Below are 56,893 nucleotides of genomic sequence, written 5' to 3'. Positions count from 1 at the left end.
ACAGGGGCTCGGAGAGCACCAGGTCTTCGATGACGACGGGGTCGAGGTCGTCGGCGCCGCCCACCTCCCGCACGGCCCGCACCAGGAGGTCGAAGTAGGCGGCCCCGGGCAGCAGCGCCCGGCCCTGCAGGCGGTGTTCGTCCACGACCCAGTCGCCGGGCGCGACGACGGTCGTCCAGCGCACCCCGCCCGCCTGGGGCTCCGCCCGGTCCGTGGTGTGGTCCGGGGCCGCACCGGCCATCCCGACCTCGTGCCAGGTGGGCCAGTCGACGCTGACGGTGACTGGGGCTCCGGGGGGTGTGCCCACGGCGACCGCGTCCATGAAGGCGTTCGCCGCCGCGTAGTCGGCGCTGCCCAGCAGCCCGTTGAGGGCGGCCCGGCTGGAGAACAGCATGAGGAACCGGATGCCGGGCGTGCGGGCGACGACCTTGTTCAGCACCAGCGTGCCGGTCACCTTCGCGCGCAGGACCGCTTCCATGTCCGGGCGCGACCGGGTGCGCAGCAGCCCGCCGCCGGCGACGCCCGCGGTGTGCAGAACGCCGTGCACGGCGCCGTAGCGGGAGCGCAACTCGTCGAAGAGGCCCAGCGTGGCCTCGGTGTCCGAGACATCGACCGCGTGCAGCGTGACCTCCGCGCCGGCCGCCTCCATCGCGGCGACCATCGGGGCGACCCGCTCGGTCTCCTCGGGCCGGTCCGCCTTGCGTCCCAGCAGGGCGAGGCGCGGGCGCAGCCCCGTGTGGGCCAGCGCCTGGGCCACCGCGAGACCGATGGCCCCGAGCCCCCCGGTGACCACGTAGACGCCGCGTTCCTCCAGCAGCGTGCCGACCGGCCCGGGGGCCTCGTACGCCGTGCGGTCCGGCACCCAGCGCCGACTGCCGCGCAGCGCCAGGACCGGGTCCGTGGAAGAGGGGTCGGCGAGTTCGGCGGCGAGCACCGCGGCGGGCACGTTGCGGATGTCGATCAGCCGCACCTGCCCGGCGCCCGCTTCCAGCGCCGCGGACCTCACCAGGGCGCACGCGGCAGCGCGGGCCGGGCACAGGCGCTCGGCACCGGTGACGTCCACGGCGGATCGGGTGACGACCGCAAGGGGCAGCGGGCGGTTGTCCGCGTCGCGCCGCCCGGCGGCCGACTGAAACAGCTCGACGACGGACCACAGGGCCTCGTCCAGGGCCTCGGGCGCGTCTGCCGCACCGTCGTCCCCTGCCGACTCGGCGAAGGCCCGGCCGTGCACCAGCAGGCGTACGTCGACGGCCTGTTCGGCGAGATGGCCGAGATAGGCGGCGATGTCCTCGGGGTGCCCGCGCCGTACCGTGCCGCGGTAGTCGGCGGCCTCGTACACGGTGCCTTCGGTGACCGGGATGGCCCGGTAGCCGGCCAGTTGGACGGAGGTCAGCAGCTCCCGCGCGACGGCCGGGTCGGCCGGGGTGAGCACCACGGCGTGGCCGTTGCTGCCGGGTGTGCGGCGTGGCGCGGCCGGCACATGCCGGGTCGGGCGCCAGCCGGGCAGCGCGAGCACGGGGCGCTCGGGGGGCGCGGGGTGCGCCGCTTCCTGGTCGTGCCGAGGCGCCTGCCGGGTGTCCCGCTCGCCCTCGGAGGCGGCCGCCGGGCGTCGCTTCCCCGCGGCGAACGGCAGCCAGAACTCCCGGCGCTGGTACGGATAGGACGGCAGCGCCACCCGGTGTGTGTCCTCCGGGCGCGGCAGCGCCTCCCAGTCCACGTCGGCCCCGTCGCACCAGGCGTGGGCCAGCGCCTGAAGCAGCATGGGCCAGTCGGCCTTGCCGCCGGCCGACTCGGTGGCCCTGGGAAGGCTGCCGACGGCCCGGTGACCGGCGTCGCGCATGCCGGGATGGCGCCGGATCAGGCTGGTCAGTGCCTGTCCCGGCCCCACTTCGAGGATGCGGGCCGGATCCTGCCCGGCCAGGGTGTCCAGGGCGTGCCCGAACAGCACGGGCTCGACGAGCTGTTCGGCCCAGAAGCGGGGTGAGGTGGCCTGCGCGGCCTCCAGCGGCCGGCCGCTGGAGGCGGAGATCACCGGGATCCCGGGGCCGCGCAGCGCGCAGCCCGCCAGCAGGTCGGTCAGTTCCGCCACCGCCGGAGCCATCATCGGCGTGTGGAAGGCGTGCGAGGTGGACAGCAGCCTGCCCTGCACGCCGCGCGCGGCCAGGACCTCTCGGAAGGCCTCGATCGCCTCGGCCGGACCGCCGACCACCACCTGCTGCGGGCCGTTGACCGCGGACACCGCGACCTCCGCGGAGAGCAGCTCCCGCACCACGTCCTCCGCTCCGGCCACGGCGAGCATCCGGCCGGGCGGCATGCCCTGCATCAGCTCAGCCCGGCGGGCGACGAACCGTACGGCGTCGGCGAGCGGCATGACCCCGGCCAGCGTCGCCGCGACGACCTCGCCCACGCTGTGACCGACGAGGGCGGCGGGCTCCAGGCCGAAGGCGCCGAGCGTGCGGGCCAGGGCGTACTCGACGGAGAACAGCAGCGGCTGGGCGTGCACGGTCCGGGCGACGACTTCCGGGTCGCTCTCCTCCTGCCACATCTTCAGCAGGTCGATGCCGAGGGCGTCGGAGAACAGCGACAGGCACTCGCGCACCCGGGCGTCGAAGTCCGGCAGGCGGGCGGCCAGGCCCGCGGCGGCCCCCGGGTGCTGTGAGCCCTGCCCCGGCAGGGCGAACACCAGACGCCGACGCGTGCCGTCCGACAGCGCGGTCGGCTGCGTGTCCGGGTCGGCGAGGGTTCGCGCGGCCTCGGCCGGCCGGGTGAAGGTCAGCGCCGCCCGCACGGGCAGGGCCCGGCGCCCCACCTGGGAGGTGAGGGCCACGTCGGCCGCGGTCTCGTCCGGCAGCGCGCCGAGGGCTTTCGCCAGGCGGGCGCGTACCCGGCTCTCGGCTTCCCTGTCGGTCCCGCTCCACACCAGCAGCTCGGTGCGCTCCGGGCGAGCCGGCACCCCTGCGGGGCTCGGGGCCTCCTCCAGGATCACGTGGGCGTTGGTGCCGCCGAAGCCGAACGAGCTGACCCCCGCGCGGCGCGGTGATTCCGCCACGCGCGGCCAGGGAAGCACCGAGTCGGCCACACGGAACGGGGTCTCCTCCAGCCGCAGCTGCGGGTTGGGCGTGCGTACGTTGATGGTCGGCGGGATGCTCTCGTGGTGCAGCGCCAGCACCGTCTTGATCAGGCCGACGATGCCGGAGGCCGGGCCGAGGTGGCCCAGGTTCGACTTCACCGAGCCGATCGCGCAGCTGCCCGGCCGCAGCTCGCCCGAGGCGACCGCGAGCATGGCCTGATGCAGCCCGTGGATCTCGACGGGGTCGCCCATCTGGGTGCCGGTGCCGTGCAGTTCCACGTAGGACACGGTGTCCGGCTCCACCCCGGCGACGGCCAGGGCCTCGGCGATGGCGCGGCTCTGCCCCTCGGAGCTGGGCGCGGTGAACCCGGGGCGTCCGGCGCCGTCGTTGTTGATCGCGGAGCCCCTGATCACGGCGTGGACCGGGTCGCCGTCCGCGAGCGCGTCGGCGAGCCGTTTGAGGACCACCACGCCGCCGCCGCTGCCGAAGACTGTGCCGCTCGCCTCGGAGTCGAGCGGACGGCAGTAGCCGTCGGCGGAGTCGATGCCGCCGGCCACGTGGCGGTAGCCGCGGCCGTACGGGGTCTCGATCTCCACGCCACCCGCCAGGGCGATGTCGCAGTCGCCGAGCCGGAGGGCCTGGCAGGCCAGGTGGGTGGCCACCAGGGAGGTGGAGCAGGCGGTGCGGACGTTCAGGCTGGGGCCGCTCAGACCGAGCCGGTAGGAGGTGTAGGTGGCCAGGTAGTCGATGTTGTTGGACACCAGCGCGACCATCTCGCCCACCTGGGCGAGGAGTTCGGGATCGGCCCTGATGTGGTCGTCCACGTAGTTGTCGCTGGCGCAACCGCCGTAGACGCCGATCTCACCGTCGTAGCGGGACGGCTCGTAGCCGGCGTGCTGCAGGGCGGTCGAGCACAGCTCGAGGAAGAGCCGGTGCTGCGGGTTACGCAGCTCGCTCTCGCGCGGGGAGATGCCGAAGAACGTGTTGTCGAACCCGCCCACGTCGTCCAGGAGCGGTCTGGCGCGTATGTAGTGCGGGTCCTTGAGCAGCTCCGGGTCCTCGCCCGCGGCGAGCAGCTGTTCTTCGCTGAGCCGGTGAATGCTGTTCCGCCCCGCCAGGAGGTTGCGCCAGAACTCATCGGCGTCTGCCGCGTCGGGTACCCGCACGGACAGTCCGATGATCGCGATGGCGTCGCTGGTCACTGCTCCGGTGCCTTTCTTGCTGGGGATGGGTGGTTCCGTGGGGTCAGCCCCGGCCCTGCTGCCGTCGGCGCAGGGCGGTGCGGACCGCGCGGCGGGCGTCGCGCTCGCCGGTCGCCGTGTGCGGCGTTCCTGCGCGGCGCGGTGCCCGGGCGGGCCGGGCGGCGGGGGCGTCCCTGCCGCCGAGGTGGGCGGCGAGGTCGCGGGGCGTGGCGAAGCGGAAGACGTCCGCCAGCGTGAGCCCGAGCCCGTCCACCGTGACCAGCAGGTGGTACAGCTGGAGCAGGCTCATCGACACCATGCCCGCGTCGAAGAAGACGGTGTCGGGGGTCAGGTCCGTGCCCGGCGGGCACAGTTCCCCGGCCCGCTCGGTGATCAGCCGGGCGAGGTCCCCGGCCGCCGGCCGGCCGTCCCCCCGGGCGTCGCGCCCGCCTCGCCGGTCCCGCAGCTGTCCGAGCAGCGCGGGGACATCGGCCTTGCCGTTGCGGTTCATCGGAAGGGCCGGCAGCCGGATCCAGTACGCCGGCTGCTGCCAGCGGGGCACTGTCCGCGCGAGTTCGGCGGCGAGATCGTCGGTGCTGCCGAGGCCGGTCCCGGCGACCCAGGCGATCAGGCCGCCGCCAGGGTGGTCCGGGTCGGTGGCCACGGCACACTGGTCGACGCCCTCCAGCCGGGCGATCGCGCCCTCCACCTCGTCCAGTTCGATCCGGTAGCCGCCGAGGGAGACCTGCCGGTCACGGCGGCCCACCAGGCTCACGGCGCCATGCCGGTCGCGGCGCGCCAGGTCCCCGGTCGGGTAGCGGCGGACGCCGTCGGCGAGGGCTGTGCTCGCCCGCCGGTCCGGTGCGTTCAGGTAGCCGAGGGCCAGTCCCCGGCCGACGACGACGAGTTCGCCTGTCTCGCCGGTCAGCGCGGCACGGCCCGCCGGGTCGACGACCTCCAGGCGGCGGTACGGGGTGCCCCGCCCGATGGGCACGGTGCCGCGCCGCCCGGCCCCCGGGTTCGTCCGGTCCCACGGGTGCAGGCTGCTGGCCTGCGGGGTCTCGGTGGTGCCGTAGAGGTTGAAGAGCGCGGCGCCCGGGGCCAGCGCGGCGGTTTCCTCGGCACGGGCGTCGTGCAGCGGTTCGCCGTGGAAGACCACGGCCCGCACCGAGGGCAGGACCCGTTCGGCCCTGACGGCGGCGAGGATGCCGGCCTGCGTCGGCGTCAGATGGAGCACGGTGGCCCCGGACGACTCCAGCAACTCCAGGTGCGCCTCAGGCCGCTCGGTCTGCCCGGGGCCGGGCAGGTGCACCCGGGCGCCGAGGACCAGCGGCAGCAGCAGACTCCTCAGCACCGGGTCGTGGGCGGGCGGCGTGGTGAGGCAGAAGACGTCGTCGCTGCCCAGGCCGAGCTCCGCCGCGTACCAGGCCAGCGGCTCGGGCAACGCGTCGGCGGGCAGCACCACGAGCGCCGGCCGCCCGGAGGTCCCGGAAGTGACGATGAGGTGACCAGGCGCGTCCGGGGTGAACTCCTCCTGGCGCCCGTCGGGTTCGCACCCGCTCAACGCGGACGGCTCGACGCTCTGGTACGGCACTCCCGGCACCGTCTCCGGCCCGATCCCCAGCGCGAGGCAGGCGTCGGCCGCGGCGAGCACGTGCCGGCGCCACGGGGTGGGGGCCTCGGCATCGACGAGCAGCACCGGCCGTCCGGCGTGCCAGGTGCCGAGGATCGCCGCGGCGAGCCCGGCGGTACGGCGGGCCATGACGGCGACGGGCCGGCCGGGCTCGGTCCGCTCGCGGACCAGGGAGCTGACGCGGCGGACCCAGAGGGCGAGGTCCCCGTACGTGACCGTTCCCGTACCTCCCACCAGGGCGGGCCGCTCCGGCCACCGCTCGGCCTGGTCCAGCACGGCACGGACCAGGTCGGCACAGGTCCGGCCCGCCTCGAGGGACGGCGCGGGCCCGGAGGTGTCCCCGGCCCCCAAGGGCTCCGCGAGCACCGACAGCAGGGCTTCCCGGCACGCCTGGAGGAAGTCGTGGGCCGTGTCGGTGTCCCAGAAGTCCGTGGCGTGGACCAGCCGCAGGCGGTAGCCCCCGTCGGGGCGGCGGGACAGATACAACCCGAGGTCGAACAGGGACCAGCGGGTCGGCGGCTCCACGGGGACGGCGGGGTGGCCGCCGAAGGAGGCGGGCGGATCGGCCTGCGTCAGGTCGTTGAACCATGCCTGGAACAGCGGATTGCGGTCCGGTGACCGCTGCGCGCCGACCTCCGCCACGATCTCGTCGAAGGTGACCCCCATGTGCTCCGCCGCGGTGAGCACCGCCTCGGCCACCGGCCGCAGGACCTCACAGGTCCCGGCGCCCTCGGGGACGTCGACGCGTACGGGGACGGTGCGCATGAAGAAGCCGACGGCCTCGTGCTGTTCCTCCGTCTCGCGCCCCGACATCGGCACGCCCACGAGCACGCTGCGCTGCCCGGTCCAGGCGCTGAGGGCCCGCGCGAGGGCGCTGACGGCGAGGGTGGCGACGGTGACCCGCTGGCCCCGGCAGACCCGGTCCAGGTCCCGGCTCGTGTCCGCGTCGAGGTCGGCCAGCGTCTCCGCCCCGCGGTGGTCCGGCAGCCCGGGGCGCGGGCGGGCGCGGGGCAGGTCCAGCCGCTGCGGCACGCCGTCCAGCCAGGAGCGCCAGAAGGCCAGGTCCTCGGCGTGCCGGGAGGCGGCGCGGTCGTCCTCGGGTGCCGAGGCCAGCGCGTCGCCGAACTGGACGGGGTTCGGCAGCCGCGCGGCGCCCCGGCCGGATCGTGCCGCGTACAGCTCGGCGAGGTCGCGCTGGAGGATGTCCAGGGAGCGCTGGTCGGAGACGAGGTGGTCGACGCACAGCACCACCCGGGACTCCGTGCGCGCGGTGTCGCGCAGCAGGCCCACCGCCAGGCGGGGCAGCAGCTCGGAGGGGAAGGGCACGTCCGCGACCTCGGCGACGAAGTCCCGTACCGCGCCGTCGGTGACCGTGCCGACCGTGCGCTCGGTGAACCGCTCGGGCCAGGGCGGGAGCGCGACGCGCCGGTGCGGCTCCGTGGAAGGCGCCCGCTCCAGCACCGTACGCAGGGACTCATGACGGGCGATCAGGTCGGCGCAGGCCGCGCGCAGGAGGTCGGGGTCCAGCGCGCCCCGCACCTTCAGCACGCCCACCACGTTGTAGGCGGGGGAGTCGGGGAAGACCTGCTGCCACAGCCACAGCCGCCGCTGCTCGGGGGAGGCCGGGCCCGAGCCGTCCGCCCGCCGGGTGACGGGCCGGGCGCGCTCCGGTGCCGTCCCGGGCAGGCGGGCGCGCAGCCCGGCGAGCGAGACGTTGTCCCGGAGGAAGAGGGACAGCGGGAGCCTGACCCCCCACCGGCCGAGGATCCGTCCGGCGAGGCGGGCTGCGGCCAGGCTGTGCCCGCCCACGTCGAGGAAGCCCAGGGTCTCGTCGTCGGGGACGGCGCCGACGGCCTCCTCCCAGCAGTCGAGAAGGTCGTCGGCCGGCCGGTCGGCGGCCCGGCGGGCCGGGGTGAGGGCGGCCAGCCGCTCCTCGGCCAGCGCCCGCAGGGCCTTGTGGTCCTGTTTGCCGCTGCTGGTGAGCGGGATGGTCGCGGCGGCCATGAACAGCGCCGGCACGAATGCCTCGGGCAGCGCGGCCGCCACACGCTCCCGCAGCCCGCGCCACAGGTCCTCGTCCGGCTCGGTCCCCGGCGCCGGGACGACGAAGGCGCACACGGTGAGGGCGCCGTCCGGGCCGGGCGCGGCGACCACCACGCTGTCCCGCACCTCCGCCGTGTCGCGCAGCACGTCCTCGGTCTCCCGCAGCTCCACGCGCTGGCCGCGGATCTTCACCTGGTGGTCTTTTCGTCCCAGGTACTCCAGGGCGTCACCGTGCCGGCGCACCAGGTCGCCCGTCAGGTAGAGCCGGGGCACCGGGCACCACGCGGGCGCCGGAACGAACGCCGCCTCGGTCAGGTCGGGCCGGTTCAGATAGCCGAGGGCCAGGGGGATGCCCCCGATGGCGAGCTGACCGACCCCGCCGTCCGGTACCGGCCGCATGCCCTCGTCGAGGATCACCAGGGTGCAGTTGTCGATGGGGCCGCCGATCAGGACGGTGTCCAGGTCGTCAGTGCGCCGGGGGCACTCCCAGGCCGTGACGTCGATGGCCGCCTCGGTCGGCCCGTACAGGTTGTGCAGGTCCGCGTCGAGGACGGACCGGAACCGCCGTACGAGGCCCGGGGCCAGGGCCTCGCCACTGCACACGACCGCGCGCAGCGAGGCGCACCGGTCGGCGCCGGGCCAGCGCAGGAATTCCTCCAGCATCGACGGCACGAAGTGACAGACCGTCACTCGGTGGCGGGTCACCCAGTCCACGACCTCGCCGGGATCACGGTGCGCGCCCGGCGGCATGAGCACCTCGGTGGCGCCGGAGACGAGCGGGCCGAGCAACTCCCACCCGGAGACGTCGAAGGTGGCGGGCGTCTTCTGCAGGATGCGGTCCGCGGGTCCGAAGCCGTAGGTGTCGCACATCCACAGCAGCCGGTTGCACAGGGCCAGGGAGGGTACGACGACGCCCTTGGGATCACCGGTGGAGCCCGAGGTGAACAGCACGTAGGCCGGGTGGTCGTCGGCGACGCGGGTCAGCGGCGCCCATTCCGGCGGTGCGGTGGCGCCGGAAGCGGGGTGTGCGTCCAGGCGCAGCACCCGGGTGGTGCCGTCCTCCCGGCCGTCCAGGCTCTCCGCGGTCTCGCCGGTGACCAGCGCGAGCGCGGCTCCGGAGCGGCGTAAGATCCCCAGGCGCCGCTCGTGCGGGTCCTCGGGGGCCAGTGGCAGATAGGGCAGGCCGGCCTTCAGCGCGCCGAGCAGGGCGAACACCAGGGCACGCCCGCGCGGCACGCAGACGGCCACCACGTCACCGGGCCGGCCGTCGGCGTCGGCGAGGAGGCGGGCGACCGCGTCGGAGGCGGTCTCCAGTTCGGCGTAGGTGACCGTCCCCGCGTCGTCGACGAGCGCGACGGCGTCCGGCGTGGCGGTGGAGACGGCCCGGACGAGTCCGGGCACGCCGAAGGGTGCCGGGCGGTCCCGGTCCGGTCCTCGCAGGATCGCACCGCTGACGTCGGCCGTCGAGCCGTCCATGCGCATTCCCTTCCGGTGCAGTGAGGCGTGGGAGAGTTGGTGGAGTTCCAGTCGGCTGGGGGCTGGGATTCCGGAGTCAGCTGCCATCCGTGGCGAACTGGCGCGCCCGGCGGTCGTTGCGGCGCAGCAGTACCAGTCCGGCGCCCAGCCAGGCGGCGCCGACCAGGGCCTCCAGGGTGGCCTGTGACGCCCAGGGCCGGCCGTCGGCCAGGGCCCGCAGCGACTGGGCGCCGTGCGTCAGGGGCAGCAGCTGCGACACCCACCGCACGGGCGCGGCCAGCCGATCGGCCGGCGCGATGATGCCGCACAGCACGAGCAGGGCGTACACCGCGAAGTTGGTCAGCACGGCCGAGGCCGGGTGCAGGGCAGCCACCGCCGCGACGGCGAGGCCGAACGCGGTGGCGCTCAGCGCGGTGAGCACGAACAACCCGGAGCCCTGGAGCAGCGCGCCCATCAGCTGCCACTCCCCGAAGTAGGCGCACACGCCCACGACCGCCACCAGCGCCGAGGCCACCGCCTCCACGAGGTAGATCCAGCACCGGGTCAGCTGCACGAGGGGCAACCCGGGCCGGCTCGTGCGCACTCGGTACAGGGTGCCGGCGGTCAGGTCCTCGGTCATGCTGTCGGCCGCCTTGACGACCGTGGCGAGCGACAGCACGTGCACACAGGCCCCGACGATCGCGAACCGCCGTCCTTCCAAGCCGCCCGCGAGGTATCCGAGGTAGGCGAGGAACAGGGGCTGCAGTACGGATCGGGGCACGGTGGAGCCGATGAGGGTTTTCACCCCGTACACGGCGAGGTAGTCGCGGCGGGCAGCCCCGGCGACGACCGTCAGCCCGCGCAGGCGTTCAGGCGAGCGCAAGGGTGCCTCGCTCTCTCGCGCGGTGCAGCACCGTGTGAAACGCCCAGCGGGCCAGCAGCGCGTAGCCGCCCGTGGTGGCGCACAGGCAGACCCACGCCGTGACGCTCTGCGTGCGGCCCTCCGCGGCGGCGGTGAGCAGTTCGGTGGCCCAGCGCAGCGAGATCACGTCGGGTACGTGGCGCAGCCAGCCGGGCAGCAGCTCGATCGGGACGATCATGCCGCCGAGCAGGGACATCGGGTAGACCAGCGCCTCGGCGATCCGCATGGCGGCGGGCGTCAGCAGGAACAGGCAGCTGAGCAGCGCGCCCAGTACCAGGGCCGAGCCGAACGTGGCGAGAGCGGCCAGCGTGAAGGCGCCCACGTGCGCGATGCGCAGCGGCTCGCCGGTGAGCAGGCCGACGCAGCCGATGGTCAGCGTGATCAGCAGGGCGCAGCGCAGGGCTGTGCCGATCGTCTTGCCGAACAGCACCACTCCGAGGCCGGCCCGTCGGGTGAGGATGCCTGGCAAGGTGCCCTGCGCCAGTTCCTCCCGCAGGATCAGGCCGGTCTGCCAGATGGCGCAGCTCCACAGCGCGAGCACGCCGCAGCCGAGCTGGATCTGCCGGGGTGTCAGCAAGGACTGCGGGCCGCGGGCGAGCAGCGTGGCCAGGCACAGTGCCGCCGGCACCACGCAGCCGGGGATCACGGCGCTGAGGATGTGCTGCTGCCTGAGCTGGAAGATCATGGTGTGCCGCAGCACCGACAGGTGGGCACGCGGTCCGCCGCCGGCCCGCGGCGCGGGCCCCTTGTGCGGGCTTCCGAGGGTCGTCATCCGGCCTCCCCGGTGCGCAGGCCCGCGAGGCGGTTGAACACCTGCTCCAGCCCGACGGGCTGGACGCGTACGTCCCTGATGGCGCCCGAGGGCCACCGGCGGGACAGCTCCCGCAGGGACTCGGCGGTCCACTCGGCGACCTCGAACTCGGTGCGCCACAGGGCCTCGTTGGACGCGCGTTCACTGGACAGCACCTGGATGCCGAAGCCGCCGTCCGCGTCCGCCCCGACCGGGCAGGGGCTGTCGGACAGGACCGCGACCGTGGTCGCGCCGCCGCTCTGCTCCAGCAGGTCGGTGAGCGGCAGGTCGTGGCTGACGCGCCCGTCGCGGAGGATCACCACGCGGGAGGCCAGCCGTTCGATGTCCTGCAGGTTGTGACTCGTGAGCAGGACGCCGACGCCCTCGTCGGGCAGCTTGGCCACGACCGAGCGCAGCCGTTCGGTCTCCAAGGGATCCAGGCCCACGGTGGGCTCGTCGAGCATCATCAGCGCCGGGCGGGCCATGAGGCCGACCGCGAGGTGGAGCCGCTGCTTCATGCCCTTGCTGAACGTGCCGACGGAGCGCTCCGCCACGTCGAGCAGCCCCACGGAGGCGAGCGCGTCGCGCGCGGTGGCGGCGAGGGACTTGGTCGGCAGGCCTGACAGGGAGCCGAACAGCATGGCGTTGTCGAGGGCGGACAGCCTCGGGTAGAGCCCGCGGTCGCCGCCGAAGACCACGGACAGGCGGGTGCGGACCGCTCTGGAGTCCGACGCCACGTCGATGCCGTCGACCAGGACCCGGCCTCGGGTCGCGGTCAGCAGGGTGGCGATGATGCGCAGCAGCGTGGTCTTGCCGGCGCCGTTGACGCCCAGCAGTCCGACGATCTCACCGCGGCCGACCGTGAAGGACACCTCCGACAGGGCGGTGACGACCTTCCTCTTGTCGACGTAGTCACGGCCCACGCCGTCCACCACCAGGGCGGGCGGGGTCACCTCGCTCCCTCCCGCGCGCCCGGCACACCGGCATCGGACGGCTCCCAGGCGGCGGTCCAAGGCTGCTGCCACTCCGCGTCAGGCAGGGCCCGTCGGCCGAACCGGCGCAGCCACTCGGAGGTGTCCACCGGGGACGTCTCGGCGCGCGGCGAGGACGCGAGCGGCAGCGCGACCGACCACAGCGGGCTGAGGTGGGCGCCGCGTGCCACCTTCGCCTGGTATGTCTCCATGCCGAGGTGGAGCACTCTCAGCCCCTGCTGGTGCATGTATTCGATGGGCAGGTAATAGCAGAGCGCATAATATTCGAAGGCTTTTTCGGTCTGTGTGTAGTCGAACCCGACCGCTCGCGCGTACAGCACCTCGCCGAATTCGTACATCAGGGAGAAGCCGACCAGTCGGCCGGAGCGGCGCGCGGTAAAGACTCTGGAATATCTGCCGAGCATTTCGACCTGGCCGGCGAGATAATCTCTCATTCCTTCGTCACGCGCCTCATGTCCGTATTTCCGCTGGAGTTGCCCAAGTAGCGGCGCGGCCTCCTCGTAGCAGTCCTCCAGTTTTTCCAGGCCCAGCTCATACCCGGCTGACCGGAACGTGGAGAACTCGTGCCTGACGGCAACTCTCCGCTTACTGCTGAGATTCCGCAGATATCCCTCGAAGGAGGCGCCGTCGGTCACCACCGCGGCCTCGGCGCCGTCCAGGGCGACCGCCGCGCCGCGTTCCCACAGCAGCCGGGCGGTGCGGGTGGTCACGAAGGGGAACAGGCAGCCGCGCTCGCCCCGGGCCTCGGCCCGCTCCAGCGCCGCCGCCAGGAGCCCGTCCACCTCCGCGTCCGTCTCGGCGGGCAGTTCGAACCGGTAGCCGCGCCGGGCGCCCGCCAGCGTCCAACTGCCGCCCATGCCAAGCAGGTCGAGATGGCGTTGGCGCGCGTAGAACGGGTTGTGCTCCACCTCCACGTCATACACCGGGAGGGCGCCGACAAGTCGGTCCCGCCGGCGGGCAAGGAGGTACTCGACACCGGCTCCGGGCTCTCGCTCGACCGAGTCGAGCCACGCGTGCGACGCGTACAGCCCCCCGATCGCGGCGAGGGCGTCCCACTCTGCCGCCGCGACATCCGTCAGGGACGGCACGGCACGCACCTTGACCGTGACCGACAAGGCGCATCCCCCTTCCGCTCGCCATGGTTCATTGCAAGGAACCCGTCGAGGATTCCGCCTCGCCAGAGGGAAACTGAGCGCAGAGAAAAGGAGTACCGCCCCCCGACAGAACGTCATATTAACCGGGTGACAACCACATGCCACAGTGAGCCAGGTCACACGACCCCGACATGCACCAATTGCCCGAAATGCCAACAGCTGGTGCCAGGTAATACACAGGTCCGCGCGAATCGCCACCGAATTTATTGCTTGCCTCGGTCGAACGAGGATGCTTAACTCCCCAAGGAATATCGGCCGGGAAAACTCGTGTTGTCTGGGCGGCCCATAGTCTTAGGGGGAATCATCGACGGCGACCGCACGCCTGCAAGCACCGTCGGGCCGGTGGTCTACGCGGCACTCACCGAGGAACTCCTGCGTCTTTCCCTTCCGCGGATCCGAGAGGCTTTCGGCTCCTCGGCCGAACTCCGCCCCTGGCAGGAGGCGCCGGAGCACGGCGGGATCCTGCTGATGGCCCCGCATGAACTGCCCGCCGCGCAACGCGAGTTGATTCTGCGGTCCGCCGGGTGGTCCTGGGTCCATCTGACCTCGGCCGGCGCCGACTTCATCGACCTCGCCTCCTGGTCGGCCGACACCCTGCTCACCCGCAGCTGGCGCTGCTACGCCGCTCCGCTCACCGAGTACGCCCTGCACGCCGTGCTGACCCACGAGTGGCGGCGCGGGGCACCTTGGCAGGAGCGGGACACCCGCTCGGTACCGGCCCCGGACGCTCCTCCGGTCCCCGCCGGGGCGAGCACCGGAGGCGGGGTCGGGCTGTGGGGCGCGGAGGTCAGCGTCGCCGGGTGGGGGGCCGTGGGACAGCGCCTGGCCGCCGTCTTCGACGCCCTCGGTGCCTCCGTGACCGTGCTGCGGCGGCGGCCGGCCCCCGAGCCGGGCTCCCGTATCGCGCAGACCTCCGACCTCGGCCGGGCCCTGGACGCCGACCACCTGGTGCTGGCACTGCCGCTGACCACCGACACACGTCACCTGTTCGACCGGGCCGCGCTCGGCCGGGCCCGCCCGGGCCTGCACCTGGTCAACATCTCCCGCGCGGCCATCGTCGACCAGGACGCGCTCACCGAACTGTGTGCGGCAGGGCGGCTGTTCGCCACCCTGGACGTCACCGACCCGGAACCGCTGCCGGCCGGGCACCCACTGCGCCGGCTGCCCACCGTCCGGCTCTCGCCGCACGTGGCGTGGCGCAGCCGCGACAGCGACTGCGCCTTCGCCGACGACTTCGCCGCTGTCCGGCACGCGCTGGCCCACCCCGGCACACCTGTCCCCGGCGTCGTACCGCCGACCAGGGACACGCACGCCCGGGCCGCCGTCCTCGGCACCCTCACGGCGGACCGATCATGACAAGCTCCACACCCCCCACCACCCTCCACGGCGCCCACACGACAGGCCGATCATGACGAACTCCCACACCGGCCGCCCGACGGAAGCGGTCCCCCCGCGCCCGCTGGCGGTGATCCTGCACTCCCGACAGCCACTCACCACCGACCCGACGGCCACCTTCGACCCGGCGCACTGGGACACGGTCGTCCTCACCGACGCCGAGGCCGACGCCGTGACGCGCGAGGACGTGCCGGGCCAGGTCCCGGCCGTCCACCACGCGCCGCGCGGCGAGTGGGCCGCGGCGATCCGGTCCCTGGCCGCGGACCGGCCGGTGCAGATCGTCACCAACGACGAGTACAGCCTCATCGCCTGCGCCGAGCTGCGTGCCGAGTTCGGCCTGCCCGCCCGGCACCCGGCCCGGCCCGCGCACTACATCGACAAGGTCCTGATGAAGGAGCGCCTCGCGGCGGCCGGCGTGCGGGTGCCGCGCTTCCTGGCCCTCACCGACGGGGTACCGGACCCGGAGACCGGCACCGCGCTCGTCACCGCGCGCATCGGCCTGCCGGCTGTGGCGAAGCCCCGGCGGGAGGCCAACTCCCGTGGCGTCGGCATCCTCCACACGGAGTCGGAGTTGCGGGCCTGGTTCGCCGGGCACGCAGGCGAACCGGGATGGCAGATCGAGGAGTACCTCGACGGCACCTTCCACCACGTCAACAGTGTGGTCCGCGACGGCGTGCCCACCCCGGTTCAGACCGGCACCTATCTCGGCCCGCTGCTCGACCTGCCCTCCGGCCGCCGGCTCGGCGGCTGGACCGTCCCGCACGACAGCGAACTCGCCCTCCGCGCCCACGAGCTGAACCGCGACGTGGTCGCCGCGCTCGGCGGCGAGGGGGCGTTCGTCGTGCACACGGAGTTCGCCGTCACCCGCGACGACGAGCTCGTCGTCGTGGAGGTCGCCGGACGCGCACCCGGCGCCCTGGTCTCCGAACTGGCCCGGCTGCACGCGGGACTGAACCTGGAGGAGGTCAACCTCGCCCTGCAGGCCGGCCTTCCCGTCCCGGAGCCCCGCCCGACGGGCACGCAGGCCGCCTGGGTGTGGATCCCCGTCATGCCGGGCGAGCGGTACCGGCACACGCCCGAGACCACGAGCGAGCGGCTCGTGCACGTCCGGCAGGCCGCCCGGCAGACCCACACGGGCGCGTCGGGAGCGCTCGGTGTCTCGGTGCTGCTGTGGCACACCGACCCGGACATCCTGGCCGCCGACGTGCGGACCGCGGCCGCCGCCGCGTGGTGCGACGCCTGACCCGCGGCGCCTGGCGACGCCACTTTCCGATCACCAGCCCGGAGCTTGGAGAACGCATGGCCACAAGCACCTTACCGCCGGACGGAACCCGGACCGGCAAGTCGTACCTGGTCGGTCTGGCCGACGGCAGGCGGGTGTACCTCGCGGGCCACCCGGTCGCCGACCTGGCCCACGACCCGATGACGGAGGGCATGGCCGGTTTCCTCGCGGACCTGCTCGACGAGCACCGCCCGGACGGCGGGCTGACCGGGGCGGACGGGCGCCCCCTCGCCTACTCCCTGGCCCGCTCCGCCGAGGAGGTGCGCGAGCGGGGCCGAGCCTTCGCTCGCATCGCCCGGCTGAGCGGCGGACTGATGGGACGCAGCCCCGACTTCGTCGCCACGGTCCTCACGGCCTGGGCCGGCGCTGCGGACCACTTCGGGCCGTACGCGGAGAACGTACGGGCCTACTGGCAGCAGGCACGCGCCTCGAATCTCGTGCTGACGCACGCCATCAGCGACCCTCCCGCCGACCGCCATCTGGGCCCCGGCCCGGGGGGCGAGGTGCAGGCGCTGCGCGCGATACGCACCACCGAGGACGGAGTGGTGGTGCGCGGCGCCAAGATGCTGGCCACTCTCTCCCCCTTCGCGGACGACCTGGTGATCTACCCGTTCCGCCCGCTCGGCGAGTCCGAAGCCGACCAGGCCCTGTGCTTCGCCATCCCCGTCGCCACGCCGGGACTCACCCTGTACTCCCGGCCCTCGTACGCCTCCTCCCCGGCCGGGGACGGGCCGCTCGCGAGCCGCTTCGACGAGCTGGACGCGGTCTGCCACTTCGACGACGTGCTCGTCCCCTGGGACCGCGTCTTCGTCCACGGGGACGTGGCCGCCGCCAACAATCTGCGCCCCGGTACCGGCATGACGTCGTACGCCTGGCACCAGTCCGCGGTCCGCGCCTGGGTGAAGGCGGAAACGGTGTTCGAGCTGGCCGCCCGGTGCGCGAAGGTCAGCGGGCGCGACCGGCAGCCGGTCGTCCGGCAGCAACTGGGCGAGCTGGCAGGCATCGTCGAGACGCTGCGCGGGCTCGTCGTCTCCGCGGAGACCGGCGCCCGGCCCGACGAGTTCGGCCACCACGTCTGCGACTCCGTGCCCCTCGCGGCGTCCGGGATGCTGAACGCCCGGCTCTACCCCCGCGCGGTCGAGCTGCTCCAGGCGATCGCCAGCAGCGGGCTGGTGATGCACCCCGTCACCGCCGACGAGGACCCCGACGCGGCCAGCCACGCCTTCATGCAGACGTACTTCGCCGGATCCGGCGTCGACGGCCTGGCGCACGGCCGTCTGCTGCGAGCCGCCGCCGACCTGACCATGAACCGCTTCGGCACCCGCCAGGTGCTCTACGAACGGCTCTTCCTCGGCCCGCCCGAGGCGTTCCAGGCCAAGTTCTACGACCTGTTCACAGCCGGCCGCCCCGTCGAGAGCCCTGTTCTGGACGGCCTCGACGGATGAGTTCCGGCGCCGGGCACCCGGCGCCGTCCACGCACGCATCGACATCGATTGGATCTGCCATGCCCATTCGCGAGTCCCGCCTCGTACGTGCCCTGGAGCCGTTCCGGGGCTACGTCCTCAGCACCATGATCTTCACGCTGCAGCAGTCCGGCCTCCAGGGCGACTTCGCCGCCGGCACCACCGTCGACGCCCTGGTCGGCGCCAAGGGGCTCGACCGCGCGCGGCTGACCGCCATGGCCGACTACTGGGTCGCCGCCGGTCTGCTCGACCGCTCCGTGGACGGCGTGCTCACCCTCACCGACCTCGCCCGCGCCTACGAGGAGGCGCGCCCCTGGTACGAGATGATGGTCGGCGGCTATGGACAGACTTTCCTGGCGCTCGGCGACCACCTGGCCGAGGGCACCGGTCCGGCCCCGCGGCGAGGCGGCTACGTCGGCAGCGGCAGCTGCGGCATCAGCATGCACGACTCCATCCCGCTGCTGCGCAACCTGCTCGCCGAGGACGGGCGTACCTACCGGCGGCTGGTGGACCTCGGCTGCGGCAGCGGCGTCTACCTGACCGAACTGTGCGCCGACTACCCGGAGATGACGGCCGTCGGCATCGAGCCCGATGCCGACGGCGCCGCCGCCGCGCGGGCCTGGGTGGCCGGCCAGCCCACGGCGGACCGGGTGACGATCGAGCAGGTCGACGCGGTGCAGTGGATCGAGAACACGCAGGACAAGCCCGACCTCGCCGTCCTCGCCTTCGTGATCCACGAAGTGCTGGGGCAGGAGGGCGAGGAGGGCGTCCGCCGTATGCTCACCAAGCTCTTCACCGAGTCGCCCGACCTGACCCTGGCCATCATCGACATCGACCTGAAGTCCTCCGATCGCCAGGCGATGTCCCAGCCGCTGGCGCAGGCGTACTACAACGCCTATCTGCTGATGCACCCCTTCACCAGCCAGCGCCTGGAGACCAGGCAGTGGTGGGAGAAGCTGTTCGCCGAGTGCGGGCTGCGCGTCGACGCCTTCGACACCACCGACCCCGCCATGGACTCCACCGGGTTCTGCGTCGGCTGGCTCCTGCGGAAGGCCTCCGCGTGAGTGAGCACTACCGGCCGCGGGACAGCATGACCAAACCGCGGATCGCGTCCGGCCCGCGCACCTTCATGCGGCTGCCCTGGGTGGACGACCCACTGACCGCCGAGGGCCGGGTCGACGTGGCTGTCGTCGGCGTCCCCACCGACTCGGCGGTCTCCTATCGCTCCGGGGCCCGCTTCGGGCCCGAGGCGATCCGCGCTGCCAGCATCCTGCTGCGCGACCACAACCCGGCGACGGGCGTGGACGTCACCAGGACCCTGTCGATGGTCGACGCGGGCGACGCGCCCGTGGTCCCCGGCTACCACGAGCTGACCCTGGAACGGCTCGAGGCGTTCCTGGCACCGCTGTACGAGCGGGGCATCGTGCCGCTGCTGCTGGGCGGCGACCACAGCCTGGTGATGGCGGAGATGCGGGCCATGGCCCGCACGCTCGGGCCGGTGAGCGTGATCCACTTCGACGCGCACGGGGACGTCCTCGACGACTACTACGGCGTCAAGCACTTCCACGGCACGATGTTCCGCCGCGGTGTGGAGGAGGGCGTGGTCGACCCCCACCACAGCATCCAGGTCGGTATGCGCGGCTCCGTCCACCCCGACGACGTCGACTCGGGCAAGGCGCTCGGCTACGAGGTCATCGGGTGGGACGAGCTGGCCGTGACCTCGCCGCAGGAGTTCGGCCGCAGGGTGCGCGAGCGGGTGGGCGAGCGCCCCGTCATGGTGTCGTTCGACATCGACTTCATCGACCCGGCGTACGCACCGGGCACCGGCACCCCGGAAGTGGGCGGGCCGACCTCGTACCAGACCCTCCAGTACCTCAGGGCGCTGGGGCCGCTGAACTACCGCAGCCTGGACATCGTCGAGGTTGCGCCGCCGTACGACCACGCGGACATCACCAGCCACGCCGCGTCCGTGGTCGCGTTCGAACTGCTGGGACAGGTCGCGCTGCGCTCCAGGCACGCGCGGGCGACCGAGACGGGGGAGGAAACCTGATGACCTTCATATCCGATGTGTCCGGAGAAGCCGCGGTCGGCCATGAGTCCGGCCGGCGGAATCTGACCTCCATGGAGACCGACGCACTCGTCGGCGGGCTGAACGTGTCGGACGGGCATCCCCGGATGCCGCTGACCGAGTCGCAGCGCGCCATCGTGGACAGCCTGCCGGACCTCTTCGACGAGGCTGAGAAGCGAGTCTTCGAGGAGATCGAGGCCGAGGCGCAGCAGGCCTTTCTGCACGGCATCGGCCAGCGGCAGGCGCCCATCGGCACCGGCCGGTTGGTCAGCTGCTACTCGTCGTCCGTGGCGATGGACATCACCGCGCGCGCGCTCGCGCACCGGACGGGCACCGTCGCCCTGGTGCACCCGACCTTCGACAACATCCCGGATCTGCTCAAGGGGCGCGGCCTGACGCTGCTGCCGCTGCCCGAGGCTGAGCTGGACCGCGGGGAGCCCGACCTGCCGGACGAGGTGGGCGCGGTGTTCGTCACCACGCCGAACAATCCGACGGGGTGGGTCCTGGCCGAGGACGGACTGCGCCGGCTCGCCGCGTTCTGCGCCCGCACGAACCGGGTGCTGGCCATGGACACCTGCTTCCGCGCGCAGGACACCCGGGCGCAGTACGACACCTATGCGATCCTGCGGGACTCCGGCGCCGAGTGGGTGGTCATCGAGGACACCGGCAAGCTGTGGCCCACCCTGGAGCTGAAGGCCGGCTTCCTGGCCTGGGGCGAGAACACCGACCTGCCGCTGCTGGAGTACTTCAGCGACGTGCTGCTGTCGGTGTCGCCGCTGGTGCTGCTGATGCTCACCAAGTTCGCCCAGGACGCCGAGCGGGGCGGCTACGCGGACCTGCACGGGCTGATCGCCCGCAACCGGCGTGCGCTGACCGAGGTCCTCGACGGCGGCCCGGTGACACTCACCGACCCGGACGCCCGGATCAGTGTGGCCCGGGTGACGCTTCCCGACGACGGGCCGGACGCCGTCGCGCTCTACGAGGAGCTGGTGCAGCGCGGCACCCACATTCTGCCGTGCGGCCCCTTCCACTGGGACCGGCCGGGTGACGGCGTGCGCCAGGTCCGGCTGGCGCTGGCCCGGTCCGGTGAGGACGTGATCCGGGCCGCCCGCACCCTGGTGGACGCGGTGCGCGCGCACCTGTAGACGGCGGGCGGTCCGGAAGCCCGGCCGCCTGCCGTTCCTCCCGATCGACCCCGTGCACATCCGAGGCGGAAGACGCGATGGACCACACCCCGACCGTTCTGCGGCTGGAAACCGTGACCACTTTGGACAAGGTTGCACCCGAGGACTGGGATGTCCTCGCCGAACCCGAGGGCTTCTACATGTCCCATGGCTGGCTGCGCTCGGTGGAACGCGAGAGCGGTGCCGCGGTGACGTACCTCCTCGCGTACGCCGGCGACCGGCTGGTCGGCGGGCTGCCGCTGTACGAGGTCGAGCGGGAGCACAACAAGTTCTACGCGCTGCGGCCGCGGCTGGAGCAGATGGGCGCCGGCGGAGACTGGGGGGTCGCGGGGTCGCACCGCGGTTACAGCTGCGGGATCCCGCGGGCGGCGGAGTACGAGGACGCCGTCCTCGACCTGCTGCTCGACGCCCGCAGGGAACTCAACCCCCCGTCCCGCACGGGCTCGCTGTTCCTGTTCGCCACCAACCGCACGGCGGCGGCCCTGCACCGGCGCGGGGCCGCCGTCGACTTCGACTGCGGCGACGCCACCCTGCACACCGGGGGGCTGAGCTTCGCGGAGTACTGCGACGGCCTGGTCAGCCGCCGCCGGATCAGCCTCAAGGGCGAGTACGCCCGGTTCCTGGCGGCCGGCTACGAGCTGGGCCGACAGCGGCTGAGCGAGTGCCTGGACGAGGTCGCCCCTTTGCTGGCCAACCTCCAGGCGAAGTACGGCCACGCGACCACCGCCGAGGAGATCCACCGCGCCTTCGCCGACCAAGCCGCCTGTCTCGACGACCGGTCCGTGGTGTTCACCGCCCGCAGCGGCGGCCGGCTGGTCGGCGCCGCCGTGATGTACGAGTGGCGCGGCACGCTCTACGCCCGCGCCGTCGGCTTCGACTACGCCGCGCTGCGGGACGCCTACGAGTACTACGGGCTCTGCTACTACCTTCCTGTCGATTACCTGAGCGAGCGCGGTCTGACCGCCCTCCACCTGGGCATCGGTGCCTATGCCGCCAAGGTCAAGCGCGGTGCGCGCCTGGTTCCGCTGTGGACCGTCGCACTCGCCGACGACCCCACCGACGCCCCACGGCCCGCCCCCGTCGACCTCACGTCATGGCGCACGGACCATGGCCGCGCCGTGGACCCCGGCGACTGGCAGCACCCCTGGACCGAGCCGCTCGGCACGTCATGACGGGAGCCGTGTGAGCCGACGGTCGTGCCGGGCCCGCCGTTGTGGGCCCGCCACAACACTGCGGTCACCGGCCTGATTCCGGTGCGGTCACCCTTCCGACCAGTCCGTGAGTGCGCCCGTCCAGGGCGGCGCCGACCAGTTCGGCGACTCGGCGCCGACTGCTCGCCTCCGCCTCGGCGGACAGAAACGCCCGGTGGCTCGTGACGACCACCGACGGGTGCGCGAGGACCGGGTGCCAGCGGGGGTCCTGGTGTGGGTTCTCGGGCGAGAAGACGTCCAGGCCGGCTCCGGCGATCCAGCCTTCCCGAAGTGCCCGGTGCAGGCCTTCCGGTTCCACGAGCCGGCCCCGGGCAGCGTTGACCAAGTAGGAGCCGGGCTTCATCCGGCTCAGCGCCGCCTCATCGAGCAGCGCGTCGGTCTCCGGGGTCAGGGGGCAGTGCAAGGTCACCATGTCGGACTGCGCCAGCAGCTCCTCCAGGGTGTCGACGGAGCGTGCGCCGTAGCCCTCGGCAAGGTCGCGGCCCACGTACGGGTCGTAGACCAGGACCTGGCCGTAGAAGGCTCCCAGCCGCCGGGCGACGGCCCGGCCGATCCGGCCGAAGCCGACGATGCCGAGGGTGCGGCCGTTGGTCCGGTGGGGTATGCCACCGGCGTAGATGTCGAACTTCCCGCCGGCGAGGGTACGGTGCTGCGGCACCAGCTGCCGTTCGAGCGCAAGGGCCAGCGCGGATGTGTGGGTCGACACCTCGTCCACGCAGTAGTCGGGGACGTTGTAGGCAGGCAGTCCACGTCGCGCCAGCAGACCGGCGTTGAGGTTGTCGACGCCCACTCCCTGCCTGACCACCACACGCAGGCCCTTGCCCGCCGCGTCGAGCAGTTCCTCGGTGACCTGCGTGCGGTAGACCACGAGGACATCGATCCCGGCCGCCCGCTTCAGCATCTCAGGACTGGTGATCTGGTATTTGCCGTCTTCGTGGGGACCGAAGACCAACTCCACGTCCGGGCCGAGGACTTCTCGCTCCACAGTGGCCAGTGAGGGGTCAAGGTGTCCATCCTCGACGAGCCACGGCGGGTCGGTGTAAAGCACGCGGGGTCGGGTCACAGGGGTTCCTCCTTGGCGGCGGGAACGGTCGGTTCAGACGAGGAATCGAAGAATGTCGTTCTCGGTGAGGGCGCACGGGTTGTTCCACGCCCGCTCCGAGGTGAGTGCCGCGGTCAGTGGCTGCCTCCAGCCGTTCACCGGGAGGGCCAGCTCCCGCAGCCCGACCGGCTGCCCTGCCGCGGCCAGGAGCCGCCGCAGCAACTGCTCCAGGCTCCCGCCGGTGGCCTCTCTGGCGAGGTGCTGGACGGTTTCGACCCGCCGCCACACCCCCAAAGGGCCCTCCGGGTGCCGGCATTCGCTCTCGTCCAGCGCGGCGTGACGAGCCATCAACCAGTCCAGGTGGAGCGCGACCGCGGTGCCGTGGGCCAGACCGAGGCGCGCCGTCAGCTCGTACGACAGTGCGTGTGCCGCGGTGGTCCTGGTGACGTCGATGGCGGCACCGGCCAGCGAAGCCCCGTACGCCATGTCGGCGCGCACGCTCGGGTCCGAAAAGGATCCCGTGCCGGCGGCGCGGGCCAGCGACGGCAGCAGCCGTTCGAGGGCGGCGATGGCCACAGCCCCGGACCCCTCGTCGGCCGAGACCGACCAGTACGACTCGATGGCCTGTGCCAGAGCGTCCAGGCCACCGGCGATGAAATCCGGCTGAGGCAGCGAAGAGGTGAGCTGCGGATCGACGAGCACAAGGTCCGCTCGTGCCTGGGCGAGGTCGAGGGAGTGCTTGCGGCCCTCGACGTACACGGTGGCGAATCTGGTCATCTCGCTGCCGGAGCCGGCGGTGGTGGGCAGCAGCACGAGGGTGGCCGAACGCGGCCGGGTCACCAGTTCCGGCTGCCGGAGACACGCGAGAGGGCCGCTGGACTGCGCGCTGAGCACGGCGACCGCCTTGGCCACGTCCAGGCTGCTGCCGCCGCCGATGCCCACCACCACGTCCGGGCGGAACCGGCGGGCCAGGGCCACGCCGTCCCGGACCTGCTCGATTCGGGGGTTGGGCCGGACGCCGTCGAAGTGCTCGATCCGGTAGCGGCCCGCCCACTGTTCGACCAGCTTTCCGACCCCGGACCGCTGGTAGGACGTACGGCCGTGCACAAGCAGCACCCGTCGGCCGCCGAGCGCCTCGATCACTCCACCCAGCCGGCCGGCCGCGCCCTCTCCCAGATAGGCGGCGGCATGGCCGGGCAGAGGCCGCAGACCTGCGCACAGCGCATGCGGGATCCCGGCTCGGTCGTGGACGGCGGGCAGCGGCTCGTACATCAGTACTCTTCCCGGCCCCCGGTGAGCTCGCGGCGGAACCGGGTGGCTATGTCGGTCACGGAGAGCGCGCTGGACGCGCGCTCTCCGGCGGTGCCTCCGGCACGACCGTTCACCACCAGCAGTGCCGGACCTCTGGCTTCCAGGGCCGCGCGAACGGCACTGCGCAGCCGTCCCACCGAAGAGACCCGGCCGACGTAGAAGTAGCCCGTGGCCCGGGCCACCTCGTCGAAGCGGACCGCGGGTGAACTGGTCGGCTGACCGCCTGTCGAGTCGTAGACGCCATTGTCGAAGATGACGTGGACCAGGTTCTCGGGAGCGTGGTGGCCGACCGTGGCCAGAGTGCCCATGTGCATCAGCACGGCGCCGTCCCCGTCCAGCACCACGAACTTCTCCGTCGGTCGGCTCAGCGCGGCGCCGAGCGCGATACCGGACACGTGGCCCATCGAGCCCTGCATATAGAAGTTGCGCGCCCGATCGCCGCGGTTGTACAGGGCGCGGGAGAGATAGCCGGTGGTCGACAGCACGTACTCGCCTCGCAGTTCGGCGAGCACGGCATCCACCAGGTCGTCGCGGTCGGGTCCGATCCGGTCGCCCAGGGCATCCGCCTCGGCCGTGGGGGAGTCGTCCGTCAAGGCTCCCTTCGCGACCAGGACGAAGGCTGGGCGCCCCGATTCCAGAACCGGGCGGGTCTCCTGGAGCACGGTCTCCAGTGCAGGTCCGCCGGGCCGCAGCATCCGGTGCGGCAGCTCCAGAGAATCGAGCCACTGGGGCACGACCTTGCCCATCCAGTGGTGCTGGGGCTCCCCGGCATCCGGCACGGGCCAGCCACGCATGCTCACGAGCACCAGTACCGGAATCCGGTAGGGAAGCACCAACGAGGTGAGCGGATTGACCAGATTGCCGAAGCCCGAGTTCTGAGCGAGCACGGCGCTCGGTTCGCCCGCCAGTCGCGCCCCGGCGGCAACGGCCAGTGCGGCACCCTCGTTCGCCGCGGGGACATAGCGGATGCGAGGGTGGTCCTGAAGCAGCCTGATCGGCCCCGCGAAGTACGAACAGGGCACCCCGGAAACCAGCCGTACCCCCGCACGCTCCAGCTCCGACACGACGGCGGATGCCGACGTCATGGCGTCGTCCGGTAACCCGAGGGCATGCCCTGGAGCGCGAACACTTCGGACATGCTCGCGATGCGCTCGTCGACGGACCGGGCGGCACCGGCGGCGTTCAGCTCGCGGAGTACCTCTTGCACGCCTCGGACAGCCGCGCGCAGCCCCTGGTTGGCATAGATCACCAGGCGGAACCCGGCCTCGTACAGTTCCTGCTCGCTCACCGTTCCATAGGTGGTGGGCACCGCCACCAGCGGCACGTCCACGTCCCACCGGGCCGCGAACTCCAGCACTTCGTCGGGCCGGCGGCTCTTGCTGTGCACCAGCACGGCGTCCGCACCCGCGGCGGCGTACAGACGACCGCGGTCCAGGGCGTCCTCGATGTCGCGCCCGGCGATCAACGACTCGGTGCGGGCGATCAGTACCATGTCGCGGATACCCAGCGCCTCCCGGGCAGCCTTGATCTTCAGAGCGAAATCCTCTGCGGGAAGCAGGTCCTGTGCGACGTCCGCGAAGCTGTTGGTCTTCGGGAACAGCTTGTCCTCGATGCACATGGCGGCGATGCCGATCCGCGCGTAGCGCTGCACCGCGTACGCCACGTTCATCGGCCCGCCGAAGCCGGTGTCGCAGTCCGCGATGACCGGGATGTCGGTCACCGAGTCCATCGCGGTGGCCGCGTCCAGGTACTGGGTCATGGTGATGAGGCTGGCGTCCGGCAGGCCGTGGCTGGCGGAGATCTCGAAGCTCGAAGCCCATACGGCGTCAAAGCCGGCCTGCTGCACCAGCTTGGCGGTGAGCCCGTCATGGGCTCCGACCGCGCGAACCGGCGACGGCCCGGTCAACAAGTCGCGCAACCGACCGACCTTGGACGTCGGCAGCGCGGGTTCGCCCTTCGAAGGACGCTCCGACATGAGTTCCTCTCCTAGCTGTACCAAAGCCGGTCCTCGGCCACATACCGGTCGATGCCGCCGGCCGCCATGGTGCCCACCGCGTACCGCACCTCCGGGGTGACCGCCCCGGAGATACGAAGCAGCAGCACCCGCGGCCGGCCTCCCCGAGCCGCCGCGAAGGTGATCGGTACCTGTGGACGCACGTATGCCGAATCACCCGGTCCGAGTGTGTCCTCGAAGCGTTCACCCGCGAACTCCCACCGGAGACCGACCGGGTCGTCACCGAGCACGTACAGGTACTGGTGCTGGTAGGTGGTCAGTGGCGCCGCCTGCTCGACGTCATCGAGCAGGACATCGACCTGGAGTGCGGACGTGTGGGGGTGGAGAGGGTCGCCGGCCAATCTGGTGATCCGGTAGGCCGTCGCGCCGTCTCCGGGCCACACCCAGCTCCGCGCGTCCCGAGCATGCTGGACGGACACCCCGTCGACCGTTCCGCTTCGCGGCAGCAGCAGGTCGCGCACCGAGACCCCCAGCCCGGTTGCCAGCAGGGCCAGCTCCTTCGCGTCCGGGCTGACGGAACCGCCGGCCAGTTCCTCGGTGCGGCGCGGCGAGATGCCGGTACGGTCGGCGAGTTCGGCCACGGTGACCGCCCCCCCGTCCATGAACGATCGGATCGCCGCACCCGGAAGCCGCGCTCCTTCGGCCAGCGGGACCGCCAGGGCCTGGGTCGCGGCGTTGCCCAGGACGGCCAGTTCGCGCTGTGCGTCTCCGACCAGGGAGCCGCCGTAGGTCAGTGCGAGGATGCAGGCCGGCTCGGCAGAGGTGCGCGCCGCGAACGAGTGCGGCGCAAAGGGCAGGCCCCACACCGAGTCACCGGTCTCCATGGGAACGCAGTGCGAGACCCCGTCCCACCGGTAGTAGTAGTTGACCGGGCCGATGAAGTACGTGAACTGGTACAGCAGGTGGCCACGGTTCCACTGGACGAGAGGGTTGTCCGGCTCGTTGTCGTCCACCACCCGCAACATGCGGATCCATTCGGGACGGTAGGACGCGATGCGGGACATGGCGGTGTCCCGGTACTCGTAGTAGGGCTCGCCTGCCCGGCTGAGCACCCGGGAGCTGACCCGGGACTCCTCCTGCCGCATGATGCGCACACCGGCCGGGCTGTCGTCATGGAGGGGCAGCAGGTCTCGCTCGTTGAGCGGCCAGGTCTGGGCGGCGCGGTGCATCAACTCCCAGTCGACCGGCCGCCTCCCGTCGGCGTACTGGGCGAACGTTCCCTTCTCCAGCCCGAGTTCGCGCTCGGCGTTCTCGTCGTCACGCTTGAGATCGTTGGCGGCGGCACGCAGCAGCGCACCGGCCCGCCGCGCGAAACCTTCCTCTGGTCGCACGCGGTGCCCCCTGTCCCTCTTCGGTCGGTCGAATAGCGCCCCGGATGCCGTCCGAAAGGAGGGTCGCGCACCCGGCCCCCTGCCGGCTGCCAAGGGCAATTGGCGGGCAGCATGAAGCGACTTCATGTATCCGTTCGTCGCCACACGCGAGGAATTGACCGATCACGTGAGCTAAAGCAATACAAGGGCCGTCAAATGAACACACATACAGGCCCGGCAAGAATGGGCAACCCCACTTGCCACCTCAATGTTTGCTCACCAGCCAGTCATGCCCACATGGCCCTCTGACGCAACATCACTTCAATATGTGATCACGCCCGTGCGTAATCTGTCAAGATCGACAATCGCGCCCGCGAGCGACGGGCCGCCTGTCCGGCGGTCTCACCGGAGGACGAAACCACCAATCACCGCAATGGGGATCTTCCGTCGGCTTCCTGGGAATTCGGCTTCGGTTTCCCCGTTCTGTCAGTCGCGGCCGAGGAGCCCGGCCTCCTCGAAGGCATTCCGGGTGCCCGGGTCGTCGAGAGCCCCCACCTCGGCGAAATAGCGGACGAGTGGACGAGAAGCCTCGGACACGTCGCGCACGACCCGCTCCTCCGGCCAGGACTCCTCAACGACCTGTTCGACGCTTCGCTCCGGCAGTCCCAGCATCCGCAGGTCCTCGATCGCCCGAGCGTAGTCGGGGGCGAGGAACGCGTAGATCGCCGCCGGAACATGCGGCCCCACGGCTCTGCGTTCCTTCGGCGTCAGAGCGGCCCACAGATGACGGAGCACGGCACGGAAGTAGACGTGGTGGCGTCCCTCGTCCTCGGCATGGTCCCGCACGTGGTCCCGGAGCGACCTAGGCAGTCGCTCGTCCCGGGGAATCTCCGAAAGGATCCCGGATATCAGGGTCTCGCTCACGATCGCGAAGACGATCGCCTCCACCCCTCTGATCTCGTGGGGAAGCCGGTCACGGATGACGTCCAGCCGTTCCGTGAACGCGGGAGGGCTGCTGTCCGGCCTGCCGACGGGCACTGCGGACGCCCGCTGCACCTGGTGCGCGAAATCGTAGGAGGCCTGCGCGTGCCACGCCTCATCCGTGACGATCTTGAAGGCGTCCGCCCGCATGCCCTCCGGCAGATGCAAGCCCGACCTCCCCCTGCTGATCGCGGTAACGACCGGTATGACCGCGAGCGATTCGAGCTCGGTGGTGAAGTCCAGGTAGTCGTGGAGCCGGCGCAGCAGCAACCACTCCACCTGCTCCGCCCCGCGGCGCGTGACCACCGGATGCGTGGCGACGGGGTGGAGTTCGGGAGGGAAGTAGAGAGATCCCGAGGCCGTGAACGACCGTTGGGTCCGGGTACGAACGCCGGCGAGGCGGTCCCAGCGGCCGAAGCTACTGGTGTAGGCGCCGACGCCCGCTCGCCCCGCTGCCCGCGCCGCGACGAGCGGTTCGGTCGCTCTTTCCCGGTACATCACTCGGCCCACACCAGAAACCCGAGGTCCAGCAGGTTGCACAGGTCGGCGTGCGCTTCCTCCTGCCCTTCGGTGCCCACAGGGGCCAGGACGTCGGCCAGCGGGCTCTTGCCGTCGACTGCCTGCAGTACCGCCAGTGTCGGCGTGCCTGCCTGCAGTACGAACTCGATCTCTCCGTCCTTGACCAGGTACCAGTCCGACCCGGCCGGATCGGTGAGCAGGAGCACGCTCTCCGCGAATGCGGGCACGGCCGCGCCGTTCAACTCACGCGTACGGAAGTCGGCTACGGCCTCGGACGGTGCACTACAATCACCGGCGATCTCCCGAAGAACCGGGCCGGCCGAGGTGTCCTCGAGACGCGGCGTGTTCGAGGCCAGCTCCGCGAGCAGACCCATGTTCAGGACACGCAGCAGCATCTCCACGGACGAGGCTTCGGTCCTTCCCTCGCCGATCCCGGCAAGGTGACCCCGCACGCGCTCGGCGTCGATGAAGTCCGCCGCTCCGGGGGCGGCGAGGGCCCGCTCGACGAGGGCGTGCGAATCCGCGCGCATGAGACGTACCAGCATGCGGTACGAGTGGTGCGTTCCGGAGCCGTAGAAGAAGGGGCCCTTGGGCCGTTCGGCGATCCGCTCGGGCAGGTGGGACCTGACCGCCTCACGAAGTATCCGCTTGTTCCACAGGAGTTCAGGGCGCAGCCGGTCCGGTATCCGCGCACACAGGTCGACCAGGCGGTGGTCCAGGAACGGCACACGTGCCTCGATACCGCTGCCGGCCGCTGTGCGGTCCTCGTGCCAGACGTTGTACTGCTGAACCTGCAGGTACTCGGACTTGAGATAGGCGCGGTAGACGCTGTCGCTGGCGGATTCCGGGCCACCGAGGGCCTTCTCGGAGATGAAGGACGGCTCCTCCGCCCACCAGTGCCTCAGAACCGGACGCCGCCCGATCCGGGTGTTGCGGTCGATGAGGGCGAGAATCTCCATGAAGGACGGCCAGTCCTCCGCGCCCAGCTCCCGCGCGTAGCCTCCGTTGAACTCGTCGCTGGCCGCGCCGAGAAGCATGCCCCGCAGGCCGGGGCGGGCCTGACGTGCGAATCGGTGGAGTTCGTGCTTGTAGTACACCTCGGGACCGCACATCGGAGTCTCGGTGAGCCACAAAAGCCGGAGCCACTCCTCCGGGGTGGGCACGTGGTCCGGTGGGAAGACGACCTGGTGGTTGGGTACGCCCAGCTCCCGCGCGATCCAAGCGGCGTTTTCGGCGTCGCCGTTGTCGAAAGTGCCGCCGGTGAGCGCTGTGAACGTATGCATGCCACCGCGCTTGTCGCCGGCCAGTGCGAGGACGGCGGACGAGTCGACGCCACCCGAGAGGAACAGTCCCAGCTCGGTATCGGCCGTGACGCAGTCCCGGACGGAGTCCTCCAGGAGTTCGGCGTACCGCCGGATGAGGTCCTGGGCGTCCGCGGACTCGTCGGCCTCGCCGGGCAGCTGCCAGTACCGGTGTTCCGTGGTACCGCCGTTGTGGAGGTCGACGCGCAGAATCGTGGCCGCCGGGACCAGTTCGACTCCCTCGAACCACGTGGTCACCGGTGCGTCGTTGAAGCTGCTCGCGGCGGCCAGCAGGGGGCTGGCAAGGGCCCGCTCCCAGTCGAAGCGTCGAGGTGTGGAACGATCGGCGAAGAGACCCTTGATTTCCGAAGAGAGCACGATGCGCTCGTCGTTGCGGTGGTAGTAGAGGGGTTTGATGCCGAAGCGGTCCCGGGCGAGTACGAGCTTGTTGTCGACTCGATCCCACAGGATGAGGGCGAACATGCCTCGGACATCACGCAGGAACTCAAGCCCGTACTGGCGGTAGAGGTAGAGCAGGACCTCGCAGTCCGATCCGGTACGGAGCCGCACGTCGCCGGGCAGCGAGGTAGCGAGCTCCCGATGGTTGTAGATCTCGCCGTTGGCGACGAGCACCAGCGAGCCGTCATCGCTGACCAGTGGTTGACTACCGTCCTCCGGGTTGACAAGCGACAACCTGGTGAAAGCCAGTCCCACCCCACCATCGCGGAGAACGTCCCGCTCGTCCGGTCCTCGATGGTCAAGGATGTCGGCCAGGTGGTCGAGGACGGCGTCCGCTTCAACGCCGAGCGTACGGTTGTCCAGACGAGCAATTCCCGCTATTCCACACATCTCTTATTCCTCAGCCACCGCCGTGTGCCGCGTAAGAGCCGGGCGAAGGTGAGGGCTTCGACCGGCGAAGCCCTCACCGGCTCTTCTTACTTCAGACAACCTTCTTCAAACAGGCGGCCTGGGTAACGGTCTTCGCCGTCGGCTTGCTGTATTTCTGCATTCTGACCCACCTCCATCGAGTAACTCGGCGTGTTCACCGGAGAATCAGCGGGAAGCGATGGCCTTCATCAGGCCGCTCCCGTCCGGCTGGCGCTCACATTAGCCGAGTGGAGCTGAGGGACCTACAGATTCGGTTTCTGCCGAACGCACAGGATCAGAGCCCGTGGGACAGCCGACCGAGCTGAGACGATGATCTATGATCACCGGGCTCCCAGATCTGGGGCCGGCAACGGAAATCGAGGGGTGCTCAGGTGAACGAAATCGACTCTGCCCATTGGCTGCGGACCCTCCAAGAGCGACAGCTGATTCCCCCGGACTGCCTCGCGGTCGCTCTCGTCGGCTCTGTGGCGCACGGCTGGCACAACGACCAGAGTGACTTCGACTTCTACGTCGTCACGTCGGAAGAGCCGGACTCCGTCGGTCGGTCGGGCATCACGATGCCGCTCAATCCACCTCGTGTGCGCACCGAGATGTTCTACGTGGGGGACCGGCGCTGGGAGCTGACGTACTGGCTCGACAGCCACTACGACCAGATGCTCGCCAAGGTCTCGCGGGACGAGTACAACCGGGATGTCGCGCCGGCCCGGGTGCTGGCCCCTCGGGAGGAGCTGGCCCTGGGCCGCCTGGACGGCTGTGTGGTCCTCCACGGCGCGCAGTGGTTCGAGGCCCGGCGCAGGCAACTGGCCGAGTCGGCCTTCCGCTCGTTCATGGTCGCCCGCTCACTCGGTGCCTCCGACGACTGTGTCGAGGACGCACTCGGACAGATGAAGTCGGGCAACCTGGAGAGCGCCACGCTCTCCGCACGCGCCGCCCTGGGATTCAGCGTCGACGCACTCCTCGAAGGACACGGGCAGTTCGGCAGTCAGGCGCCGAAGTGGCGGCCCCAGCGGTTCAGGGCCGTCCGTCCGTCCGCCCTCTCCTTCGAGGACTACTGGGCTCTGGAGACCATGCGGGACTACGACCCCGAGGACCCACGCCCCTGGATCAACAAGGTATTGACGATATGTCAGGACATCGCAATGCGCGTGGAGGTCTCGTGAGCGCCTTGCCGTCGCCCGGCCCCTTTGATGTGCCCCGAAGGACCCTCGGCATCCGGATACGCCGGGTCGCGGACGGCTTACTGCTCGGATTCCGGGACCAGGCACTTCTGCTGTCCGGCCCTGCGGAGTTGATCTACCGTCTGGCCGACGGGTCTCGGACGGTCACGGCCGTCGCCGAGGCGGTCGCCACGGAGTACGGCATCGATCAGGCGGGGGCGCTCGTTGATGTCGTCGAGTTCCTCGCGGACCAGGACGACAACGGGATCTTCACATGGTGACGCACACCACTGTCCTCCTCGTGTCGTCATGATTCGCCTGGACCTCGACGACGAGAGCCTGCGCTCGATCAGGCTGGCACTCAGCCCGCTGTGGGAGACGCTCGGCAGTCTGGCGCTCCTCGCGCGATATCGGGGGGCCGTTCCATCGCCGTACGCGGGCTGGGTACGGCAAGCCCGGCGCTCGGTACCCCCGAAGCTGATGGATACGGTCGTGCATCTGGTCCACCGGCAGGAGACGCCGTTCCTCCGCCACGCTCACGCATATGTTCCCGACCCCTCACGAGCCTCGCTGCAGGACGAACTCGACTTCCTGCGGCAGCAGAGCGACGACGGGGAGGACGAGCGTGCGGCCACTCTGATCGAGAGTTACTGGAACCGGGCGATAAGCCCCTACTGGGCGTCCATACGCGCCTCTTTGGAGGAGGAGGTCCTCTTCCGGGGACGGACACTGGCCGTCAACGGACCGGAGGCGATGCTGGCGGAACTGGAGGGTCGTGTGCTGTGGCAGCAGCCCCGGCTGACCGCCCCCTACCACCTTGACCTCACCCGTACCGTCCACCGGTCCAGGCTGGTGTTCGTCCCCAGTATGTTTTCCGCCGTGACGCGCATCTTCACTTCGAACGAGCACGTCACAGCCATGTCCTATCAGGCCAGGGCGACCGGGTTTCTCCACACCGTCGAGAACGAGAAACCCGCCGAGCCGGGCACCGACCGCCTGGCCCTGCTGATCGGCGGCGGTCGCGCGAAGGTCATCAGGGCCCTTCAGGTTCCGAAAACCACCACCGTGGTCGCCCAGTCCCTCGGCCTTGCGAAGAGCACGGTCTCCCAGCACCTGGCGGTGCTGACGGAGGCGGGCGTGGTGTGGCGGCAACGCCTCGGCGGTCAGGTCTTCTACCAGCTCGACCGCAGTGGCTTCGCCCTGCTGGAACAGCTGGGCGACTGACCGGCGGCCCCGGGCCGGCGCTCTGGGGCCGCCGCCCGTCCGAGCGGATCCGGCACGGGGCCGTTCACTCCTGCAGAGCCCGGCCCATCCGTCTCAGGACCGTGGCCGTCATGCTCCGGCGAGCCACCGTGGTGGCGCTGCCGATGTGCGGAGTGAGCACCGTCCGCGGACTACGACGCAGTTCGGCCGGGACGAACGGCTCGTCCTCGAAGACGTCGAGCGCGGCCCCGCCGAGATGGCCGGCCTCCAGCAGTTCGATGAGCGCCGCCTGATCCACCACCCGGCCACGCGAGGTGTTCACCACCACCGCCCCGGGTGGCATTTCCACGAGCATCGACTTGTCGATCATCCGCTCGGTCCGGGACGTGAGCGGCACATGGATGGTCAGGAAGTCGCTCACCCGCATCAGGTCGACCAGTTCCCGATGAGGTATCACGCCGGGTGGAAGCGCGCCGGGACGGTGCAGGAGGCCGTGCACCTCCATGCCGAAGGCCTGTGCCCGTGCGGCCACCTCCGCACCGATGGCGCCCAGCCCCAGCACACCGAGCCGCCGGCCGTGGAGCTGCGTACCGAGGAAGGCGTCGGCTTCCCAGCGCCAGTCCGCGCCGGATCTGACGAACCGGTCCGCCTCGACGATCCGGCGGGCGCAGGACAGCAGGGCGCCGAGCGTGTACTCCGCGACAGCCGGTGCGAGGGCACCCGCCGCGGTGACGACCCGTACCCCGGCGCGCCGGCACGCCTCCACCGCGATGTGGTCCACTCCTGTGGAGTAGGTACCCACCACACGCAGGTCCGGGCCCGCCGCCCGGAGCAGGGCCTCGTCGACCGGCTCGTTGGCGGTCACCAGCAACGCGGTGCTGCCGGCCGCAGCCCGCAAGAGGCTGTCGCGGTCCCCGCCGGGCCACAGGGCCAGGGTCAGACCCGCGGGCGGGACGGCCGGGAGCCCGGGGAGATCGGCGGTGATCAGCAGACGGTGCTCAACCGCGGTCATCGGGCTTCCTCCGCATCCCGTAGCGGTGGCGGCACAGCGTCGTCGGGAACTGCCGGCCTCCGTCGAGATTGACCCACTGCCGCAGCAGCAGCCGCTTTCGGCCACTGGCGGCGGCGTCGCTGAACGACCGGCGTGCGTGGACCACGACGTTGTTGTTGACCAGTTGGAGATCGCCGGCGCGCAGCGCGTACTCGGTGGCGGCCCCGGGCCTCGCCGCGAGCGCTTCGAACAGGTCGAGGGCGTGGCGCTCCAGGTCGCTCACGGGGACGGACGTCTTGGTCCAGGCCGAGTCGACGTAGTCCCGCAGGAAGTACCGGCAGGTCAGCTGCCCGTGGTAGTAGCCGAAGACGGCATTGCGGTAGGCCGGGGGTTCCTCTTCGTCGCGGTTCTCGTAGACGAACCCGTTGTAGTAGAGGCCCAGCAGGTGCGGTGCCCGCCGCAGTAGTTCGTTGTAGATCGTCATGGCGCTGGCGATCAGAGAGGTGCCGCCGTTCTCCGCGGGCCGTACGCAGAGCAGAAGGGCGAGGTCGCCGTCGTCCGAGTGGAACCGCAGTGCGGCGGTGGTCTGGTGACCTCGCACGTCGCTGTTGGCCAGGCCACCGTTGCCGTAATCGCGGACGTCGGCTATGAACTCGCCTCGGGTGTTCTGCGACACGGCGGTTCCCATCACGGCGCCGAGAGCGCGGTAGAGGCTGCGGATCTCGTCCGGCGAGAGTTCGTCCACCGGCAGTCCGCGGATCACCGCCGTACCGATGTGGGTCTCGGTACGGTGGGCCGCCGCGTGCGCCAGCCCGGACAGCTCGGGCATGGTCTCGTGCGCCAGGGAGCGCCAGTGGGCGCGTTCCGCCTCGCGTGGGAGTGGTGCCGCGCGCAGTGCCCTTCCGAAAACGGCTATCTCGTCAAGGTGCGACGGCGTGAGCTCGTGCACCACTCCTTCGGGGACCGGCAGATCCGCGGCCGTCCATACCGTGTGGTCGGTGACCGGCTCGGCAAGGATCGACTGCGGCATGTCAGGCAGTGCCATGGTGCTCCACTTTCTTGAAGATGACGAGCGCGGTACCGTCCGCGGCCTCGATGAGGTCCTCGCAGTCCAGACCTCCCAAGTCGGCCACTGTCCGCAGCAGTTCGTCCTTGCTGAACCGGGCTTCGCGCCCTCTGCCGCGGATGTGGTCGCGCATCACCTGGCCGGAGATCCCTCCCCAGGTGGGAAGGGGGATGTCCCGGTCGGGCAGCGCCGCATAATCGACCTCGCCCACCTCGGGCCGCCAGAACAGTTCCTGCTCGGCAGGGGAGAGGGCGTCGTGGATCTGCAGGTCCCGCTCGTACCAGCCGAACCGGACGGTGAGGGCGAGCGTCCCGCCCGAAGCCACCAGATCGCGCAAGCCGCGCAGACCACCGGGCAGGTCGGCTGCGCTGAATCGGTTCACGAGGCGATCGCCGAGGGCGAGTGCGTACCTGCCTCGCAGATGCTCGGGTATCGGGCGGGTGACGTCGACGAGGTACCGCCGGTCCTCGGCCAGCCCGAGCCACTCGCCCGCTTCCCGCAGGATGCCGGGGGCGAAGTCGAGGACATGGAGATCCGAGCCGGCCTCCTGGGCCGCCTTGGAGAGCGAGACGGTGCTGGCGCCGACCACGGCGGTCCGGGCGCCGGCGCGCAGCAACCGCCTGAACACCGGCCCGTGTTCGGGTGCGGGTCCGCCGTAGTATCCCGAGTTCCAGTAGCTGCCGCGGACGAGATCCCAGGCCTGGGCCTTGGTCGGGACTTCCATCAGGCCTTCTCCTCCAGGGTGGCCGTAATGGCCTTGTGCAGCCTCGAGACGATCTCGCTGACCTCGCTCACACTGGTGATCAGCGGGGGGCAGAGGGCCAACACGTCCCCCAGATCCCGGACGATCAGGCCGAATTCGCGGGCCCGGGCCGCGACCCTCCGGCCGATGCGGCGCTCCGGGTCGAAGGGGCGCCGGGCGGCTCCGTCCGCCATCAGCTCCACCGCGGCGAGACCGCCGACGCACCGCACTTCCCCGACAACGGGCAGGTCCAGCAGACTCTCCAGCGACGCGCGCAGCGACGCCTCCAGCTCGGCCACGCGGTGCTGGGTGCCGCGCTCATGGAAGGCACGCAGATTGGCGCGGGCGACGGCCGCGGCGACCGGGTGACCGCCGTAGGTCGAGCCGTGTCCGAGGACGCCGTACTTCTCGGCGGCAGCGGCGACGGAGTCGGTGAGGTCCGCACCGAGAAGGACCGCACCGAGGGGGGCGTATCCCGCGGTGATGCCCTTGGCCACGGTCACCGCTGCGGGTCGGAGGCCGAAGCGCTGGTAGCCGAAAAGGTGGCCGAGCCGGCCGAACCCACAGACGACTTCGTCGGACACCAGGGGAATCCCGAGGTCGTCCAGCAGCCGGGCCATCGCGGGCCAGTATCCGTCGGGGGGTACCAGTACGCCGCCTGCTGCCATGACCGGTTCGGCGACCATGGCGGCCACGTTCTCCGGGCCCGCCGCCACGATACGCCTGCGTGTGGTCCGGAGGATCCGGTCGATGTACTCGTCCTCCGTCTCGCCGTCGAGGTGATCGCGGTAGAAGTGCACCCGGGGCACCCGGACGGTGAAGGGGAGCGGCAGATCGAATCCGGCGTGCTGGTTCGTGATGCCGGCCAGTGAGGCGGCGCCGAGGGTGGTGCCGTGGAAGCCGGAGTCCCTGGTGACGACCAGCTTCCTGGACGGAGTTCCGTTCGCGTTGCTCGCCAGCCAGAGGAACTTGAGCACGGACTCGACCGCCTCGGATCCCGAGGCGGCGAAGTACACGGAGGTGAAATGCCCTCCGGAAGCGGCGAGTAACTCATGGGCGAGAGACTCCGACTCGGCGCTGCTTCGCCCCAAGGCGCAGGCGAACGCCGGGAGTCGCGTGTAGGCCGAAGTGGCGGCCTCGATCAGCTCCGCATCGGAGAAGCCGAGGTTGGCGTGCCACAGGCCGGACAGTGCGTCGATGTACTCCTTCCCGCCGGTGTCTCGTATCCGAATGCCGTCGCCCTCGGCGATGACCAGCGGTGACTCCCGCCGGTACACGCGGTGATCGGTGAAGGAGTAGACGAGCGGTGCGGTCGCCAGGTCAGCCATGGTTCGCCTCGGTCACACGGATGTTGTCGAGCAGCCGGACGCCGTCGAGCCGCGCGGCGGCGAACAGCCGCACCGCGACCGGGCCGTCCAGTGTCGGCACCTCGGTCAGCGACTCCTCTTCGCAGGCCACCAGGTATTCGACGGCGAAGCCCAGGGAGGTGAGCTCCTCCCGGGCGGCTGCCAGCACCGCCGGCAACGGTTCGCCGGACAGAGTCCTGATCCGCGCGTCCTTGAGGACCCTTTGAAGGTTGGGGCTCACCACCCGTGCCTCGGGGCTGAGGTTCTTGTTGCGGGACGACATCGCGAGGCCGTCTTCCTCGCGCTTGGTGGCGCCCCGGACCACGGTCACCGGCAGACGCATGTCGCGGACCAGCGTCTCGATGATGCGCAGCTGCTGGAAGTCCTTCTCCCCCCAGTACGTGCGGTCGGGCCGTACGAGGTGCAGGAAGAGCAGGCTCTCGGTGACCATGCCGTCGAAGTGGCCCTCGCGGGACCGGCCGCACAACTGGCGGCTCAGCCGGGGTACCGAGACGTGCGTTCCGAAGTCTTGAAGCACGCGTTCGCGGCCGGGGAAGATCTCCGTCCAGCTCGGCAGGAACGTGACGTCGGTGTCCCGGGCTCTGAGGAGACTCAGGTCGCGCTCCACGGGCCTGGGGTAGGACTCGAAGTCCTCCTCGAGGCCGAACTGGAGCGGGTTGACGAAGATACTGCAGATGACCAGATCGCACTCCTCGCGGGCGAGGTCGACCAGGCTCAGGTGTCCTTCGTGCAGGGCTCCCATGGTCGGTACGTAGCCGATGACGGCGCCCGCCCGGCGTCCGGCCTCCCACTCGGCGGCCAGTTCCCGGGCTGTGGTGACCACCTTCACCGGAGTTCACCCAGCTTCGCCTCGACCGCCGCGACAACGCGACGGTGTACCTCCTCGACCGTCGCGTCCGCGTCGATCCATGCCCACTCCGATGCCTGCGGCAGCGCGGCGTAGGCAGCCCGCATCCGGGTGAGGAAGGCGTGGTCGATCCATTCCTCCGGGTCCCGGGCCTTGACCCGGGCCACGGAGATGGACGGGTCGAGGTCCATGAACAGCGTGAGCGTCGGCTCCGGCAGCCCGCTGAACATGCCCTCGATCAGCCACCGGTTACTGGCGCCCAGTGCGTCGGCGGCCGCGATCTGGCAGTACGCGTAGCGGTCGGCGATGATGAGGTCCGTACCCTCGGGCGCGGTGCCGAGGGAGGACATGGCCATCCACTTCACCGCCGCGGTCATGACCTTGTGGGTGTCGGGTCCGAGCATGGCGAACCGGTCGGCGTATCCGTTCTCGCCGGCCACCTTGTCGAGGCGGGCCGAGAGTCCTTGCAGGCTCGGGTTGGGGTGGACGAACACCGAGAGCCCACGAGCCTCGTAGGCAACCTTCAGCAGCTCGATCTGTGTGCTCTTTCCGGCGCCGTCCAGCCCGATGAACGCGACGATGGGTGGTGTCTTCATCGGGTGCTCGCCACCTGCGGCAGGTGCCTGTCCGCGAGGTCCGCGAACATGGCTTGCAGAATTCTCGTCCGCCCGTACGAGGGCGCGGCGAAGAGCAGGATCAACTTTTTCTCCAGATCAACGATGAAACTGGTGCCCGCTCGACCGAGCCAGGCGAGGCGGCGAGCGTCATCGGGTCCGCAGTGCCTCGGCGAGATCCCGAAATTCAGGCTGAATCCCCAGTCGGGGCCGGGAATGTAGTCGGGTCCGGTGTCGTGCAGCCCGGCTATTTGGTCCGAGAGCAACTCCGCGCGTGCGGACTCGCTGAGGAGGCCGGAGTCCGGTTCGGGAAAGAACACGGCTTGGAGGAAGGTCAGGTAGTCCCGCAGGCTCGCCAGCCCACCGCTGCCCGCGGAACGGAATCCGCACGTGCGATCGAGGCGGGTCAGCCGCTCGCCGGTCGGTGGATCGACCGGCGGCTGGAGCACCAGGTCAGGTGCGAGGCCCGGCGGAAGGCAGAATCCGCTCGACGTCATCCCGAGCGGCTCGAAGAGATACCGGCTGAAGAGCACGTCGAGCGGTGTGCCGAGGTAGTGCTGGATCAGCAGGCCGGCCGCGTCGGCCGAGCGCCCGTACTCCCACTGGGTGCCCGGTGCGGCGGACAGCTCACAGGCGAAGAGGCGGCGCAGGAAGTCGGTCTCGTCCGTGTCGTATCCGCGGTCGGTGTAGTCGAACGGCAGGACACCGGCCGCCCGGTACACCTGTTGCATGCGCTCGTGTTCCTTCGATCCGGCCAGGCCGGAGGACATGGTCAGGAGGTGGCGCAGCGTCATCGCGGCAGGGACCTGTAATCCCTGGACACCGAGCGCGAGCTCCGCCACCGGCATGTCGAGGCCGGGGAGCCGGCCGGTGTCGATCAGACGCAACGTCAGAGTCGCGAGCATCGGTTTGGTCATCGAATACAAGCGGACAATGCTGTCCAGGGACACCGGAGGACCAGCCGGCGCATTTCGTCCCACGAACACTGTCCGCTGCCCGCCGGACGCGATGTCGCGCATACAGGCTGCACCCCCGCCGATGCGACCGGCCTCGATCTCAGCGGTCAGAGCGGCTTCACAGTCCCGTGCCAGGCCCTCCAACGCTTCGCCCATCAACGGGGTTCTCCGTTCATGCCCGGTACGAGGCTCACTCGCCCGCTCTCACAGCGCTCGGCGGCGGCCAGGGCGTCCGCGACCGAATCCAGCCCGAATTCGGCCAACGGGAGCAGTCTCAGCGGGGTCGGCCCGGACAGGAGGTCGACGGCGGCGAGGAGTTGGCGCTGGTCGTAGCGGATCACGCTGGAGACGGTGACCCCCTTGCGTGTCAACACCCCCGGCCGGATGGACACGACGTCGGTGGGACGGGTGTTGATGATGCCCATCATCACGATCTGGCCGCCCGGACGTACCTGCTCCAGGGCGGTCTCGAACGCCTCGGGCGTTCCGGCCGCGACCACGACGACGTCGTAGGCACCGTCGAGCGTTCCCGTCACCGAGGGCAGCGTGTCGATGGCGTGGGCGGTGGGGAACAGCTCCGCATTCGCTCGTCGTGCGGCAACGCGGTCGTAGACGTCCCAGACCGTTCCGGCAGGTGCACCCGCGAGAACCGACAGGCCCAGCGCACCGGCACCGATGACCAGGCACGGACCCGCCAGCAGGTCGGGGTTGATCGTGTCGACGACCGCGATCCCCTGTGCCAGTGCGCAGTTGGCCAGGGCCGCGAGCGCGCTGGGCACCTCGGCCGGCACCTTGACCCTGAACTGCTCCTGATGCAGGTGATAGTGGCTCGCGAACGCGCCGCGGAAGTGCGGCTGCTCAAGGCTGGAGCGGCCCCAGGAGTCGTAGGCGCGCTCACACAGGCGGGTACGGCCCGCCAGGCACATCACGCAGTTACCGCACACCCGGAAATAGGAGCAGACGAGCCGGTCCCCTTCGACAAGCCGTTCGCCCCGCGCGTCGTACAGCGGTACACCCCCCGTGTCGACGATCCGTCCCACGAACTCGTGCCCGAGCACGCAGTCGTGCAGGGTCGGGTGCCCGCCGCGCCAGAGGTGGACATCGCTGCCGCACACGTTCGCCCGCTCGATGGCGAGCAGCGCACCACCCTGCCGAGGAGGCAGTAAGGGATGCTCTCGCCGCTCAAGACCGCCGTCGGGGAGCAGGTTGACGGTGACACCGGTGGTCATCGAAGTCCTTCGGTCGGGGCGGGGAAGACGATCGTCTTCGAGAAACACATGTTGCGTGCGGACGCCAGCACGCTCTCTCGTCCGTGACCGCTGTGCCCCACTCCTCCGAACGGGGCCAGAGGATGGTCGTACTGGGGGCCGTCGTTGACGACCACCGTCCCGACCGGCAATCTCTGCGCGAGGTTCATGGCACGCTGGAGGTCGCGGGTGAAGACGCCGACCTGGAGGCCGCCGGAGTAGGTGTCGGGCAGTTCGTCGAGAGAACGGTCCGGCAAAGGGATCAAGGGGGCCAGCGGCGCAAGGAACTCCTCGGTGACCAGCTGGGCACCGGGATCGACACCGGTGAGGACGGTGGGCCAGTACTGCGCCCCCCGCTGTTCGCCGCCGGCCACGACGCAGGCGCCGCCGAGGACCGCCGCCTCCACGGCCGAATGCACCCGCTCCACTGCGGCCGCGTCGATGAGCGTGCCGATCCGGGTGGTGCGCGCGGCGGGGTCGCCCACCCGCCAGGCGGCGGTCTCGTCGACGAGCAGCCGGCCGAATTCGTCGGCCACGCTGTCCGCGACCAGGATGCGCTTGACCCCGCGGCAGGACTGGCCGGCATTGCTGAAGGCGCCTTGTGCGGCCGTGCGTGCGGCGGCCACCAGATCGGCGTCCTCGCAGACGATCAGGGCTCCCACGTCACCCAGTTCGTAACAGCCGGGCCGCGGCCCGGCCGCCGCGGCGACGGCCCACGCGCTCCGCGCGCTGCCGGTGAACGCCACGAAGTCCACTCCGGTGTCGGTGAGTAATGCCTGGGCCACCTCCGGCCCGCCGGTCCAGAGCGAGATGTACTCGGGCGGGTATCCGGATTCGAGCAGTACCTCGACCGCGAGCACCGCGCTGGCACTCGCCCGTTCCGACGGCTTGAGGATGATCGGCGTGCCTGCCAACATGGCCGGAGCCACCTTGACGATCAGCTGGGCCAGCGGACGGTTGTACGGCGTGATCGCCATGACTCGGCGGAACGGCTGCGGCGTGGTCACCGACAGCCGGTCGCCGTCGGGGCCGGACAGCACCGTCGAGGTGCCATTGAAATGATGTACGGCTTCTGCCGCCAGGTTGAGCCAGCGGACCGACCGGTCGACCTCCTTCTCGGCATCGGTCACCGGCATTCCGATCTCGGCGGAGACGCACGCGGCGACGTCCGGCCTTCGGGCCTCGAACCCTGCGGCACAGGCGCGCAGAATGCGCGCGCGGTCGGCGGCGGCAAGACCCCGCACCGGCCTCCGCCCGCGCGGCACCTCACTCGCCGAAGCATGGCTCACCACGGCCATGAGACGGCCGTCGTAGGGGCTGTGCACCTCGTGGGCCAGCTCCCCGTGCCGCCATGTACCGTCCTCGAAGACACCCGGCCGGACCGGTTGGGATTCCTCCGCCGGTACCGGACTGCGACGGCAGGCCCGAGGCTGCTCGTTGGGGGGATGGGCGACTACGGACATGATGTTCCTCGAATCATCTGTGCGTCGCACGGCTGGCCGGCCCGTCACGGGCGGGGTCTCGCGACGTGAGTTCGCCGCGCCGTGCCCTCCCTCGCCTGTGACGTTGTTCGCCGGCGCCTGCTCGGCGAATCCGCCGGTCATTCGAACGAGTGCTCCGGCCCTGGGAAAGCCCCGTCATGGACAGCGAACCCTCGCACCGCACGGTCGAGAGTCCCGGCCATGTCGGCGTACCGCTTCACAAACCTGAGCGGCCGCCCTGTCCGAAGGCCGGCCATGTCCTGCCAGATCGCGACCTGCGCATCGCAATGGGCGCCCGCGCCGATGCCAATGGTGGGGACCGGCAGCTCGGCGGTCAGCTGTTTGGCCAGCTGTGCGGGCACCATTTCCAGCACCACCGCGAACGCCCCTGCCTCGACGACGGCCTGAGCGTCAGTCAGCAGGGCTTCGGCACCGTCGCCACGCCCCTGGACCCTGTAGCCCCCCAACTGGTGCTCGCTCTGCGGAGTGAACCCGATGTGTGCCATCACGGGGATGCCCGAGCGTACGAGTTGCGCGATCTGCGGCGCCATGTCGCGTCCGCCCTCCAGCTTCACGGCCTGACAGCCGCCCTCCTTGAGGAAGCGGACGGCCGTGCGCAGTGCCTGCTTCCTGCCTCCCTCGTAGGAGCCGAAGGGCAGATCGGCCACCACCAGGGAACGCTGAGCGGAGCGTGTCACCGCCCGGACGAACGGCAGCATTTCATCCACCGTCACCGGTATCGTCGTGTCGTGGCCAAGCACATTGTTGGCTGCCGAGTCGCCGACCAGCAGCACGGGGATGCCCGCGGAATCGAAGAGGGCGGCGGTGTACTGGTCGTAGCTGGTGAGCATGGCCCAGCGGTGGCCGGCCGCCTTGGCCGCGAGCAGGTGTGTGGTTCTGACCCGACTGCGGGTCGGCCACGCGAATGCGGCGGGCGATTCGCTCGTCGGCCCTTCAGACATGTCACTCCCCCTTGTGAACGTCGTCCCGGCCCGACTCGAGCAGAGCACCGTTTCCCGGCGAAAGCCCCGAGAGTCAGATGCCCTGCCAATCCAGACCAAGATCGTTGATCAGTCCTTGAGCATAACGGCGGCATTCTTGGGCTACAACCATCAATCCGCTCGAGGCATGTAACCACCATGCTTTACCGCCCGATACAACCCGCTTCTGGGGCCGTTGCGGTGGAAATGCCGGTTGCCTGACTCGATGTCACCTGTTCGAGCCGCATGAAAGGTGATCAACCGGGCGTTCCGCTGAAGAGTGTGACGCGCGTTACTGCACTTCAAGCGCGGGATCTGATCCACTACGGCCTGCGTGCTCGGGACCAACTCAACCCCGACAGTTGAGTCCGATCCAACCCGAGTGCGCCTCTGCAAGTAAAATCCGCCGCAGGCCGGTTGGCTATTCTCGCCTGCAACCGCGTGCCCACCGAGGCCGGGAGGTCCGGAGCGGGCCTACCCCTGTCACGGCAGCTCTAATTTCCCAGTCGCGTCGTCCAGAGGTGGCAATGGCTCACACCGGCTTAAGCAGAGAAACAGGGTCCCGCGAAACAAGAAATGTGGGCGTGTTCTGGCGCTACTGGACCGCATCGACAGCCAGCAGCGTCGGTGACGCCGTCACCACCGTCGCGCTGCCCCTGGTCGCCATCGAGACGCTCCACGCCACCGCCTTCGAGGTCAGTCTGCTGCCGGCCGCACGCTTTCTCGCCTGGCTGCTGATCGGACTGCCCGCCGGCGTCATCGTCCAGCGGCTCCCGTTGCGCGGGACCCAGATTGCCATGGATCTGATCCGGGCGGTGGCCATGGCATGGGTACCGCTCTCCGCGGTACTCGGGATTCTTCACCTGTGGCAGCTCATCGCCGTCAGCTTGGTGACCGGCCTGGCCGGTGTCGTGTTCGACGTCGGAAACTCCAGTTTCCTCCCCGCGATCGTGAGCAAGGAGGAACTGACAGCCCGCAACAGTCTGTTGTCGGGCTCCAGCGCGGTGACCGAGCTCGGCGGTCCGTCGCTCGGCGGCGTGCTCGTCCGGTTCTGCGGCGCCGCGTCCAGCCTTCTGGTCGACGCTGTCAGCTACCTCGTGTCAGCAGCCATTCTGTGGACCATGCCGCGCCCGAAGGACAGCCGAGCCGTGGGAACCGCCGGCTCCCCGTGGTTGCAGATAAAGGAAGGATGGCGCTACGTCACCCGGCACAGTGTGATCGGACCGTGCGTCATCGCCGCCACGCTGGTGAACTTCGTGTGTGGTGCGCTGATTGCCCTGACACCGCTCTTCCTGGTGCGCACGCTCGGCACTCCCGTCAGCCTGGTCGGCGTAGTGATGGCCACTGACGGCCTGGGGAGTCTGCTCGGAGCCGCGCTGACACCGCGACTCGCCAACCGGTTCGGCAGCGCCTGTGCGATCCGTTGGGCGACGCTCACCGCAGCGGCGGCCCTCGTGCTGCTGCCGCTGAGCTTCGGGGGCCCGGGACTACTCCTGTTCGGCTTGGGGAACACGGTCTTCACCATGGGCGTCGTCGTGCTGAGCATCCTGACCCGCACGCACCGCCAGAGCGTGACACCACCGGAACTCCTTCCCAGGGTGATGGCCACGGTGCGCTTCATCTCCTGGGGCGCGGTGCCGGTCGGTTCCCTCGTCGCCGGCGGCGTGGCCGCATGGGCAGGCACCCGCGACGCGCTCTGGCTGATCGGCGCTGTCGCCATTCTGCCACCGCTGGCACTGTGGACGAGTTCCATCCGGAAGATGCGTACGCTTGCCTGACCGCGTCGGGACGGCTCATCCGCGGTCGGGGATCGAGAAACCCGGAAACCCTCCTCCAGCCGCACCCCGGTCTGCGGCGGCGATGCCCACCGCCGGGGCGGAGCCAGGATCGGCAGTGCCCCGGATTTCCGGGGCGTGTGGTTCCCGGAGGATCCGCGGCAGCACGGCCTGAAGCTGTCTGCGGGCACCGCCGTCGAGTCCGAGGAGGACGCGGGCAGCGTGGCCAGGGTCGCCACCTTCGGCCTGGACGAGCAGGTCGTCGCCGCCGTCAAGGACGGCAACCTCCGGTTCGCCGTCGGCCGGCAGCCGTGTCCGCAGGGCTGTCTGGCAGTCGACAGCCTGTCGCTCCACCGCTTCAACGGCAACTACAGCGGCGGCGGTACGGAACCAGTTCTCACCGGCTCGGCGTTCGTCGGCGAGCCCAACAGCCATGAGCGTCACGCTAATCGTCTCATCGTGGGCGCGGGGCGCTGAAGCCCTTCTCGACGAGGATGACTTCGCCGGCATCGGGGACCGCGGCGAGCGCCACCTGATCCAGCTGTGGCCCGCCCAGCCCACCGACCCTGTACACCCGCCCATCAGCGACGAAGACCTCCAGGCACGCACCGAGTACGCCACCGCCATGGCACGCCAGGCTGAGGAGTACGGGGTCGACTACACGGTGCATCTGAGGGGCGACGACCTGGGCGGCTCTTGAAACGGGTCAACGGTCAGTGCGCCGGCGAAGTCATCGCCACACACCCCGACGACATCGAAGCCGACCTTGCGGAGTACGAGCAGGCTCTCTTTTCCCGCAGCGCCCGGTTCGCCGCCGAATCCGACAAGAACCACCAGCTCATCTTCGGCGACAACGCCCACTTGCTCAACCTGCTCACCGGCCAAGAGCCGACCGAGCGAGCAGAGCCCACAGGTCCGCGATCGTGAGCCGCAGGCGTCGGTCTGGCCGCCCTCACGGCCAGCACCCGCACGGACAGCCGCTGCTGACGTTGAAGGGGTGAAGCGGCCGGACGGCGTCGACTACGACGACGCTCCGCCCATGGCCAGCGCGGTTCGCGCCAGCCCGCGCAGCCAGGCGTGGGCGTGGTCGGTGTCGTAGCGCTGATGCCATGACAGGTATATCGGTGCCGACGGCAGTTCGAGCGGGAGGGGGAGCACGACCAGGCCGAGGTCGGCGACCGCTGACCGTGTGGTGGCTTCGGGGACGCTGATCAGGAGATCGGAGCCGCGCGCGAACTCCAGCGCGGCCGCTTCTGTGGGCGCGGTCGCCACCACGCGGCGGGTGAGGCCGAGCCGCGCGAGGGCGTCGTCGAGGGCGTTGCTGAGGTTTCCACGTCGCGAGACGGTGACGTGCTCAGCGGCGGCGTACTGCTTTGCGGTGACGGTCCTGACGCGAGTGAGGGGGTGCCCCTGCCTCACGACGATGACGAGACGGGTCTCGCCCACGTTCTCGGCACGGATGTCCGGTGCGCTCGGGCGGTGGGCGTTCGCCTCCAGGTCGACCTCGCCGCGCCGCAACTCGGGGGTGTCGATGCTGGATTCCGCGATGAAGCGCAATCGCACGCCCGGCGCCTCTTCACGCACGGCCGAGAGCAGTGTGGGGCCGCTCAAGGCGACCAGGGAATCGTGCCAGCGGAGTGTGAAGGTGCGCTCCAGCGTTGCCAGATCAAGTTCACGGCTCGGTGACAGCACCCCTTGGACCTGGTGCAGCAGCTCGTGCACCTGTTCCCGGACGGCGATCGCGTACGGCGTCGGGGTCATCGTGCGGCCGGTGCGCACCAGGATCTGATCCCCGGTCGTGCGCCGGATTCGGCCCAGGCTCCGGCTCATCGCGGGGGCGGTGACATGCAGACGTGCGGCCGCCCCGGCCACACTGCCCTCCTCCAGCAGCGCGTCGAGCGCGGCCAGCAGGTTCAAATCCAATTGCATGTGAGTAATCCTAGCCGTGCTTTACATGCATTTGAAGTTAATCAAGGGGCTGTATACCTTCGAGACCAGGGCGCACGGTTCGGCTCGAACGACCCCATCACCTCCTTCTCAAAAGGGAGTTCACCATGTCCGAAACCACTGATGTCGCCGCCGCAAACGCCGACCTGCTCGGCCAGACCGCGATCGCCGTGCGCGCGGCCGGTTCGGCGCTGCGCGAGTGCTTCGGCGAGGTGGTCCGCTACCAGACCCGCGAAGAGCTGATGCGCGCGCTCGCCGCCAACGACGAGATGGCCCTCGACATCCTGCGCCCCCGCCTCACGCGCCTGCGCCCGGACGCCGGCTGGGTGGAGGACGAACTGGACGGCGGGGCGCTGCCGGCCGGCGAATGGTGGGTCGTGGATCCGGCCGAAGGCAACGTCAACCACCTGCACGCCCTGCCGGAGTGGGCGGTGACCGCGACCCTCGTGCGTGAGAACCAGCCGGTGCTCACCGCGGTGCACCTGCCGTTGACCGGCGAGACCTACACCGCGCTCACCGGCGCGGGCGCCCACCTCGACGGCCGGCCGCTGCACGTCTCCCAGACCGCGGATCTCGGCCTGAGCATCGTGGCCACCAGCCAGGCCCGGCCGGACGAGGACGAGAAGGTCGTGCGGCGCGTCGGCTCCTCGATCACCGCGATGCTCTTCGACGCGCTCGTCGTCCGCACCGCCGTGCCCGCGACCCTGCACCTGCTGAACGTGGCCGCCGGCCGGATCGACGCCTTCTGGCAGTTCGCCGGCGCCCGCGCGGACCTGCTGCCCGGGGCGCTGCTCGTCACCGAGGCCGGTGGACAGATCTCCGACGCCGAGGGCCGCCCCTGGACCCCGCAGAGCGAGAGCCTCCTGGCCGCCGCGCCCGGCGTCCACGCCGAGGCCGTCGCCACGCTCTCACGCTGACCGCGCACCACCACCTGCACGCACGGAAGGACCAGATCAGCATGACCACGATCGCAGTTCTCGGAAACGGCCGCGTCGGCGGCAACCTGGCCACAGCCCTCACCCGGGCAGGGCATGAGGTGACCGTGGCGGACCGCGCGCCGGGCTCCGCCGCCGACGCTGCCCGGACAGCCCGCATCGTCATCAACGCCACCCCGGGAGCCGGCTCGCTGGACCGGCTCGCAGCTCTGCGCGAGGAACTGCGCGACAAGATCCTCGTCGACGTCTCCAACGCCACCGTCGACGGACCGGACGGACTGCCCGCCGACCTGATCTACCCCGGCTCGAGCCTCGCCGAGCAACTCCAAGAAGCGCTCCCCGAAACGCGCGTCGTCAAAACACTCAACACCATGCTCTTCCCGGTGATGACCGCACCGGCCACGCTCACCCAGGCGCCCGACGCCTTCCTCTCCGGCGACGACCCGCAGGCCAAGCAGACCGTCCGTGAACTGCTCATCAACCTCGGCTGGCACAAGGAGTGGATCACTGATCTCGGCGGGATCCAGACCGCCCGCGCCACGGAGGCCGCGATACTGTTCGTCCCGCACGTGATTCGGTCCAGGGGATTCGCGCCCTTCGCGATCTCGATCGCCCGCTGATCCGCACACAGTGCACCGCCCCCGCCGGGCCCACATCTAGAACAGATACGCCGCCGACCGCCGGCCATCGAGCGACCGGCCCGGGCTCTGCTCAGCCCGGTAGGCGGCGTGATGACCGAGAACCCGCAGTTCAGCGGCGTCGACCTGGCCCACGTTGCCCTGCGCTGCCAAGGTGGCGGCGCAAAGAACGGCGGCGGCCGTGCCGCGACGGCGCAGCCGAAGCCGCGCACGGCCCAGGTGGTCCGGCGTGGCCGCGAGCCGATGGGGCTCGGTGCCGCGATCGGCGCCATGTTCGGGATGCTGTCCGTACTGGCAGAGCTCCAGCGCGAGCTGATCGTGGCGAACACCAATGACGGGCTGGCCTCCGCACCGCGCCGCCAGCCGGACGGTGAAACGACGCAGACTGCCGCCGTCACACGGCTCGTCGCATGTTGTTCGGTGCACTTCCCATGGCTTGTCTGCAGTCGCGGCAGATGCCATCGGGGTGCGCCGGACCAACCATGGGCCTACCGCAGTCGTGACATTCAGGCCGTCGTTTTCTCTTGCCCTGGCGAGTGGCAGCACTCGGTTGGGCGGCGGCTCCGGTGCGGTGATCGCGTCGGTGTTCGACGCAGCGGGGGCATGACTGATTGGTGTCAATGATGACTCCGTCTTCGCACCGTGGGTCAGGGCATTCGCGGCCGCGCTTGCCGATGGGACATCGGTGGGAGGCCATGAGCCGTACCGCAACGCCGACGGGGTGGGCCAGTCCTGCTCCGCCGGCGGTTGGGGGCGAGGACTCGCGCGCCAGGCGCGCAGTGCCTCTGCCGCTGGGTCCCTCTGTAACGCCGAATACGGGCAGGTCAGCGACGAAAGAGTCAACCACCGCAACGGATATCGCCCGCGCGAGTGGGACACCCGCGCCGGCACCGTCGAACTCGCCATCCCCAAGCTCAGGTCCGGCAGTTACTTCCCGCACTGGCTACTGGAACGACGACGCCGGGCCGAGCAGGCCCTGGTCTCGGTGGTCGCCACCGCCTACCTGCTCGGTGTCTCAACCCGCCGCGTCGAGAAACTTGCCGAGTCCCTCGGCGTCACGCAGCTGTCGAAGTCCCAGGCGATTGTTCGCCGGCCCACCGGTTGCGGTCATGCTCTAATCGCCGGATGAGGAAGATCGAATCAGGGCTAATACGACGTTGGCTGGACGGCTGGACCGTCGCCCGCTCTCTGCCCGAGGCCGAGCCGGTCGAGCCCGCCGGGGACGGCCTGCGGTTCAAGTGCGACCAACCCGGCCGCGAGGTAGAGGTGTTCGCGCTGCGTGCGGACGAGGAGTCCGAGTCCGTGGCACGGCTGGCGGCAGCCGTCGCCGCCGCACGGCAGATCACCTGGCTCACTGTGCCTACGCTGCGCCCAGGCACAGTCGAAGCCATCGTCGGCGCCGCCGGACTGGAGTTGCTCAAGCGGTCAGAGTGGTTCATGACGACCGATCTGACCGGGCACCCGCAGCACGCGCCTGCCGCGCCGTACGAGCGCGAGGTGCGCACGGAGGGACCAGTCACGGTCGTCTCCCTTCATGCCCCCTCCGGGGAGGTGGCAGCGCGCGGCTCCATTGCCGTGGTCGGCGGTGATGCGATCGCCGATCGCATCGAGACGGACGGAGCGCACCGCCGACGCGGCCTGGGCCGCGCGATGATGAGCGCTCTGGCGCAGGCGGCCGTGTCCCAGGGCGCCCGTACTGGTCTTCTCATTGCCAGCGAGGAAGGACAGCGTCTCTACTCTTCCCTCGGCTGGCACCACAAAGCTGACGTCCTGATCGCCCGGGGGCCGGTGGTTCCCTCCACCTGGTAGAACTGCTGGAGAGCGATGACACTGGCTCGTCGGCCGGAGCCGCTTCCCGCACGGCCGGACGCCGGGAAAAAAGTTCGGGCTCCCCTCCCGCGTGGCGGGACGTACCGGTGATCGGCCTTTTCTTGCAGGTCAGAGCGGTGTGGCGTGGTCTCCATGACAGTGGATATCAGGGTCATCCGAGCCGGTCAGGTGTGCCGCTACGGTCGAGGAACAAGTAGTACTTCTCGCCTACACCCCCAGGGCCGATCAGGCCGTCCCCACAGTGATGCCTGTGGTGATGGGCCCAGTAGTCCTGGTCCTGGTGGTCGTGCCGCGCAGCGTCCGGGTGAGGAAGAGGCGGTGCTGCTCGGCTGTTGTGTGGGGACGTGCGGCCTCGAGTTCGGGGCGGCCCTGTACGGACGGCAGGGTCAGCAACAGAACGACGACGGTGACGCCGGCCTGGACGAACACGGTCTGGAAGGCTGTGCCCACTGAGGTGGGATCGGTGCGGTCGGCGCCCGAGGTGCCGTAGTGGGTGGTCAGGCGTGCGGGCAGGTGGGGGTAGCGCAGGATGCCGACGACGGCGGTGAGAGCCAGGATGCCCAGGGCCGGAGCGAGCCACCGCGCGCGCAGGCGCACGGGGTCGGTGCGCAAGGAGGTGTCGGCGACGACGCTCTGGGTGCGCTCGGCGTACCAGCCGCCTTCTTCCTTGATTCTGCTCAGCGCGCTGTGGGAGCGGTAGTAGCGGCCGGCGAGCACGGCGAGCACGGCGATGGTGGACACAGTGACGGCCAGGGGCGTCCTCAGCAGGAGCGTGAGGGCGATCCCCAGGACAGCGACGGTTCCTCCACCGGCCAGGACGCTGCGCTGGTAGCGGTGCGTCTCCAGCAGGACGACAGGGTCCTCTCCGCGGCTGTGGGGGATGTGTACGCCAAGGGGCAGGGTGGGCTTGACGGCCCGGGGCATCCACCAGGCCAGGGCGACCAGGAGGATCGACACTGCGGACTGGATCGCGGTTAAGGCACCCATTTCAGGTCCTTGTCAGTTCTCGGTCGGAGTGTGGGGGCTGAGGGCCGCCAGGGCGGCCTCGCAGTGGCCGGTGATGTCCTTGGTGGGCACCCCTGGGCCAGCGCCTCTGCAAGATGCGTTATCAGCCGGGCTGTCCAGCCGGGAAGGAAGTCCGCCTCCGGCAGGCCCGGAGGTCGGATCGCGGGCGATGGCGGTGCCGCTGCGCCGGGTGACGTGCACCAGGCTTGGACCCGGAGAAGGTCATAGAAGCCATCCGCATTCCGGGCGTGAGCGGGTGTGGTGGTTGGGCTGCGTTGCTACGATCAACTCATGAATGGTAACGGGGCAGTTTTGTCGGTGACGGTCAAACCGTCCTTGTCAGCCGCGTGGTTCCATCATCTGCTGATCCGGCCTGTTGTCGAGGTGGACGGGCGTGAGTTCCCTGCCCGCTGGGGGACCGTTGACGTGCCGATCGGCAGCGGCGAGCACCGTGTGGCTGTGTTCTTCCGCTACCGGTGGCAGCAGGATGCACGGCTTGCCGAGTCGAGTGTCGAGTTCAGCGCAGATGCGCAGGCGCGTCGTGTGGCTCTCGCTGCCCGGCTCGGCGCGCGCAATGGCAGCCGGTTCCGTGTCGGGGCGCCGTTGGTCGCCAGCTGAACGACGGCAACGGACAGCGCCCTTGCCGAACGGGCGTTGTCCGTTGCCGGTCCCTCGGTTGTCACGGCTCAGGCCGTCGTTACCAGCGGCTCTGAAGTTTCCCCATGATCTTGGACACTTGATGCTTACGCCGCGAGGGCGTGTCCTTGCTCGTGACGCTGCCGGATCTCCAGTGGGGTGAGGTAGCCCCAGAGTGGATGCTTCCGCAATCGCCGTCGGTTGTAGAAGGTCTCGATGAAGGCGAAGATCTCTGCTCGGGCACTCGCCCGGTCCGGCCTGCAGCGAGTGCCGATCTCTTCCTTCAGTAGTGCGAAGAACGACTCGGCGGCGGCGTTGTCGAAGCATGAGCCGGTGCGTCCCATGCTCTGCCGCAGTCCCAACCGCCTTATTTCGCGGCGGAGTTCGTCGGAGGTGTATTCGCTGCCGCGGTCCGAATGCGCGATGCAGCCGGGCTGGAGCCAGCCGCGTCCGGCAGCCATGGCCAGCGCGTCGACGACCAGGGAGGCGCGGTGGTGGTCAGCCATGGAGTAGCCGATGATCTCGCGGGTCGCCAGATCGAGCCAGGTGGCCAGGTGGAGCCAGCCCTCGTCGGTGGGGGTCTGCTGCAGGTTTGGGTGACAGGTTGACCTGCCCCACGGTTTGGGTTCCAGCTGCGGTGGCTAACTGGCGGCGGGGATGATGTCTTGCTCGGAGAGTAGTTCGTACTCGATCGGGGTGCGGTAGCCCAGTGCTGAGTGGCGCCGCTGTCGGTTGTGGAAGACCTCGATGTACTCGAAGATCGCGTTCGCCAACTCGACCCGGGTCTTCCACCGTTTGCGGTTCAACAGCTCGATCTGCATCGAGGACCAGAACGACTCCATCATCGCGTTGTCCAGGCCGTCGCCGACCGTGCCGAACGATGGCAGCAGCCCGGCGGAGCGGATCCTTTCCCCGAAGACCCAGGAGGCGAACTGGGTGCCGTGATCGGCGTGCACTATCCCGCCCGGTTCGGGGCGCCGGTTACGGAGGGCCATGTCTAACTCGTTGACCACGAGGGTGGAGTCCTGTCTGGAGTCGATCGACCAGCCCACGATCTTGCGGCTGAACGCGTCCAGGACCGCCGCGCAGTACACCCACCCTTCTCTGGTGCGGTGTTGCGTGATGTCGGTGACCCACAGCTCGTTGGGACGCAGCCGATGGAACTTCCGGTCGACCAGGTCATCGGCGGTGACGACACCCCGCAGGCGCTTGATCCGCACCGGTCCGGGCAGTCCGTAGATCCCGGCCTGTGTCATCAGTACCGACACGGTCCTCGAGCACACCTGGATGCCCATGCCCAGGGTGAGCTCGGCGTGGACGTGGCGGTAGCCGTAGGTGCCGCGTGAGGCGACGTGGACCTCCCGGCTCAGCCCGGTCAGCCACTCCCGTCGCAGCTGCCGCGGTGTGGTCGGGGTGCGCTTGTGTTTGTAGTAGTTCTGCCGGGCGACCCCGAGGATCCGGCAGCATCGGTCGACCGGTGCTGCCGGCATCGACGAGACGGTCGATCACCGGGTAGAGCCTTTTGGGGCCGGCTTGTCCTCGCCGAGGAACTTGGCGGCCTTGCGGACGATCTCGAGCTCGGTTTCCAGCTCGCGGATCCGTCGCGGCGCTGCACGCAGCTCTGCGGACTCCTCCGGGACCCTGCCAGGGCGCCGGCCGTTGTCGATGTCGTCCTGGCGCAACCACTTCGACAACGTGACCGGATGGATGCCGAGGTCAACGGCCGTCTGCTTCTGTTCTTTTCCTGCCCGCACCAACGCGATGGCGCGGGCGCGGAACTCAGCGGGATAGGCGCGGGGCATGTCCGGCAGCCTTTCGTGAAGGCCGTCAGTTAAGGGCTGTCCCGTAATTGATCTTTGAGGGGTCGGTGTTGCCGAGGTTCGGGGCGGCGTGAGAGGGCTACGCGGCCTGGAGCAGGTTGTGCATGCAGTGCCGCGACGGAACCGCTGGCGCTGGTGTAGTGCCAGCAGCGGCCCTGTGTGGTCGATGATCCGATCCGCCGCCGACTTGGAGACTCCGAACAGTGGCGCAAGCTGTCGCAGAGTCACGTTGGTGCGCCAGTACGCGGCGACGAGCAGCACCCGGTCCTCAAACGGCAGCGACCACGGCCGCCCAGGACGTGCCGCATCGGCCCCCTCGCGTCGTAGCTGGGTGAGCAGCTTTCCGAATGCTCGCGGGCTCAGCCCGGTGAACGGGGCTATCCAGGAGGATTCCGACGCTGAGATCACACCAGCCACAGCAAGATCGTCCCAGACGCAGCACGAGACCCTTGTGCCGGCCTCAGGGGATGATGCTGTCCGCGGAAAGCACTGGTTCCGCCCATGCAGCGAAGCCGAAGATCGGTCGCTGAGTAAGTCTTCCACCGCTGTCGTCATAGAGAGTCCGACGCACCCTTCGGCCCCGCCGCACCAGGTATCGAAGGCCTTCTACGTCGACGATCCCGCACTCGCCAGCGTCCAGGTCGACGGAAGCCTCGTCGACGCGGCTGACATCCCAACCGGCCTTCGTGGCGAGATGCATCCACACCTGGATCGCTCGCTCGGGCTGCTCCGCGGAGAAGCCCGTCCCCACTCTCGCGATGATCTGCACCGGGTCAGGTCGCTCGTCGATGGCCATCACAGCCCCTCTCATCGACAGGCGATCATGGCAGAGCCCTCGCCCGGGCGACACGTCGGGTCTCCGGGAAGACTTTGCGGGACAGGCCTTAGCCAGCAGAACTGGAACCTGAGAGGTGGGGCAGGTCAGGTCACCCGATCGTGCAGCAGACCCGTGGCGATGAAGGTGATGTCACCGACGAGCTTCATCCCGGGAGCCGGGGCGGTGAAGTTTCGCCCGAGCAGGTCCGTCGCGGGCACGGCTTTCTTGGCCGGCCGCGTCAGCGACCGCCGCCTGCGCCGGGTCGCGCCGACGATGCCACGCTCGCGCATGACGCGCTCGATGCGTTTGCGGTTGATCCGGTGCCCGAGCCGGCGCAGCTCTGCATGGATCCGCGGCACCCCGTAGGCGCCGCGGGAAGCAACGTGCAGCACGGTGATCTCGTGCGCCAGGGCGTCGTCTGCGGCCCGCTTCGCCCGCCGGGTCTTCTCGCCGGCCAGCCACGCATAGAAAGAGGAGCGGGCCACCTTCAGCAGCCGGCGCAACAGAGCAACGTTGTGGGTGGTCTTCTCCGCCTCGATGAACGCGTACACCTCGCTCGTCGATCACTCTCCTTCGCGAAGAAGACCGCCGCTTTTCGCAGTACCTCGATAGTCTCCGCCTGCTCGGTGGCCAGCCTCCGCAGTCGACGCAGTTCTTCACGCTCGGCCGTCGTCAGCTCTCCCGGAGTCCCCTGCCCGCGGTCGATCGCAACCTGCTTGACCCAGTTCCGCAGTCCCTCGGCGCTGACCCCGAGCTGGCGGGCCACCTCGGTGACGGTCTTCCCGGAGGAGTGCACGAGCGCGACCGCGTCCCGTTTGAACTCTTCCGTGTACCGCCTGCTGCGATTGCTCTTGCTTCCCACCTGGCACTACTTCCTCTGGAACCTCACGTCCCAGTCTCCAGGTGTCCGCGATCAAGGGGAAGCTTCACTCAATCGAAGAAGTTGAGGTTCTGGCGCACGAAATCGGCAAAGCCGAGGGCTGCACGGCCCGTGATGTCGGCCACCGTTGAAGTGACGGTTTCGGCACCGCCGTCCCGGTATGCGCGGGCAACTCCTATCAGGGCATCCACGTGGAACTCTGGCATCCCGCGGCTCAGCATTGCCACGCGCGCTTCGTCGTCCGGCAGGCCCACGTAGCGCACTGGCTTGCCGAGGACGTCGGACAACTCCTCGGCGGCTTCGGCGTAGGTCAGCGCCTTCGGTCCGGTGAGGTCATAGACGCGGCCGTCGTGGCCATCAGTGGTGAGAACCCGCGCTGCAACACGGGCGATGTCGTCGATGTCGACGAAGCTTATGGGGGCGGTGATCAGTGGGAGGCTGAACTCCCCAGCCTCACGGATGGACGGCTGGCGCAGGAAGTTCTGCAGATAGAAGTTGGGGCGCAGGATCGTCCAAGGCAAACCGGACGTAACCAGCGACTGTTCGACAGGCTGATGCAGCCGGGCGATCGGTGTGAGTCCTTCGTCGGCCCGCCAGACCGACAGCTTGACCACCCGAACACCCGCCGCACGGGCGGCTTCCAGCATGTTGAGTTTGAACCGCTCCGGGTCTGATGGAGGCTCGATTCCCTGAGAGGATCGAGTCATGGCCCGTCCGTCCCCTTATCCTGCCGAGCTGCGTGAGCGTGC

General features: G+C 70.2%; 49 protein-coding genes and 3 pseudogenes (1 of these 52 cut by a window edge). 19 read left to right on the top strand and 33 right to left on the bottom strand.

Annotated elements, in window-relative coordinates:
• The 6 genes from ACWDEN_RS28325 to ACWDEN_RS28300 all read right to left on the bottom strand — a co-directional run.
• Positions 1 to 4,273: the 5' portion of a type I polyketide synthase gene (locus ACWDEN_RS28325; RefSeq protein ID WP_450860529.1), read on the bottom strand. 1,112 nt of this gene lie to the left of the window's left edge; 4,273 of the gene's 5,385 nt are visible here — the first part of the coding sequence; its start codon is at positions 4,271 to 4,273; its stop codon lies beyond the left edge, outside the window.
• Between the two features lie 43 nt (positions 4,274 to 4,316).
• The gene (locus ACWDEN_RS28320) at positions 4,317 to 9,404 is read right to left on the bottom strand and encodes an amino acid adenylation domain-containing protein (protein ID WP_450860527.1); all 5,088 of its coding nucleotides are present in this window, start codon (positions 9,402 to 9,404) and stop codon (positions 4,317 to 4,319) included.
• Between the two features lie 76 nt (positions 9,405 to 9,480).
• Positions 9,481 to 10,266: an ABC transporter permease gene (locus ACWDEN_RS28315; RefSeq protein ID WP_450860525.1), complete on the bottom strand. Its 786-nt coding sequence runs from the start codon at positions 10,264 to 10,266 to the stop codon at positions 9,481 to 9,483.
• On the bottom strand, positions 10,253 to 11,077 hold the full coding sequence (locus ACWDEN_RS28310) for an ABC transporter permease (protein WP_351602129.1): 825 nt from the start codon (positions 11,075 to 11,077) through the stop codon (positions 10,253 to 10,255). Before ACWDEN_RS28310 ends, ACWDEN_RS28315 begins: the two co-directional genes overlap by 14 nt.
• On the bottom strand, positions 11,074 to 12,048 hold the full coding sequence (locus ACWDEN_RS28305; protein WP_351602126.1) for an ABC transporter ATP-binding protein: 975 nt from the start codon (positions 12,046 to 12,048) through the stop codon (positions 11,074 to 11,076). The genes ACWDEN_RS28310 and ACWDEN_RS28305 overlap by 4 nt, the downstream gene beginning before the upstream one ends.
• A complete protein-coding gene (locus ACWDEN_RS28300; RefSeq protein ID WP_450860522.1) occupies positions 12,045 to 13,175 on the bottom strand; it encodes a peptidogalycan biosysnthesis protein in 1,131 nt (376 codons plus the stop codon). Before ACWDEN_RS28300 ends, ACWDEN_RS28305 begins: the two co-directional genes overlap by 4 nt.
• A 408-nt stretch (positions 13,176 to 13,583) precedes the next feature.
• Between ACWDEN_RS28300 and ACWDEN_RS28295 the strand changes: the two genes are divergently transcribed.
• The 7 genes from ACWDEN_RS28295 (at position 13,584) to ACWDEN_RS28265 (ending at position 21,805) form a co-directional block, all read left to right on the top strand.
• Entirely contained in the window at positions 13,584 to 14,597 is a 1,014-nt protein-coding gene (locus ACWDEN_RS28295; protein WP_351602120.1) for an NAD(P)-dependent oxidoreductase, read from the top strand.
• A gap of 52 nt (positions 14,598 to 14,649) precedes the next feature.
• The gene (locus tag ACWDEN_RS28290) at positions 14,650 to 15,879 is read left to right on the top strand and encodes an ATP-grasp domain-containing protein (RefSeq protein ID WP_351602117.1); all 1,230 of its coding nucleotides are present in this window, start codon (positions 14,650 to 14,652) and stop codon (positions 15,877 to 15,879) included.
• 56 nt (positions 15,880 to 15,935) lie between these two features.
• On the top strand, positions 15,936 to 17,363 hold the full coding sequence (locus ACWDEN_RS28285; protein ID WP_450860520.1) for a 4-hydroxyphenylacetate 3-hydroxylase N-terminal domain-containing protein: 1,428 nt from the start codon (positions 15,936 to 15,938) through the stop codon (positions 17,361 to 17,363).
• A 59-nt stretch (positions 17,364 to 17,422) separates the two neighbouring features.
• A complete protein-coding gene (locus ACWDEN_RS28280) occupies positions 17,423 to 18,445 on the top strand; it encodes a methyltransferase domain-containing protein (protein ID WP_450860518.1) in 1,023 nt (340 codons plus the stop codon).
• On the top strand, positions 18,442 to 19,431 hold the full coding sequence (gene speB, locus ACWDEN_RS28275) for an agmatinase (protein ID WP_351602108.1): 990 nt from the start codon (positions 18,442 to 18,444) through the stop codon (positions 19,429 to 19,431). Before ACWDEN_RS28280 ends, speB begins: the two co-directional genes overlap by 4 nt.
• Positions 19,431 to 20,594, top strand: a complete 1,164-nt coding sequence (locus ACWDEN_RS28270) for an aminotransferase class I/II-fold pyridoxal phosphate-dependent enzyme (protein WP_351602105.1) — start codon at positions 19,431 to 19,433, stop codon at positions 20,592 to 20,594. Before speB ends, ACWDEN_RS28270 begins: the two co-directional genes overlap by 1 nt.
• A gap of 77 nt (positions 20,595 to 20,671) precedes the next feature.
• Positions 20,672 to 21,805 carry a GNAT family N-acetyltransferase gene (locus ACWDEN_RS28265; protein WP_450860515.1) on the top strand — a complete coding sequence of 378 codons (1,134 nt, stop codon included), beginning with the start codon at positions 20,672 to 20,674 and terminating at the stop codon, positions 21,803 to 21,805.
• Positions 21,806 to 21,869: 64 nt separating this feature from the next.
• Here ACWDEN_RS28265 and ACWDEN_RS28260 read toward each other — a convergent pair whose 3' ends face one another.
• From ACWDEN_RS28260 to asnB, 7 genes are all read right to left on the bottom strand, one after another.
• Positions 21,870 to 22,907, bottom strand: a complete 1,038-nt coding sequence (locus tag ACWDEN_RS28260; protein ID WP_351602099.1) for a C-terminal binding protein — start codon at positions 22,905 to 22,907, stop codon at positions 21,870 to 21,872.
• A 33-nt stretch (positions 22,908 to 22,940) separates the two neighbouring features.
• Positions 22,941 to 24,158: a phosphonoacetaldehyde reductase gene (locus tag ACWDEN_RS28255; protein ID WP_450860513.1), complete on the bottom strand. Its 1,218-nt coding sequence runs from the start codon at positions 24,156 to 24,158 to the stop codon at positions 22,941 to 22,943.
• Positions 24,158 to 25,282, bottom strand: a complete 1,125-nt coding sequence (gene aepY / locus ACWDEN_RS28250) for a phosphonopyruvate decarboxylase (RefSeq protein ID WP_450860512.1) — start codon at positions 25,280 to 25,282, stop codon at positions 24,158 to 24,160. The genes ACWDEN_RS28255 and aepY overlap by 1 nt, the downstream gene beginning before the upstream one ends.
• A complete protein-coding gene (locus ACWDEN_RS28245; protein ID WP_351602090.1) occupies positions 25,279 to 26,172 on the bottom strand; it encodes an isocitrate lyase/phosphoenolpyruvate mutase family protein in 894 nt (297 codons plus the stop codon). Before ACWDEN_RS28245 ends, aepY begins: the two co-directional genes overlap by 4 nt.
• A gap of 11 nt (positions 26,173 to 26,183) precedes the next feature.
• The gene (locus ACWDEN_RS28240; RefSeq protein ID WP_450860510.1) at positions 26,184 to 27,542 is read right to left on the bottom strand and encodes a hypothetical protein; all 1,359 of its coding nucleotides are present in this window, start codon (positions 27,540 to 27,542) and stop codon (positions 26,184 to 26,186) included.
• A gap of 465 nt (positions 27,543 to 28,007) precedes the next feature.
• On the bottom strand, positions 28,008 to 29,000 hold the full coding sequence (locus ACWDEN_RS28235; protein ID WP_450860508.1) for a diiron oxygenase: 993 nt from the start codon (positions 28,998 to 29,000) through the stop codon (positions 28,008 to 28,010).
• Positions 29,000 to 31,171 (bottom strand): asparagine synthase (glutamine-hydrolyzing), encoded by a 2,172-nt coding sequence (gene asnB / locus ACWDEN_RS28230; RefSeq protein ID WP_450860506.1) that lies wholly within the window; start codon positions 31,169 to 31,171, stop codon positions 29,000 to 29,002. Before asnB ends, ACWDEN_RS28235 begins: the two co-directional genes overlap by 1 nt.
• Positions 31,172 to 31,581: 410 nt before the next feature.
• On the opposite strand from asnB, the gene ACWDEN_RS28225 reads away from it, so the two are divergent.
• The 3 genes from ACWDEN_RS28225 to ACWDEN_RS28215 are packed head-to-tail and all read left to right on the top strand — an operon-like array spanning position 31,582 to position 33,591.
• A complete protein-coding gene (locus ACWDEN_RS28225; RefSeq protein ID WP_351602078.1) occupies positions 31,582 to 32,370 on the top strand; it encodes a hypothetical protein in 789 nt (262 codons plus the stop codon).
• On the top strand, positions 32,367 to 32,648 hold the full coding sequence (locus tag ACWDEN_RS28220) for a PqqD family protein (protein WP_450860504.1): 282 nt from the start codon (positions 32,367 to 32,369) through the stop codon (positions 32,646 to 32,648). The genes ACWDEN_RS28225 and ACWDEN_RS28220 overlap by 4 nt, the downstream gene beginning before the upstream one ends.
• A gap of 28 nt (positions 32,649 to 32,676) precedes the next feature.
• On the top strand, positions 32,677 to 33,591 hold the full coding sequence (locus tag ACWDEN_RS28215; RefSeq protein ID WP_351602072.1) for an ArsR/SmtB family transcription factor: 915 nt from the start codon (positions 32,677 to 32,679) through the stop codon (positions 33,589 to 33,591).
• Between the two features lie 64 nt (positions 33,592 to 33,655).
• Here the strand turns inward: ACWDEN_RS28215 and ACWDEN_RS28210 are convergent, their stop codons facing one another.
• The 10 genes from ACWDEN_RS28210 to panB all read right to left on the bottom strand — a co-directional run bounded on the left by ACWDEN_RS28210 (position 33,656) and on the right by panB (position 43,843).
• Positions 33,656 to 34,582, bottom strand: coding sequence for a 2-hydroxyacid dehydrogenase (locus ACWDEN_RS28210; protein ID WP_450860502.1), 927 nt, complete (start codon positions 34,580 to 34,582; stop codon positions 33,656 to 33,658).
• Positions 34,569 to 35,606 carry a TauD/TfdA family dioxygenase gene (locus ACWDEN_RS28205; protein ID WP_450860500.1) on the bottom strand — a complete coding sequence of 346 codons (1,038 nt, stop codon included), beginning with the start codon at positions 35,604 to 35,606 and terminating at the stop codon, positions 34,569 to 34,571. The genes ACWDEN_RS28210 and ACWDEN_RS28205 overlap by 14 nt, the downstream gene beginning before the upstream one ends.
• The gene (locus ACWDEN_RS28200) at positions 35,593 to 36,351 is read right to left on the bottom strand and encodes a hypothetical protein (protein ID WP_351602063.1); all 759 of its coding nucleotides are present in this window, start codon (positions 36,349 to 36,351) and stop codon (positions 35,593 to 35,595) included. Before ACWDEN_RS28200 ends, ACWDEN_RS28205 begins: the two co-directional genes overlap by 14 nt.
• Entirely contained in the window at positions 36,351 to 37,697 is a 1,347-nt protein-coding gene (locus ACWDEN_RS28195) for an aminotransferase family protein (RefSeq protein ID WP_450860498.1), read from the bottom strand. The genes ACWDEN_RS28200 and ACWDEN_RS28195 overlap by 1 nt, the downstream gene beginning before the upstream one ends.
• The gene (gene panC, locus ACWDEN_RS28190) at positions 37,690 to 38,559 is read right to left on the bottom strand and encodes a pantoate--beta-alanine ligase (protein ID WP_450860496.1); all 870 of its coding nucleotides are present in this window, start codon (positions 38,557 to 38,559) and stop codon (positions 37,690 to 37,692) included. Before panC ends, ACWDEN_RS28195 begins: the two co-directional genes overlap by 8 nt.
• A gap of 2 nt (positions 38,560 to 38,561) precedes the next feature.
• Positions 38,562 to 39,179: a dTMP kinase gene (locus ACWDEN_RS28185; protein WP_450860494.1), complete on the bottom strand. Its 618-nt coding sequence runs from the start codon at positions 39,177 to 39,179 to the stop codon at positions 38,562 to 38,564.
• Complete coding sequence (locus tag ACWDEN_RS28180) at positions 39,176 to 40,216, bottom strand: serine hydrolase domain-containing protein (protein ID WP_450860492.1); 1,041 nt, start codon at positions 40,214 to 40,216, stop codon at positions 39,176 to 39,178. The genes ACWDEN_RS28185 and ACWDEN_RS28180 overlap by 4 nt, the downstream gene beginning before the upstream one ends.
• A gap of 92 nt (positions 40,217 to 40,308) precedes the next feature.
• Positions 40,309 to 41,382 carry an alcohol dehydrogenase catalytic domain-containing protein gene (locus tag ACWDEN_RS28175; RefSeq protein ID WP_450860490.1) on the bottom strand — a complete coding sequence of 358 codons (1,074 nt, stop codon included), beginning with the start codon at positions 41,380 to 41,382 and terminating at the stop codon, positions 40,309 to 40,311.
• Positions 41,379 to 42,863 carry an aldehyde dehydrogenase family protein gene (locus tag ACWDEN_RS28170; protein ID WP_450860488.1) on the bottom strand — a complete coding sequence of 495 codons (1,485 nt, stop codon included), beginning with the start codon at positions 42,861 to 42,863 and terminating at the stop codon, positions 41,379 to 41,381. Before ACWDEN_RS28170 ends, ACWDEN_RS28175 begins: the two co-directional genes overlap by 4 nt.
• 137 nt (positions 42,864 to 43,000) lie before the next feature.
• Positions 43,001 to 43,843, bottom strand: coding sequence for a 3-methyl-2-oxobutanoate hydroxymethyltransferase (gene panB, locus ACWDEN_RS28165; protein WP_450860486.1), 843 nt, complete (start codon positions 43,841 to 43,843; stop codon positions 43,001 to 43,003).
• A gap of 602 nt (positions 43,844 to 44,445) precedes the next feature.
• On the opposite strand from panB, the gene ACWDEN_RS28160 reads away from it, so the two are divergent.
• From ACWDEN_RS28160 to ACWDEN_RS28145, 4 genes are all read left to right on the top strand, one after another.
• Positions 44,446 to 45,639, top strand: a complete 1,194-nt coding sequence (locus tag ACWDEN_RS28160; RefSeq protein ID WP_351602043.1) for an MFS transporter — start codon at positions 44,446 to 44,448, stop codon at positions 45,637 to 45,639.
• Positions 45,640 to 45,774: 135 nt separating this feature from the next.
• A complete protein-coding gene (locus ACWDEN_RS28155) occupies positions 45,775 to 46,113 on the top strand; it encodes a hypothetical protein (protein WP_450860484.1) in 339 nt (112 codons plus the stop codon).
• Positions 46,070 to 46,336, top strand: coding sequence for a hypothetical protein (locus tag ACWDEN_RS28150; RefSeq protein ID WP_351602037.1), 267 nt, complete (start codon positions 46,070 to 46,072; stop codon positions 46,334 to 46,336). Before ACWDEN_RS28155 ends, ACWDEN_RS28150 begins: the two co-directional genes overlap by 44 nt.
• Positions 46,333 to 46,563, top strand: coding sequence for a hypothetical protein (locus ACWDEN_RS28145; protein WP_351602034.1), 231 nt, complete (start codon positions 46,333 to 46,335; stop codon positions 46,561 to 46,563). The genes ACWDEN_RS28150 and ACWDEN_RS28145 overlap by 4 nt, the downstream gene beginning before the upstream one ends.
• 93 nt (positions 46,564 to 46,656) lie before the next feature.
• Here ACWDEN_RS28145 and ACWDEN_RS28140 read toward each other — a convergent pair whose 3' ends face one another.
• The gene (locus ACWDEN_RS28140; protein WP_450860482.1) at positions 46,657 to 47,565 is read right to left on the bottom strand and encodes a LysR family transcriptional regulator; all 909 of its coding nucleotides are present in this window, start codon (positions 47,563 to 47,565) and stop codon (positions 46,657 to 46,659) included.
• A 125-nt stretch (positions 47,566 to 47,690) separates the two neighbouring features.
• On the opposite strand from ACWDEN_RS28140, the gene ACWDEN_RS28135 reads away from it, so the two are divergent.
• Positions 47,691 to 48,500 carry a 3'(2'),5'-bisphosphate nucleotidase CysQ gene (locus ACWDEN_RS28135; RefSeq protein WP_450860480.1) on the top strand — a complete coding sequence of 270 codons (810 nt, stop codon included), beginning with the start codon at positions 47,691 to 47,693 and terminating at the stop codon, positions 48,498 to 48,500.
• A 41-nt stretch (positions 48,501 to 48,541) separates the two neighbouring features.
• Positions 48,542 to 49,138 carry an NADPH-dependent F420 reductase gene (locus tag ACWDEN_RS28130; protein WP_351602027.1) on the top strand — a complete coding sequence of 199 codons (597 nt, stop codon included), beginning with the start codon at positions 48,542 to 48,544 and terminating at the stop codon, positions 49,136 to 49,138.
• Positions 49,139 to 49,174: 36 nt separating this feature from the next.
• Here ACWDEN_RS28130 and ACWDEN_RS28125 read toward each other — a convergent pair whose 3' ends face one another.
• Positions 49,175 to 49,777, bottom strand: coding sequence for a hypothetical protein (locus ACWDEN_RS28125; protein WP_450860478.1), 603 nt, complete (start codon positions 49,775 to 49,777; stop codon positions 49,175 to 49,177).
• 169 nt (positions 49,778 to 49,946) lie between these two features.
• Between ACWDEN_RS28125 and ACWDEN_RS28120 the strand changes: the two are divergent.
• Both ACWDEN_RS28120 and ACWDEN_RS28115 read left to right on the top strand, forming a co-directional pair.
• Positions 49,947 to 50,234 (top strand): annotated as a pseudogene (locus ACWDEN_RS28120) (transposase); the annotation flags it as partial.
• Positions 50,235 to 50,281: 47 nt separating this feature from the next.
• Positions 50,282 to 50,965: a GNAT family N-acetyltransferase gene (locus ACWDEN_RS28115; RefSeq protein WP_351602021.1), complete on the top strand. Its 684-nt coding sequence runs from the start codon at positions 50,282 to 50,284 to the stop codon at positions 50,963 to 50,965.
• Between the two features lie 246 nt (positions 50,966 to 51,211).
• On the opposite strand, the gene ACWDEN_RS28110 is transcribed toward ACWDEN_RS28115, so the two are convergent.
• Positions 51,212 to 51,973 carry a DUF1648 domain-containing protein gene (locus ACWDEN_RS28110; protein WP_450860476.1) on the bottom strand — a complete coding sequence of 254 codons (762 nt, stop codon included), beginning with the start codon at positions 51,971 to 51,973 and terminating at the stop codon, positions 51,212 to 51,214.
• Between the two features lie 309 nt (positions 51,974 to 52,282).
• On the opposite strand from ACWDEN_RS28110, the gene ACWDEN_RS28105 reads away from it, so the two are divergent.
• Positions 52,283 to 52,609 (top strand): hypothetical protein, encoded by a 327-nt coding sequence (locus ACWDEN_RS28105; RefSeq protein WP_450860474.1) that lies wholly within the window; start codon positions 52,283 to 52,285, stop codon positions 52,607 to 52,609.
• A 125-nt stretch (positions 52,610 to 52,734) separates the two neighbouring features.
• On the opposite strand, the gene ACWDEN_RS28100 is transcribed toward ACWDEN_RS28105, so the two are convergent.
• From ACWDEN_RS28100 to ACWDEN_RS28070, 7 genes and pseudogenes are all read right to left on the bottom strand, one after another.
• The gene (locus ACWDEN_RS28100) at positions 52,735 to 53,217 is read right to left on the bottom strand and encodes a DDE-type integrase/transposase/recombinase (RefSeq protein WP_351602335.1); all 483 of its coding nucleotides are present in this window, start codon (positions 53,215 to 53,217) and stop codon (positions 52,735 to 52,737) included.
• 51 nt (positions 53,218 to 53,268) lie between these two features.
• A pseudogene (locus ACWDEN_RS28095) lies at positions 53,269 to 54,429 on the bottom strand (IS3 family transposase).
• Positions 54,430 to 54,555: 126 nt separating this feature from the next.
• Positions 54,556 to 54,864, bottom strand: a pseudogene (locus ACWDEN_RS28090) (helix-turn-helix domain-containing protein); the annotation flags it as partial.
• A gap of 43 nt (positions 54,865 to 54,907) precedes the next feature.
• Complete coding sequence (locus tag ACWDEN_RS28085) at positions 54,908 to 55,243, bottom strand: hypothetical protein (protein WP_351602014.1); 336 nt, start codon at positions 55,241 to 55,243, stop codon at positions 54,908 to 54,910.
• A 125-nt stretch (positions 55,244 to 55,368) separates the two neighbouring features.
• Positions 55,369 to 55,815 carry an IS3 family transposase gene (locus tag ACWDEN_RS28080; protein ID WP_351602012.1) on the bottom strand — a complete coding sequence of 149 codons (447 nt, stop codon included), beginning with the start codon at positions 55,813 to 55,815 and terminating at the stop codon, positions 55,369 to 55,371.
• Positions 55,752 to 56,126 carry a transposase gene (locus tag ACWDEN_RS28075; RefSeq protein WP_351602010.1) on the bottom strand — a complete coding sequence of 125 codons (375 nt, stop codon included), beginning with the start codon at positions 56,124 to 56,126 and terminating at the stop codon, positions 55,752 to 55,754. Before ACWDEN_RS28075 ends, ACWDEN_RS28080 begins: the two co-directional genes overlap by 64 nt.
• Before the next feature lie 68 nt (positions 56,127 to 56,194).
• Entirely contained in the window at positions 56,195 to 56,791 is a 597-nt protein-coding gene (locus tag ACWDEN_RS28070; RefSeq protein ID WP_450860472.1) for an NmrA family NAD(P)-binding protein, read from the bottom strand.
• Positions 56,792 to 56,893 lie beyond the last annotated feature (102 nt).

This window comes from Streptomyces sp. NPDC001153 (assembly GCF_053598315.1).
Note: the sequence above shows the minus strand (reverse complement) of the source record. Positions and strands in the feature narration are given on the sequence as shown.

Excerpts from the sequence above, each read along its gene's own strand:
- ACWDEN_RS28105 (WP_450860474.1), top strand. The coding sequence starts at position 52,283 with ATGAATGGTAACGGGGCAGTTTTGTCGGTGACGGTCAAACCGTCCTTG.
- aepY (WP_450860512.1), bottom strand. The coding sequence starts at position 25,282 with ATGACGTCGGCATCCGCCGTCGTGTCGGAGCTGGAGCGTGCGGGGGTA.
- ACWDEN_RS28175 (WP_450860490.1), bottom strand. The coding sequence starts at position 41,382 with ATGACCACCGGTGTCACCGTCAACCTGCTCCCCGACGGCGGTCTTGAG.
- ACWDEN_RS28280 (WP_450860518.1), top strand. The coding sequence starts at position 17,423 with ATGCCCATTCGCGAGTCCCGCCTCGTACGTGCCCTGGAGCCGTTCCGG.
- ACWDEN_RS28200 (WP_351602063.1), bottom strand. The coding sequence starts at position 36,351 with ATGGAAGTCCCGACCAAGGCCCAGGCCTGGGATCTCGTCCGCGGCAGC.
- ACWDEN_RS28310 (WP_351602129.1), bottom strand. The coding sequence starts at position 11,077 with ATGACGACCCTCGGAAGCCCGCACAAGGGGCCCGCGCCGCGGGCCGGC.
- panB (WP_450860486.1), bottom strand. The coding sequence starts at position 43,843 with ATGTCTGAAGGGCCGACGAGCGAATCGCCCGCCGCATTCGCGTGGCCG.
- ACWDEN_RS28135 (WP_450860480.1), top strand. The coding sequence starts at position 47,691 with ATGTCCGAAACCACTGATGTCGCCGCCGCAAACGCCGACCTGCTCGGC.
- ACWDEN_RS28245 (WP_351602090.1), bottom strand. The coding sequence starts at position 26,172 with ATGTCGGAGCGTCCTTCGAAGGGCGAACCCGCGCTGCCGACGTCCAAG.
- ACWDEN_RS28290 (WP_351602117.1), top strand. The coding sequence starts at position 14,650 with ATGACGAACTCCCACACCGGCCGCCCGACGGAAGCGGTCCCCCCGCGC.
- ACWDEN_RS28115 (WP_351602021.1), top strand. The coding sequence starts at position 50,282 with ATGAGGAAGATCGAATCAGGGCTAATACGACGTTGGCTGGACGGCTGG.
- ACWDEN_RS28265 (WP_450860515.1), top strand. The coding sequence starts at position 20,672 with ATGGACCACACCCCGACCGTTCTGCGGCTGGAAACCGTGACCACTTTG.
- ACWDEN_RS28085 (WP_351602014.1), bottom strand. The coding sequence starts at position 55,243 with ATGGCCATCGACGAGCGACCTGACCCGGTGCAGATCATCGCGAGAGTG.
- ACWDEN_RS28205 (WP_450860500.1), bottom strand. The coding sequence starts at position 35,606 with ATGGCACTGCCTGACATGCCGCAGTCGATCCTTGCCGAGCCGGTCACC.
- ACWDEN_RS28255 (WP_450860513.1), bottom strand. The coding sequence starts at position 24,158 with ATGTACGAGCCGCTGCCCGCCGTCCACGACCGAGCCGGGATCCCGCAT.
- ACWDEN_RS28320 (WP_450860527.1), bottom strand. The coding sequence starts at position 9,404 with ATGGACGGCTCGACGGCCGACGTCAGCGGTGCGATCCTGCGAGGACCG.
- ACWDEN_RS28235 (WP_450860508.1), bottom strand. The coding sequence starts at position 29,000 with ATGTACCGGGAAAGAGCGACCGAACCGCTCGTCGCGGCGCGGGCAGCG.
- ACWDEN_RS28070 (WP_450860472.1), bottom strand. The coding sequence starts at position 56,791 with ATGCTGGAAGCCGCCCGTGCGGCGGGTGTTCGGGTGGTCAAGCTGTCG.
- ACWDEN_RS28210 (WP_450860502.1), bottom strand. The coding sequence starts at position 34,582 with ATGACCGCGGTTGAGCACCGTCTGCTGATCACCGCCGATCTCCCCGGG.
- ACWDEN_RS28130 (WP_351602027.1), top strand. The coding sequence starts at position 48,542 with ATGACCACGATCGCAGTTCTCGGAAACGGCCGCGTCGGCGGCAACCTG.
- ACWDEN_RS28170 (WP_450860488.1), bottom strand. The coding sequence starts at position 42,863 with ATGTCCGTAGTCGCCCATCCCCCCAACGAGCAGCCTCGGGCCTGCCGT.
- ACWDEN_RS28185 (WP_450860494.1), bottom strand. The coding sequence starts at position 39,179 with ATGAAGACACCACCCATCGTCGCGTTCATCGGGCTGGACGGCGCCGGA.
- ACWDEN_RS28195 (WP_450860498.1), bottom strand. The coding sequence starts at position 37,697 with ATGGCTGACCTGGCGACCGCACCGCTCGTCTACTCCTTCACCGATCAC.
- ACWDEN_RS28140 (WP_450860482.1), bottom strand. The coding sequence starts at position 47,565 with ATGCAATTGGATTTGAACCTGCTGGCCGCGCTCGACGCGCTGCTGGAG.
- ACWDEN_RS28180 (WP_450860492.1), bottom strand. The coding sequence starts at position 40,216 with ATGCGCGACATCGCGTCCGGCGGGCAGCGGACAGTGTTCGTGGGACGA.
- ACWDEN_RS28270 (WP_351602105.1), top strand. The coding sequence starts at position 19,431 with ATGACCTTCATATCCGATGTGTCCGGAGAAGCCGCGGTCGGCCATGAG.
- asnB (WP_450860506.1), bottom strand. The coding sequence starts at position 31,171 with ATGTGTGGAATAGCGGGAATTGCTCGTCTGGACAACCGTACGCTCGGC.
- ACWDEN_RS28150 (WP_351602037.1), top strand. The coding sequence starts at position 46,070 with ATGAGCGTCACGCTAATCGTCTCATCGTGGGCGCGGGGCGCTGAAGCC.
- ACWDEN_RS28215 (WP_351602072.1), top strand. The coding sequence starts at position 32,677 with ATGATTCGCCTGGACCTCGACGACGAGAGCCTGCGCTCGATCAGGCTG.
- ACWDEN_RS28110 (WP_450860476.1), bottom strand. The coding sequence starts at position 51,973 with ATGGGTGCCTTAACCGCGATCCAGTCCGCAGTGTCGATCCTCCTGGTC.
- ACWDEN_RS28285 (WP_450860520.1), top strand. The coding sequence starts at position 15,936 with ATGGCCACAAGCACCTTACCGCCGGACGGAACCCGGACCGGCAAGTCG.